Consider the following 57,671-nt stretch of genomic DNA (forward strand, 5'->3'; position numbering starts at 1 on the left):
ACGACTATGCCCATAGAACACATGTCTTACTCTGGATTGATAGTTAAGACCTATACGTGTGTGATTGTCATTAAATATTCCCATCACCCCAACATGAAATCCAACACCCCAAGAAGCCGCTTTGTTGTAACTTAAAGAATCAACGGTAGCAGGATTTTCTCCAAGAATTTGAAATAAAGTTGGTGCACCAATCATTTGATTGAATTTAGCACGAGACCATTGCAAATCAAGACCAGCTCCCAATGCAAAATTTTCTGTTAAGCGAGTGCCTAATTCTGGCGAAAAATTAGTAGTTAAAATTTCAGTGTAGGTCGCAGAATAACGTACAGGAGAATCAGGAGCCCAATCTGTAGACAAACCAAATGGAGCAGTAACACTAAAACCGAAGGTAGTACGCTCACCTAAAGGAAGCGCATAATGGAATGAAGGAACAAAACCATTATAACTGCCATCTACTCCTTCAAACTCTTGTACATATTGAACTGCTGAGGGGAACGGAGGAGGAAGACCTGTAGAAGTAGTAAAGGTACTTGTACCATCCAGCTTAAGAGTAGGAAATATGCCAACACCGCTAAAAACTACTTGTTGCTCACGAAGTAAAGCTAAACCAGCGGGATTATACCAACCTGTTGATGCATCAGCTGCTTCTGCGGCAGAACCAGCTGCATAGTTACCCACTGTATAACCGGTAGCTTCTCCATATAAAGAAAATCCAGCTGCATGAACTCCACCACTAGCCAGAACACTAAGAACAGCTGCATTAACCAGTGTTCTTAAAGGTTTGTACATATTTTTCACTCCTGTTACTCCTCAGATATCATACTTCAAAAATTGAATAAAATACGTCCGCTAAAAAACGAGTTTACCCTGTTTTCAAATCATTAAAAATACCTTTTTCTTATTTATATTCAACAGGTAATGAAAATTAATTCAGAGTGAATTAATTAAATCCATCGTGGGCAATTAATGAGTAAAAATGGCGCTAGATCAGTAATTCAAGTTATAAGAACTTGTGTACCCACTCCTGTCCATGATAATGTGTATTAATTTTGTGCGGAAATGAATCATGCAACAAATAGTAACTAAATTTGGTGGTACCAGCGTTTCAACTCGCAACAATTGGAATAATATTGTTTCCATTACTAAAAAACATATGAGTTCTGGAGTACAGCCTGTTATTGTATGCTCCGCACTAACCCAAATTTCTAACAAACTCGAAAAGGCTATTGAAGCGGCTTTAATCAATGAACATCAGAGTATTCTTATTGATATTCGTAATGGGCATCTTAATCTTGCTGAACAGCTGGAAGTTGATCCTGAATTAATAGCAAAAGAATTACTTCAACTCGAGCAATGGCTTACTGGAATTGCCTTACTAAAGCAAGCTCCTGCAAAAACGCATGCGGAAATTCTAAGTATGGGTGAATTAATGATGACCCGCTTAGGACATGCATTTCTCGAAAAACAAGGAATTCATTGTACTTGGTATGATGCTCGTGAACTCTTAATCAGTACACCCTTTCCTGAAGGTGGCTCGGCAAATTACCTTTCTGCTCGCTGTGAAAGTGAATATGCTCCCGAGTTAGTTGAAAAATTTCTTAACAGTGGTGCTCAAGCCATTATTACTCAAGGATTTTTTGCTGCCAATCCTCAAGGGGAGACGGTTTTATTGGGTCGCGGAGGTTCAGATACATCCGCTGCATTACTTGCAGGCAAACTTCAAGCTGCATCATGTGAAATCTGGACTGATGTTCCTGGAATTTATACGGCCAATCCTCATCAACTGCCTCAAGCGCGTTTATTGAAAAAATTAAATTATGATGAAGCTCAGGAAATTGCCACCATGGGAGCGAAGGTATTACACCCAAACTGTATTCCTCCGGTCCGACGCGCCAATATTCCAATGTCAGTCAAATTTACTCAAATGCCGGAACATTCAGGAACATTGATTACTAAGGATATTGATGAAACGGCCCCTTTAATAAAATCCATACAGATTAAAAACAGTATTTTATTGATCTCTATAGATACCTTGCACATGTGGCAACAAGTAGGATTTTTATCTGATGTATTTACAGCCTTCAAACATCATGGCTTCTCAGTAGACTTACTCTCCTCCTCCGAGTTTAATGTTACTTTATCCCTGGATATTAATAGTAAAATACATGATCGTCCTGCAATTAATGCCTTACTTGCAGAGCTAAATCAATTTGGTCGAGCAAAACTCATTGAACCCTGTAGTGCAGTGAGTCTCGTTGGTCATCATATCAGAACTGTATTGCCACAACTTGGCCCAGCATTAGAAGTATTTGAAGCGAAACAAGTCTACTTAATGTCACTGGCATCCAATGACTTAAACCTCACATTTGTGGTGGATGAGTCACAAGCAAATCAATTATGCCAAAAACTACACCACTTACTTATAGAAAATAACCCTCAAATTTTTTACTACTCAAAAAGCTGGCATGAAGAGTTTGGCAAACCTTCGGCGCGCACTATTCCATGGTGGGAAAAAGAGCGCGATCATTTATTAACTATAGCCTCAGTTAATTCGCCTTGTTATGTTTATCACAGTCAAACACAAGTGGAGCGAGCGAAGCAACTACTGGCCTTAAAGTCCATAGACACCTTATTTTATGCAATCAAAGCCAATCCTCATCCATCGATTTTAAAAACAATGGAACACGAAGGGATCGGTTTTGAATGTGTCTCCATTCAAGAGTTAACCAGAGTACTGGAACTCTTTCCTAATATAGACCGAAAACGAATTTTGTTTACTCCTAATTTTGCGCCTAGAGCAGAATATGAATATGCTCTAAATATAGGCTGTTATGTTACTATAGATAGTTTATATCCATTGGAACATTGGCCCGATATATTTAAAAATCGTGAAGTTATTATTCGTATTGATCCAGGTACTGGTGCGGGGCATCACAAACATGTTTCAACTGGGGGAAATGAATCAAAATTTGGCATTACGCAAAATGATATTGATCAAGTTGTCACATTAACCAAGAAATATAAAATCCAGGTAGTCGGTTTGCATGCACACTCAGGTAGTGGCATTCTCACCTCAGAATTATGGCAACAAACCGCTTTAATGCTCGCCTCGCTGACAGAGCAATTTCCACTGGTCAAATCCATTAATCTTGGTGGTGGACTGGGTATAGTAGAGAAGCCCGGCCAACAACCATTAGATTTTTCAAGTATGGATGCTTCGCTAATGGCGGTTAAATCACGTTATCCTCAAATTCAAATCTGGCTTGAACCGGGTCGTTTTTTTGTAGCGGAAAGTGGTGTAATCCTCGCCAAAGTTACCCAATGCAAAGAAAAAGGAAAGGTAAAATTTGTGGGTATAGAAACCGGTATGAACTCATTAATCCGACCCTCGTTATACGGTGCTTATCATGAAATCGTAAACCTAAGTCGATTACATGAAGAAAAAGCGGGTTTTTCTCATATCGTAGGCCCGATTTGTGAATCTGGAGATACCTTGGGCTATGACCGATTATTACCCGTAACAGAAGAAGGCGATGTATTGTTAATTGCTAATGCCGGAGCTTATGGTCGTTGTATGAGTTCCCATTACAATTTGCGTCCACCTGCACAAGAAATTGTTATTGACTAACCTCCCTTCTCCCTACGGGGAGAAGGTGTTCTCCAGGGGTTGAGAGGCATTCGTAAGACTAAATTAATCTCCTTCCCCCTAAGTTTTTTCAATCATGTTTATACAGGGATATAAAAATAATGCTAGTCGACAGTGATCAACGAAGTCAAGCTACTGATCCTTCATTATCATTTATCGTACAAGCCCCTGCAGGATCGGGTAAAACTGAAATTCTGACTCAGCGTTATTTACGATTGTTAAGCACCGTAACATCACCAGAACAGATAGTCGCCTTAACCTTTACCCGTAAAGCTGCGAGTGAAATGCGTGAGCGTATCGTTTTAGCGCTTCAACAGGCTGCTCGCAATAATAAAGCAAATAGCCCGCATCAACAAAAGACGCTTGATTTTGCCCATGCAGCACTTCAACGTGATGCTTCCTATGAATGGAATTTGTTACAGCAGCCTAATCGGCTAAGAATCATTACAATAGATTCCTTATGTCAAAGCATTAATCAGTCAATTCCGCTTTTAGAAAAGCAAATTTCCTATTCACAAATTACTGAAAAAGCGGAACATCATTATTTAAACGCCAGTCGATGCTGTATTCAGTTTGCTCTGACATCCCCGGAATATAAGAATGCTATAAAAACTCTGTTGTTGCATGTGGATAATCGCCAGGATCGATTGCTTGAATTGTTCACTGGATTGCTGGCTAAAAGAGATCAATGGATAGCTCCTTTATTTCAAGCCCGAACTCAGGAAAAATCAGCATTTGAACATGCATTACTTCTTATAGAGCAGCATGAGTTAAAACGCTTTACCCAAAGTTTGCCCTCATATTTGGCTCAAGAGTTAACGCAATGCGCCCGGGAATTGGCCATTATAGAAAATAATTCCAATTCACCACGATATCTACTCAAAAATTGGTATGATTTCCAACAAACCACTCAAGAGATAGCAACCGCTCTAAGTAAACTCTTACTTACAGGGGATGCCCAATTCCGGAAAAGCTTTGATCATCACGTAGGTTTGCTTAGTACCTCTTGCGCTCCCGATGAATACAAGAGACTTAAAAATGCCAGCAAAGAATTACTCAACGAACTCAATGAATATCCTGATTTTCTAGAGGCGTTAATCCAAGTAAGTAATTTACCTAAACCTGAATATGATTTGGAACAATGGGAGGTCTTACAAGCGCTCTTTTTGTTGCTTCCCCTTCTTGTAAGCCATCTACACGTTTTGTTTAGCGGGCAAAATGAAGTGGATTTCACTGCTATATCACAGCAAGCATTGAATGCATTGGGCGATGCAGAAAATCCTACTGATTTAGCTTTATATCTAGATCATACGCTTCATCACATTCTAGTCGATGAGTTTCAGGATACATCAATTACTCAATTTGAATTATTAACAAAACTTGTTCTAGGTTGGCAAGAACAGGATGGGAAAACTCTATTTATAGTCGGAGATCCCATGCAATCGATTTATCGATTCAGGCAAGCTGAAGTAGGTTTATTTTTTCGTGCTAAAGAAGAAGGCATTGGACCAGTTAAATTGAAATCACTGGAATTAAGCTGCAACTTCCGCTCGACCCAAACTATTGTTAATTGGGTCAATCATCAATTTGCCAATATTTTTCCAAAACAAGTGGATATAGAGTCTGGGGCCGTTTCATTTCATTCCAGTGTCAATGTCATTCAAGATGAACACGGCAGTACCATTCACTCTTTACAATTTAAAAATCGGGAACAAGAAGCAAAAAAACTCATCGAAATTGTTCAAAACGAATTACAAACTTTTCCTGATCAAACGATTGCGATTCTGGTACGCTCAAGAACGCAACTTGGTGAAATCATCCAGCTCTTGCGCCAACATCAAATTCCCTATCAAGGCACAGATATTACTCTGTTAGCCAATCTAGGTCATATACGGGATGCGTGGTCCTTGACCCAGGCTTTGTTGACGCCAGCAAATCGTCTTTCCTGGCTTGCGGCACTTCACAGTCCCTATTGCGGTTTGGCTTTAAGTGACATTCATGCCATAGCTGAGTTTAATAAGAGAAAATCGATTTACTTTGCCTTATTAAATTTAAATAAAATTCCCAGACTAAGTGAAGAAGGTAGGATTCGTGCCGATTTTTTTATACGCGTCATGCATAAAGCTTTAACTCAAAGATATGAAAGCAAGCTTTCAGTTTGGGTAATCCAAACTTTAAAAGAATTACATATGGATAATATTCTCAAGACTGCTCAACTCAACGATTTGGAGCAATTTTGGAGCTTACTGGATCGTTATGAACAAGATGGTCGTATACCTGATCTAAAGGAATTTCTATCAGAATTAAACAAGCTTTACTCACAGCAAGCGAATCCCTCTCGTTTACAAATAATGACTATTCATAAATCCAAAGGGCTTGAGTTTGATGCGGTACTTTTACCAGGTTTGGGTATGCAACCCAATCGCGGCGATAATCCTATGTTACGTTGGCTTAATTTACCGACTCAAAAACATGGCAATTTGCTACTCATGTCTCCAATACAAGGGGCACACCAAGAACATTGTGCTTTATATGATTATTTAAGTCGTTTAGATGGTGTTAAAAGTCATTATGAAGCACAACGATTGCTCTATGTAGCCGTAACAAGGGCAAAATCACGTCTGTATTTAATGGATCACTCTGAACGTACTTCCAAAGCTTCATTCAGATATCTTCTTAAAGATTTAGAATTTTCTGAAGACAATACTATGTCCCTAATTGAAGAAATCAACGGGTCTTTACCCAAACTCGGACGTTTACCACTTGCTTTTTACCAAAATAAAGAATCTGAATCTTTTGATGTGCGTCTTAGCCTCAAAACTACTCCATCTACTTTCTCAACAACTATCCCTCGATTAGCAGGCATCGTAACGCATCAACTATTGCAGTGGATATGTGATCATCATCCAGAAAGCATAGCTGATGTTCCTTGGAACCTTGTACACTATGAGTTACGAAAATTAGGATTCGATGAAAATATGCAACATGAGACTCTGGCAAGTATCCAAGAGCAAATTACTCGAATGTTTGAAGATCAAATAGGACTCTGGATTATTAGTCAACATAACCAGGAGCAAAATGAATATGAGTTATTGGTAAAACAGCAAGATAGACCGATTACTCGTATCATTGACCGCACTTTTGAGGACCAAAGCAAACGCTGGATTATCGATTTCAAGACAGGAAAAGAAGATGAAGCATCCATGATGAAACATCGACAACAATTAGACGAATATGCTTCCTATCTTAGCATTCATACGTCGCTTCCTATTTATTGTGGCCTTTATTACCTCTCTACTAATCACTGGGTTAGTTGGGAATATGAGCCGGCTGAAGTCACTTTTTAATCTGGAAAACTAATCCTATGAAATAAAACTGCTCTGCGCTATTATTTATCTTTTGTGTTAAAAGGCCAACCAATGACCACTGAACAGACTGTAATCCATTTGCTGAGTACTATAAAAGATCCGTTTCTTGATCTGACCGGTAAGGAAATGAATTTGCAGTGCAGCCTCGAAATGACCGACAAAGAACTGCTCCTTAACTTAACTGCCGGATTTCCTTGTAACTCCTTAGAAGAACAATATAAACCTTTATTATGCGCAGAGCTACAATCTGCATTCCCCAATCAAGATATAATCATTCAAATCACCCAACGAATAAAACCGCACAAGACACAACTTGCTGGGAAAGGATTGCGCGGCGTTAAGAATACGATTGCAGTCGCCTCAGGGAAAGGAGGGGTAGGAAAGTCTACTGTAACTGTAAACTTGGCAACAGCATTAGCACGGTTAGGAGCGCGGGTAGGTATTCTGGATGCGGATATATATGGACCAAGCATGCCTTTAATGCTTGGAAAAACCGAACCAGTAGCCCTCAGCGGCGAGCACTATCTTCCGGCAAAAGCCCATGGAATCCAGACCATGTCTATTGGTTATTTAACAAACAGTGAGCAGGCACTCATCTGGAGAGGTCCTATGCTTGCTAAGTCGCTTATCCAAATGCTGGATATTACCCTTTGGGATGATCTGGATTATTTATTCATTGATTTACCACCAGGAACCGGTGATATCCAGTTGACTTTAGTCCAAAAAATCCCTTTAACCGCAGCCATAGTAGTAACGACTCCACAAAACGTAGCAACTCTTGATGCACAAAAAGCGATTACCATGTTTGCTAAAACAAGCATTGATGTCTTGGGTATTATAGAAAACATGTCCACCCATATTTGCACTAAATGTGGGCATCAAGAGGCCATTTTTGGTGCAGGTGGTGCTGAAACTCTTTGTGCGGCACACCATACCACATTACTAGGACAACTTCCTTTGGATGGACGCATAAGACAAAACTGTGATGAGGGAAACCCTACTGCTACTCAAAACCGTAATGAGCTAACGGATACATTACTTAAAACAGCCATGAAGAGTGCTATAGAGTTAGCTAAAAAACCAATTAATTATGCAGATAAGTTTCCCAAAATTGTTGTTGAGTGAATTCCATAGAGGCAGCTATAATCGCATTATAAAACATTGCTGAGAAAGACATATATTTTTTAAACTAGAAGCAGAGTGACTGTGATGCGATAGGTTAAAACCAATTAATAATAACAATAGATAAGCCATGGAACGATTAATAATAATAACTCTAAGCCTGCTTTATTCAGCCCTGACTTTAGCAAAGTCTTCTTATCAAATTGATTTAATTATATTTGCTCAGCCAAATCAAAACAAAACATTCTCTGTTGATGTGCCGCTTATCCCAACGAACCCGAATGCAATATCCTTGAAATTAGATTCAGAAAAATCGGGAAAACCTTATCACTTATTATCCCCTTCATCTTCAAGCCTACGCGATGAATACTATCTCCTGACTCGAAAATCCCGTTATCAAGTCTTGGGATATTATTCATGGAAGCAACCTGGGAATAATCAAAGTTCTGTTGCCCTACCTTTCGCGGATCATAACGGTTGGCAAATGCAAGGTACTTTAAACATAAAGCAAAGCAATTATTATTCTTTTGATGCCGAACTTCAGATATCACCACCTGATAACCCACAAACATCATTCAGTGTTTCACAAAAGCAACGCTTAAAAGATAATGTAGTTTATTATCTCGACAATGCTCAGATTGGCATGTTAGTTAAAATTCATAAAGTAGGTTAAATAATTATAGTCAGGATTTAACGAACCCAGGGGTTTCTTTGTAGATTCCCAGAGTTCGATTACTCACATTCTCTACCAGCTCATTTGTAATCGTTCAAGTATATTCTTGAGTCCTGGAGGACAATTTCACTCATTTTTTCCCCGGAGGAAAAATCTGATCAAACACCGAGGCCCCACCCTCCATAACCTGTTTGATGGTAGTATCTAAATCGGAATCTCTAGGATTGGTTTTATTTGAAAAAAAACTCCAAAAGCCATTTACCGATTGTTTGTTCCTGCCTACTTCATGCAGTCCAAATAACGCAGCTGCGGTTAAAGTTAGTGAAGCAAAGGGACCTAATCTCGTATAAAAAGGTGACATAAATAAATTTCCGAAACTGATTAATGCTCCAGTTTTTAGAACTTTTTCAGGACTTACTTGATCTCGGGGCATACTACACTTCCTTGAGTAATTATTTTAGATGCTAAAATATTATGGATGACTTTTTTTATCACTGGGCATAATTTCGTCAAACATAGCCGCACCGCCAACAACGATATTTGCAAAAGCATTTTCAACTTCAGTACTTTTGTCCCCTGTATTCCCACCAAAAAAAGAATTTAAGTTATTTACCCCATTTTGAATCGGTCTTCTTTTCTTGCCTATTTCATGTGCCCCATATAAAAATACACCAGTCCCAATAATGGCTGTAGTTAACCCCAATTTCGCATCTACCCAATACAAAGGTGCTAATATTGTATTTCCCAGAGCAATTAAAGTCCCCGTCTTTCCTGCATCATCCATATTTATTTTATCTTGAGCCATATCAATATTCCTTATTAATTATTTTTAATACAGACTAAGTGAGCCTCAATAAAATTGCAAGCATAAATGAATACATCATATTGACCAATATTACAGCAGACCCAAAGTGAATTGAATTAGACCAATTAGTAAATTATACTCTCATATGATGCAATCAAATCATGAGCTCATAAATGACCCAAAATAGCCGAATTATTGATGCGCTCACTCTATGTATCAAACAAAAGTCCGACAAGGATTTTAAATTGAATAAATCAGCAGCCTATGCCGGATTAGTTGATTTATATCTACATTATTCCCTCGAAAATAAAACCGATCAATTTTTTGAAGGATTCGAACAATTATGCATGATATCCAATGATTATTTTCTTGGAGATAATCCAATTTTGGATAGTTTTATTATTCAATTTGAAAAAGTTTTTCATCCTCAAAAAACTGAAAAACGAATTAAACGCCCTACCCCATGGTGGGAAATCGAGCGTAATCGTCTGCTTGCAATTGGAGCACAAGACACCCCCTGCTATGTATATCACACCCCAACACAAGTTTCTCGGGCTAAACAGTTACTTAAATTACAATCAATTGATACTCTATTTTATGCTATCAAAGCCAATCCCCATCCCTCTATCCTAAAAACATTGGAACAACAGGGAGTTGGATTTGAATGTGTTTCCATTCAAGAGTTAAAGCGAGTAATCGATTTGTTCCCTCATATAAATAAAACAAGAATTTTATTCACGCCGAATTTTGCACCCAAGATAGAATATAAATTTGCCATGGATTTAGGCTGTTATGTCACAATAGATAATTTATACCCTTTGGCAAACTGGCCTGAGCTATTTAAAAATCGCGAGATAATCGTTCGTTTCGATCCAGGCGCAGGCGCTGGTCATCACAAACATGTAGTTACTGGCGGTAATGAATCAAAGTTTGGCATTGATCAAAATGACATAGAACAACTTAGAATTTTAACTCAGAAGTATAATACCGAAGTTATTGGCCTGCACTCACATTCGGGGAGCGGAATTCTTACACCAGAACTTTGGGAACAAACTGCTTTAATGCTCTCCTTACTCACCGAGAAATTTCCTAAAACCCAATTCATTAATTTAGGTGGTGGTTTGGGAATTGTTGAAAGGCCAGGACAAAAACCCTTAAATCTGAAAAAACTTGATTCACGACTATTAAAAGTAAAAGCAAAATACCCCCATTTAAAATTCTGGTTGGAGCCTGGGCGCTATTTCGTCGCAGAAAGTGGGGTTCTCTTAGCAAAAGTAACTCAATGTAAAGAAAAAGGAACAATACAATTTATAGGCATTGAAACGGGAATGAATTCATTAATCAGACCTTCTTTATATGGTGCTTATCATGAAATTGTCAATCTAAGTCAACTGCACTCGAAAAAATCCGGTTTTTCACATCTGGTAGGCCCAATTTGCGAATCCGGGGATACTTTGGGATATGATCGTTTACTGCCGAGAACTCGAGAAAAAGATATCATTTTAATTGCAAATGCTGGAGCATATGGATATTGTATGAGCTCCCATTATAATTTAAGGCCCCCCGCAGCAGAGGTTATTTTAGAAGAATACCCTTAACTTTGCCTACTTTTTAGTACAATCCTCTCTCGAAAGTGACCAAATATAATTCAATATGAATTGTATTAAATTAATACGTCAATTATAATTGCAACACTTAAAAAAAGGGGGATCACTGTGGCAAATCAAGGCAAAATTATTAATGTAGTAAATTTTTGTCTAAAACAAAAAGGCAATATTGACTTTACTTTAAATAAAAAAGGAATTTGCGCTGGACTCGCTGCTCTATATATTAAATATGCTACAAAAAATACCAAAGAAAGTTTAGAGACTAAAACTGCACCGTTTTTTGATTTGCTCACCCAATTGGCGAACCTACCCAGCACTTATTGTATTGGTGATAATCCCACCATTGACAACTTCATAATCAAAATTGAAAAAACATTCCGTGCCGATGAATATAGTTATTATGAGGTTTTGCAAACCGACGTCGAAAAAATATTAGATATTGAAAATAAGCCATTAAGAAACGAAATAAATTTAGGACTTGTAACAACTGAAGCAAAATGGAAAGAACTGTTCAAACAGATTACTCGCAATAACCGATCTTATTCCATTTTTAGCAACAACCATGCTATCACTTTATCTGTCGAAAATGGAAAATACGTTGTTTACGATCCAAATTACACCAGAAAAACAAAACAGTTTGAAACCATTGATGACTTAATCAAGGAAATTAAAGATTGCTTTGATTACAAAGACGATTCTTTTGGTCTAGCTATTCGTGGTTTTGCTTCTCCCTCAGCAGCACCCGAACAGTACCCTTCGCACAATGAATTGCATAAAATTGCTTTTGCGAATCAAGTCGACGCCAAGTCAAGTTTCTTTGCTGCTGTTGCAAATGACACCGCCACCCTCGAATACTTATTTCAACAAGATAAAATTAGTTTTGACCAGTTGACAAAAGAATATTTCCGTCCTGAATTCAATAATCTTCTCATTAAACAACCTGTCTCCCCCGTTATTAAAAAAGCTGTTTTGCGAGGGATTCGATGTAATCTGTATGTTGGAAACCTCCACGAAGCCGAAAAACTGATTGAGCACTATCTCAAGACCTATACTGTGCTTGGTGATCAAGAAGAATTAAAAATTGAGTTGCAGTTACTACTTGATGAACCCATAAAGCAGCTTCAACTGCTCATGAGAAGAGAAGTCGATCACACTAGGGTGTTAAAATTACTTGATCAATTGAATCTTACAGTAAGACCCAAAAATCAAACGATTTATAATCATTTGCAACTTTTAACATTTATTAAAAAAGAGGTGGACTCTCCGACCATAGATCTTTTTTTAAACAAATTGACACCAGAACAGATAGTGACACAAGTTCAATATGCGGCTATTGCTAATCAACATCATGTTTTGCATTTATTATTTCAACATATAGAAAAAGCCAAAATCACCCCACAATCATACCCTTCCATTTTTAACCAAGAGCTTATTGAAGAGATCAATGTGACAACTCTTGAAAAACTTCTCAAAAATGGATTCCTGGTAAATATTCAAGATCCTGACTTGCTGACGCAATGCATGCAACGAAATGATAAAACCATTTTTGAAACATATGCCCAAGCATGGCTTACCCAATCAAATTCTACGCTTTGGGAACATGTTGAGAAACGAGAATATGATTTAATTGATCTAACGAAACCACTTGGGTCAATAACTCTACTCAATGCCCTTATTTTCCTACGAAAAAATGAGCATGTGAAAAGAGCATGGAACGCTAATATTCCTGTAGAAATGATTAAAAGCGCTCTCACAATTGCCATATTGAATGGGAATAAAGATATGAGTCTGTTTCTGCAAGAGAAATTGCAATCCCAAAAGGCAAATATTGAACCCGATACCTTGGAGTTTCTCTACGAAAAAGGATTGGAAGAATCAAACTTATCAATTCTAGATACACTTACTTATTTAAATTTCAATGTATTGCATAAAACGAAGGACATACGAGCTCTTTTCATACTGTGTTCTGATTATGACGATTATTCCGTCATCAAAACTTGTCTTGCATCTGCAAGCCCCGAAATGAAGAAACTCATATTAGAATCCAGCTTAAATTGGAATATTGCACCAGTTATAGAAATATGCGCAGAAAAAGCACCCGAACTTTTTAATGATTACCTTAATACTAACGCTACAAATACGAGAAATTTGGCCAAGCTCCAACGAGCTATCCCCAGTATTCCCCGAGTGCCTTTTTCATGGAATACAAATCCACAAGAACAAAAAAAGCGAATTAAGGATTTGTTCAAGAATAAGCTACCCGCTCTCGCGAAAACACTATTTAGAACCGTCCAATGGGAAACCGACGAACTGAAGGAATTCTTAGAAGAGTTAATCCAGGACAAAAATGAAAATGGGATTAAATTACTATTGCTACTCAAGCCTGAATTAAAACAAGAACAAAATTTGATTGCTCGACTTGCAAAATGTAACTTTTTAATACCTCTGGAATCTCTGTTCCAGAACGAAACAATTATAATTAATGAAGAAATAACGGAACAAGTTTCTGTTTTAGCAAAAAACGAGGAAAGCTTATTAGCCAAATTTTTTAAACAAAAAGCTATAGTTGATAAAACTCCTAAAGAAGGACTACCCTCCCAACCCCCTACAGAAGAAGTAACTCCTCAAACTCCTGAAGAACTCATTGAATTACTCAAAAAGGCCATAAAAGAAGGGCAAGAATTTGTTTTAAAACCCTTTATATTTATTATTAATCAAGTTTTAGCAGAGGAAATTTTTACCTCTGCTTTAGCCAATAACAATAAACGCTTAGTTGCCCAATTCCTGGAGCAAAAAATAATAACCCCACATACCCCTTTAAAACAACCGCTAGTAAAATTACTTAAAGAGGCAATAGAAAAAGGTCATGACGCTGTTTTAACACCCTTTATAGAATCTAATCTTGATTTCGGTTTAGATTATAAAGAATTGTTCCTTTTTAGTTGTGAGAAAAAGCAAACAAGAATAGCCAATCAACTCCTTTCTAAACAATTTTATCTAATGCGGTCTGAAAGAGAATATGCCCTTAAGCAATTATTTGGTGAGAACATATTTGAAGATAAAAACCCTACAGTTTTATTTGAAACTCTTTATAAAGAAGGCTACGGAAGACTTTATCAACTTGTACTAAAATCAAACGTCCATAATCCCAGGGCCCAGTTACTGAGTTCTCTTAAAAGTCCATTGGAAGACCCCTCCATCCAAAAAAACACAGTGTGTTTAAAAATTTTAAAAAGAGCGGTGGCGGAAAAAAACGAAGACAAATTTAACACTTTATATGCTCAAAGCAACTTTCCCAATGCTCCAGATAAAGTTATTTTAGATGCGTTGAAAGACCCGATCCTTTTTGAAAAAGTTTTTCCCTTATTTGAAAGAAAATACACACTGAGTAAACTCTTAGTTGAAGCTTTGCACCAAGAAGCCTGGGAAACAGTAGCAAATCTTATTGAACATAAAAAATTGACCGATGTTGACTTAGAGCTTCAAAAAGTTATACAGGATCATGCTCAAGATATCGTCCTAGCTCATTTGCAAAATCTTGAGGCCTATTATGACAAACTTGATGTCCGCCCTCGCCTTTTCCAACTCCTTAATAGAGATAATCCTTATTTACTCAAGGAACTGGCATTCCCATATCAAGCAAAAATTTATGAAGCTTTACAGCGTATTGAGCTTAAGATGTTGGAAAAACAGCTCGATCTAAATAATCACATTTATCGTTATACTTTTGACTATATCTCATTAGATCAAGCCCTTGAAGAACTTGCTAAAATATTTGAAGAATGTCAGAAAATCATTAGCGAACAGAAGATTGATTTGGATCAACCCATTGAAAATCCGGAAATAGTAAATCATCTAGCACAAATAAAAATCGTTATGGCTGGAAAAGATGTCTCTCCGGATTACTTAAGTGAAAGCCATTATCAGCTATTAGAACAATTGCTAGAAAACCCTCGATTTAAAGAGGTTTGTCGATTGGAATTTAAACTTCACTGTCTTCTCCGACAATTTCAAAAACCGCTGTTGGAACAAAATGAAAAAGTTTCTAAAGAATTCCATGAAACAATTAAATTACTTCGCGAACGTTTAGTTCAAGCAAACTTACCCGAACATTTTGTTTTGCCTGCAATTCAACATTTTTTTCCGTCTCAAACCAACGTGGTTTCATTACACTCAAACCTTGTATCACCCGAACCCGAAATGAAAGATAACCCCTCTGTACCCTCAAAACCAGCATCACCAGAATCAGAAATGAAAGTTACAGTATCTGTTTCAGGGGAACACGAAAAGGAGAAAGTATCTTTACCTGCTAAAACGGTTGCGAAAAAATCCAATTTGAAAAAGTCGAACTTAGATCAATTAAAAAGAGAATGTACTGAGGCTATGGATTATTATCTAAAACATCGCGATCAAACTTTAAGTTATTTCTCTTATTTTTTTGATTATTATTGCGGGCAAATTCGCGCAAAGCATTATCTTGAATTAATTAAATCAGCTCAAACCGAACGACAATTAGATATCCTTAAATATGCCATTCTAGTTAATGATGATACTACTCATCTGAAAAATGATTTGATGTTTAAACTTAAACTTCAAGATGGGAATGCAGCCAAAAAAAACCTCAAGGTGATGATTAGAAACTCTTTTGGTAAGGATGAGTTACCTCATATAGATGCTCTAATTGAGTCAATCAACCAAAAAGCCAATGGAAGTGATGATCAAGCCACTTCGATCTTGTTTCAAGAGGAATTGGATTATTTAAAACACTTAGGTAAGCCTCGATCTCAAGGACCCATGAAGAGTTATTCTTTCTTTAATACCCAGCATCCACTTGTAGGATTTTTACAATGGGTTGTAAGTTGGCTTAGTGGCACCATAAACCCCAGTAATGAACATAAATTATCCTCAGGAAAATGAAAATCTCATTGCGCTATGAGTCCGGTTCAAAGCGCAAAAAGTTCGGGGTAGCGCATCTACCCCTACTTAAAAAACCTGAATTAAGCGCCACTTACTCAAACTATTTTTTATTTTGGAAAATATTCTACATCGATCAATTATGCTAGGATGGAGCCTTCTTTACTATTTCTCAGAAATATGATGCATGACGCACTAAAAAAGATCTTTCAAAAATATCCCCCCACAGAAGCTCCTTTTATGCATGAACAACTTGCAGAATGGAGTACTACACGCCCTTTGGCTGGATTAAGAGTAGCTCATCATGTTCCGGTAGTAACAAATACCTTATTAAAAATAACCTGCTTACTCGCAGCAGGTGCTGATGTGACAGTAACCAATCCTACGAACTTCTGTCGTGCTCATCCCCAAGCGGTATCCTCTTTGAATGAAGCCACAATCCGATATATAGAAGATCCAGGGGAACTTGCTGGAGAAACATTTGATCTATATTTCGATTGTGGTGCGCAGCTTTATCAATTCCTGGGAAAACCTAAAATAGGTGCGATTGAATTGACTGCTTCTGGAGATCAATTTTACCGACAACTTTCACTTAATTTTCCTGTGATTAGTGTGGATCGTACGAAGACAAAACAGCTCGAGACAGTTTTTGGATGTGCTGAAAGCAGTCATATGGCTCTGGCACAACTGACAGGAATTAATCCCGCTGAAACCTCCTGGGTTATTTTTGGATTTGGAAAAATTGGTCGTGGGCTTGCCTTTTTCTGCACTCAGAATAAAGTTCCAGTTGTAGTGGTTGATCCGAATGAAAACCAGCGAAATTTAGCCCAAAACTTAGGTATGAAAGCAATTGCTCCTGATGATTTCAGTGTGTTAGAGCGTGTATTAATGGAAGCAAATGTGGTTGTGACCGCAACTGGTGAAAAAGCTGTGATGAGCAATTATCCCCACTCCTGGTTTAGCGGAAAAATTCTCGCCAACTTAGGAATCTATGATGAATTTGGTCCTCACTTTAGTGACGATGAGGTTTTAAATCATAAAATGCCAATTAATTTTGTACTTAATGACCCCACACCGATGAAATATATTGATCCCGAATTTTACCTTCATAACCTTGCTGCAATAGGACTTCTTACAAAACAATTAACTCATGAGGTCCATGGAATATCTTCCACATTAGATAAAAATATTATTGCGCGTTGGTGCACCTACCATTCATTTTCCTTAGATACGATCAAAACCTGGTTGTATTTATAGGGTGGGTTATCCCATTGCTTGGGGAATTAATTTTTAACTTAAATACGAAGCTAACTGCACTGCATCCAGACTAAAGTTTAATTACACCCATAAAAGTGCTCTCATTTTTTAAAATAAATTTACACTTTCTCCATGATGCTATATATTTCGCCTTTTTTCTTAAACAGAATTAATGAATTCATTGGCCTCAACACCTACAAACAGCTCAAAAAGAACCACTATATGGTTGGTCAGTGTATTTTTTCTCTTATTTCAATTTTTCTTGCAATTATCTTCAGGAATTATTATTGGCGCTATAATGCAGGAAAAACAACTCACTGCATTCACTGCTGGACTATTAAGTAGCGCTTTTTATTATGTGTATACCACAATGCAAATTCCCGTAGGCCTGCTTTTTGATCGATACAATACGCGAACTTTATTGTCTTTAAACGCCTTATTATGTGCCGTAGGTTGTTTGTTATTTTCTACAGGATATAACTTATTTGTACTCTTTCTTGGACGGCTCATTATCGGTGGCGGTTCTGCTTTTGCTTTTGTAGGTATGACTCGTGTACTGCGCCAACATTACCCCCTAAGACTATATGCATTTATGATTGGTCTTACAGAAACTCTAGGATTTACTGTTACCGTAGTCTGCATGATTGGAATGGGTTCACAGATATCTCGGATTAGCTGGCATTATTTTCTTGCAGGAAGTGGTATCATCGGCCTTTTAATTGCTTTTTTATGCTCAAATTTCATTCCAAGTAATCAACCCGTTATTACTAATTCTCAACAGTATAAAAACCATTTGCTCCTTATGTTAAAAAATAAATTAGTATGGATTAACGGATTATTTGTGGGTCTGGAGTTTTCTGTTATCACTGTTTTTGCTGCAATGTGGGCCGTACCTTTCCTCCAATTAAAATTAAATTGTTCTCTAGAAACTGCCAGTATACTTACATCCATGATTTTATTAGGAGCGGGTTTAAGTTGCCCTATTTACGGCTGGCTTTCCATTCATCTACCTAAACGCAAACCCCTAATTCATATTTCATGTTTATCTACTGCCATTCTATTTATTTTTGTTCTTTTCATACCCACACACTCCATTTTCCTTCTTGGAGTACTTTTGTTTGCAATTGGGCTTTGTTGCGGCGCGTATATGCTTGCATTTACTATTGCGAATGAACTATCCCCACCAGAGTCGCTCTCTGCTTGTACAGGGTTTACCAACACCTTAGCAATGGCTTCAGCCCCTCTTTTGCAACCTTTGGTAGGCTATTTGCTGGATTTCTCTAAAGGCGACACAAATCTTCATACCCTAGCCGATTATCAACTGACTCTATTAATTATTCCCTCTGCGTTAATTATTGCAAGTGTGCTGTCGCAATTTCTTCCCGAAAAAGAAATGTAAGCGACAAAATATTTCTTTTTCTCCTTTTCTTTATTTTTAGAAGCCCACTCTATTCAGTAATTCTTACTTGATTAATAAAACCTTAATAATTTATCTATAAAATTACAAATATTGCCCAGTATGTTGATATTTTATATGGCGACTCCTAAAGAATTAATTAAATCCCTTGAGTCTTCTCCAAAAGAAATAAGTTACTTTGTCGTATTTGGCGATAGCCTTTCTGACGGTAAAAATATGGGTGAAAAGTTCTCTTCACTGGGATCCTTAGTGAGTGAACTGTGGCGCAAAACATTAAAACTCGATCAGTCTCCTAAAGAACGTTTTACCAATGGTTATACTTGGGCAGATGTGCTGCGAGCAACGCTCATTAGTAAATTTATTAATGACGACAAAATAAAGAAAGATACTGAACATCGGTTTGGAAAATATAACCTTGATAATGCAGATATCAGTGATGATGTTCTTTCTCAATCACATTTCCAGCGAAAGAAATACACTTTGGATGCAGTTACCGCTGAATCCAATGAAGTGAAACGGAAAAAGCAAGCAAAGGATAGAGAAATAGCCCATTTATTCAGGGCAAAGCGAGAAAACATCGCAGAAACCGAAAAAAAACCCCGATATGCACTTGATAATGCAGATTTAGCTGATGCTGCCCTCGCCAGTCGATACAAAAAAGATGTACTAAAACATCGGAGAGAAAAGCTACTCACTAAGGCTTCATTGCTAGAATCTTCAGATGATATATCAGATAAATTAATATCGGATTCTAGTTATAGGCAATATGTTCAAGACTATTACTCACTCGATAATGGGCGCACAGCTCAATTTAACGGCCGGAATTTCTTTGCAAATTACAGCCAAGGTGGTGCCACTTCTCATGATTACAGCTGGGAATTTACCCTACTTTCAATATTTTCCCCGCTCACCGCGATAAAACTTTTTTTCACTCGCTTGCTTATCTCCAGCTTGTCAAAGGAGGTAAAAGAATTTTTAGTAGATAATGAAAAACAGGAAGTTACTAGTGAGCAAAAGAAAAAAACACTAGTCACCTTGTTTTCTGGAGCAAATGATTTAATTACGGCTAATTCGGACATGACAAAAAGAGCCGCTGATCTTGCTGTTCAAAGTACTATAGAAAATATTAAGACATTAATGGCAAATGGCTATACCAATTTTGTTTTATGTAACTTGCCCGATTTATCCCTTACCCCACGTTTCAAAGGTACGGATAAAGAAGCTGAAGCTCACACAATTTCAGAATATTTTAATAGTGAACTAAATAAAAAATTTGAACAATTAAAACAAGAGAATCCTAAATGTTCAATGGATCTTTTTAATATAAATGCTGTCTTTACTAAAGTTTACGAAGATGTCCGAGATAACGAAAATTCTATATATTCTGGCTACTTCAAGAAAGATAAACTACAAGAACCTTACCTGGAATATGCAAAGTCACACAATATTACCATAAAACCTGGCGGTGTTTCCCCAGGCGAAGGACACATGTTTTGGGATGACGTACATCCAACTGCTACTATGCATGCTTTATTGATGTCTGAATACTACAAAAGTCCGGAAGGTTTGGGTAAATATAAACTCTCAGCACCTCCAGAACAAAGTGCTAAACTATTATGCAAACAATTTGCACAAAAGTACCATGAAAAATTAAACCATGGTTGGTTTAGTTTCTTGAATTTAAATGCCAAACTTCCAATTGAGTATAAGAATCCAGAAAAAGCACTCATGACGATACTAAGCTATGCACTTGATGAAGAAAACGATGATGCAGATTTCGTACGTGCAGCCATGAGTGATTTAGGTTGGTGGGTTAATGATAAGCCGAATATGTGTATCCCCGCACTATCGGATGCTATGTGGATTGTAGATCCCAAACATGCACGCGAACTAGAAGAGCAATCAGACCCTCATCTGGCAAAACATGATTCATCTGGAATGATGCTAGGGGCATTGAATACTCCCGAAGTGGATAAAAAACCTCTTCCCAAAAGAGTTTTCCCTGAACTGGCTCCTGACGTAAAAGAACGATTGAAAAAGCTGCAAACTCAATGGGATAAAGACAAAGAACAGACTTTACAAAAACAAGAGCCTTCAATACCCACAATGTAGCCTGATTGTAGCTCAGCGATATCTCGGGATATGAAGTTCTTTATGCCAAGAACACGCTAAAAGCATCGAGGCTACAGAGTAAATAGCTCAAGCCGTAATCTTATCTTGATTCACACTGGCTTCATTCGGTTGGTTTTTTAAAAAAGATTGTTGTGTTACAAAACAAAAACCCTCTCGACCCTCTTTAGAGAACCCTGCAACTGTATGTAGTGCTGGATCGTTCGTCTTGAGGGTATTAATTAGAGTGAGGTGCAATTTAGGTAGACCAATACTAAGCATGCACTGATCATCTTTTAAAGGCTTTAAAGCAACAAATTGGGACATTTTTACTTTATTACCTAATGGATCAAGCCAACCTGCAACAGCTGCACTGGTTGCATCCTTTTCTTTAAGGTTTGCCGAGTAAAACCCGTTATCATCGTTTAAGCGGCAAAAAGTTGTGCTGATATCATGGGTGTCTTTCTGCACATCATTTAATACTAATTTACCAAACCAGGCTTTATTCCCGGTAACAAATTGCTCTTTTTCATCAATACGGACATGTCCGTTGAGCTGACTGGTCTGTAACACTTGAAGTTTAACCCCAGGACGCAATATCGATTCATTGGCATTATTTGCTTGCTTTAACATATCCACCTTGAAATTAAAGCCTTTCTTATCTGCTGCTTTAACACCAAAAACCCAGCTGTCATTGATGGGGTTGTGACGAATAAAGGAATAACCAATATGCCAATCAAGCGATGTAGATTGTTCTATTTTCTCCTGGCCTTCATAAAAAAAGACCAATTGATTTGTTTGCCCATCAATTAAGGCCGCTTTAGTATGAAAATCTGAGCCTTGGCGCTGCATTTCAAAAAAATAGCCATAATGATCGCCGCTCTCATTTTTTACCATACCTGAAAATGTCCAGCTTCCTACCGTAGGATCAAGAGCTTGTATCATTTGCGGCACTGGTTCTATTTCAAATGCAAACAGCCCTGTACTTATGGGGAACATGATTAATAATAAAAAACAGCGAATCCAAGCAAACATAATCAGCAATAACCTTTTAACTGTTGATGTAACCACAATGCGTCCCAAAATGCATCATCCAATACAGCCTCTACGGGTAAATAATGCATATTATCCGAACAGAATGCTCGGCACTTCACTGCATCTTTTTCCGTCATAATAATAAGTGATTTCGAATAATTCAAATCATCTGACTTAAACTGATAATGATCAGGATAAGAACAGGTATCGAATTCTATCCCTAATTGCAACAAAGTGGAATAAAAACGTTGGGGATTACCTATCGCAGCAATCGCTTCCCATTTTTCATTTTGAGGTGGTTCAATTTCCTCATCTGTGCTTAATTTTCTAATTTTTCCAGGTTTTAATACCATTGAATAGGTATTAGAACTCTTTTGAAACGATCTTGAAGAGGATTTTTTCGCAGATAAGGTCTTTGAGTCTTCATGCCATTTGCCTTCATTAACTACAATAAAATCTACCTGTTCCAGACGTGCCGCAGACTCTCTCAGTGGACCCGCAGGCAAACAAAGGCCATTGCCTAAGCCTCGCGTCCCATCAATGACGGCAATTTCAATAGCTCTTCCCATCCGATAGTGTTGTAACCCGTCATCGCTAATAATAATTTGACTTTGATGTTTTTCTAAAAGATACCGTACAGCCTCGGTGCGTTTGGGCGCAATTACTACAGGGCATTGGGTCTTTTGGGCTAATAGTAACGGTTCGTCTCCAACTTTTAGAGCCGAATCATTAATATGTACTTCGTAGGGGAAATTTTTGGTCGCTGCCCCATAACCACGGCTAACGATACCAACTCGTAACCCTTTTCGCTGTATTCTCTTGGTCAATTCAATAACTAAAGGGGTTTTACCTACTCCCCCTACCGTTATATTACCTACAACTATCAGAGGAACCGGACAGTCTATTTGACTAAAACGTTGCAAAAAAAAACGTCGCGCTGAAACTACGGCGGAGTATCCCCAAGACAAGGGACGCAAGATCCAACGAAGTGGATGTTCGTCACCATACCATAATCTATTTAGGAAAATAGACATCAGGCTACCACGTCCTCACGAAACATATCTATGTGCTGCATTCCTTGAAGTTGTGCATAATAGCCTTGTAAATCAAGCAGCTCCTGATGAGTACCTTGTTCTATAATACGGCCGTGTTGCATTACTATGATTTTATCCGCATGCTTGATTGTCGATAAACGATGCGCAATAACCAGAGTAGTGCGATTTTTCATCACTTCATCCAAGGCGATTTGGATATATCGCTCTGACTCACTATCCAAAGCAGATGTTGCTTCGTCCAGAATTAAAATAGGGGCATCTTTTAGAATGGCACGTGCAATTGCTATTCTCTGTCGTTGGCCACCAGAGAGTAATACACCATTTTCACCTATCCGCGTATCATAACCCTCGGGAAAACGGATAATAAATTCATCAGCAAAAGCCATTTTGGCAGCATGAATAATTTGTTGACGACTTACGTCCGAACGACCATATGCGATGTTATTGGCTAAAGTGTCATTAAATAAAGTCACATTCTGACTCACTAAAGCCATTTGCTCACGCAAACTGGGCAAACTTATCTGATTAATAGGAGTCTTATCCAACGTGATAACGCCTTGAGTTACTTCGTAAAAACGAGGTAATAAACTGGCGATCGTTGTTTTACCGCTTCCAGAATGACCAACTAATGCAACCGTTTGACCTGCTTCCACAGTGAAACTTACATCATGTAATATTTGTTCACCTTTTCTATATGCATAAGATACATGCTTAAATTCAAGAGTGCCCTTGGATCTCCGGGATAAAACGATACCTTGTTCTTCTTCAATAGGCAGATCCAACATGGTGAATACGCTTTCAGCACCGGCCAAACCTTTTTGTATTACAGCGTTTAATGTAGTTAGGGTTTTCATCGGTTTAATGAGTTGTATCATTGCAGCAATAATTGCTAAAAATGAACCTGCAGAAATAATCACTACTGTAGATAATTGAATTGCTGCTGCAATAATTGCTGCGATGCCTACCGCGATAACAATTTGTACCCCAGACACATTCAGCGCCTTACTTGCAGCAACTTTCATATCATTTTGGCGTGAATGTTCTATAGCTTTACAAAATTTTCCAGACTCATAAGTAGCCCCTCCGAAGATACGCACTACTTTATAGCCCTCAATTGCTTCACTGGCAATTTCAGTAACCTCCCCCATGGTTTTTTGTACTTTATGACTTATTCGGCGTACACGTTTATTGGTGTAGTTCACAATAATGCCTACAAAGGGAATAGTTAACAAAAACATGAGGGATAATTGCCAGCAAATTACCATCATAACGGTGAGAAAACCTATAATTAAACAAATATTTTGTACAATATCCGTCAAAGCATCGGCGCTAACCTGCGCAACTTGTTCCACGTCATACAGAATTTTGGAAAGCATTTGTCCGGAAGTGGCCTCGTCATAAAAATCAGCAGGTAAGTGAAGAATATGATTAAAAACCTTTTCTCTTAATACTTTAACTACCGAGCGGGCAACCCAGGTCATACAATAACTACCCAATGAACTGACAAGCCCTCTCAAAGTAATTCCTATTAAAACGATGTAAGGAATTTTCTTAATGAAATCCATGTCGACATTAATAAAGCTTTTATCGAAAAAAGGACGCATCATGTATGTAAAACCAGCGTCAATCAGGGAGTACAAAATGTTAGCGAAAATACCTAACGCCAGAATGGGCCAAAAGGGTTTCACATAAGCTAATAAACGTTTGTATAAAATGCTGGTTTTAACAGTAAGTTTCTTTTTCATGACTCAAGTAACTCAATCGAAACATGGGTTATTGTAACTGTTATTACATGGAAGTGCTAATATTCCTTAAAATACAAAAATGTACCCTAGTGGTTCCGCATATGGAATTCGATTATAAGTGAGTTATGTCCATCCAAATTTATTAGGTTAAACTAAGGGTTTCAAAAATTGATGGAGATCAACTGTCATTCTAAGGTCATTTTGATCCGTGTATAAGCACAATGAAAACCTATCTTTTGCACGTTACAATCAGAAACACTTCCCGGCTCTGTAGTAACTGTTGCCCAAGACACGCCTTGTTGTTTTGCATGATTCAATCGAGCCTTAAGTAATTTTTTTTGTAAACCTTTCTCTCGATAAGCGGGCAAAGTGCTGGTCACCCCTAAATCACAAAAATCCCCGTGAATAGCTATCGTAGCGCCTGCAACAATGACCTCCTGATCGTAAACTGCATAAGCACTGACCCCTTTAGATTGAACATAACGAGAAAATTGATCTTCTGCCTCAGGAGCATCAAAACCCAAGGCAACCTTTTTAGCCCATTCATTCAATTCATGAGGTTTTATTTCTTTAATAATTAAAGGCTCGGCAACCCAGTCAAAAGGCTGATATATATTTAAATCTAATATTGAGACATTGTTTAATTCGCTGATGCAATAACCACGCTGGCTTAAAAAAACTGTAAGGTCGTTTCCCACAAAAGGACATAATTCAATATCTACACGAGTATGGTTCAATGCTTTATAAAAGAGCTCTATACGCTCTATTTCCGAACGAAAATTCGTGGGTTTGGTATTAAATCCCCACCCCACTACTTGTGATAAATAAGAGTCAGTTCCTGAAAAACAAGCAGCGCCTCCGTTAAGTTCCAATATCTTTCCTTCGGAATACTGCTTGGTTACTTCTATATGGGTTTGCTTGATGCAAGACTCCATTTGTCTTGCCAAATTTTTAGTAATGCATTTCATCTAAATATTTATCCTCAGTGCATCGTGATAAAGATCAGGATTCCGTAGGTCAAATTATTACCATTTTAATTCTTTTGATAGCTCATATATCAAACCAGGTCCTTTGTAAATCAAACTCGTATACACCTGGATTAATGAAGCACCAGCATCCAATTTAGCCTGAGCACTATCACAATTATCGATACCTCCGACTCCTATCAAGCTAACATCATTTCCCACATATTGTTTGAGCAAACTCAAACACTGGGTAGATAACCCCCATAAAGGTTTACCACTTAACCCCCCAGTTTCCTTAGCATCTGATAAATGAGCTACCCCTTCTCGAGAACAGGTTGTATTCGTCGCAATAATTCCTTCAATGCCATACTGTAGAATTACTTCAGTCATCTGTTTTAATGTTTCTGAATCTTCGTCTGGGGAAACCTTAACCACTAAAGGTACATGGCGTTGAAATTTATCGGACAATTTAGTTTGTTCAGCCTGAATTTGCGACAATAAATTGGCAAAATATTCTTTTTGCTGCAATTGACGTAAATCGGGGGTATTGGGTGAAGAGATATTAATGGTCACATAGGACGCATACTCATATACTTTACCCAAACAATGAATGTAATCATTTGCAGCATCTTCCAAAGGTGTATCTTTATTTTTGCCAATATTAATACCCAAAATTCCTTTATAACGTGCTCTTTTTACATGGTCCACCATCGCATCCACACCTTGATTATTGAACCCCATACGGTTAATAATCGCCTGAGCCTCGGTCAAACGAAACAATCGTGGTTGAGGATTACCAATTTGGGGTCTTGGGGTGATCGTACCTATTTCAATAAAGGAAAAACCTAGTTTAGCTAATGCATCTAAATGTTCGCCGTTTTTATCCAACCCGGCAGCCAAACCAACAACATGGGGAAATTGTAATCCCATGGCTTCAATAGGTTTAGGCTTTATCTTTTTGAAACAAAACTTAGGTATATAATGCAAAGCAGACAAACTAAGAGTATGCGCCCTTTCGGGATCCATACTAAAAAGTACAGGACGTAACATCGAATACATAAAAAACCTTTTGGCCCTAGGTGAAGCGAAGCGAAACCCAGGTTTGAGTTGATTCTTCCCTGGGTTTCGCTTCGCTTCACCCAGGGTGTATTTAATTAAATATCACATTTCTGTGCCCAAACACGCAACATAGCGCTTTCGGATTTATGCAAATGATAATCAACTTCTCTAATTTCTACACCATAGCCCTGTTTTTGGAGTTCCAATAATACAGGACCTAAGAACTCAGAAGTTTTTCCCTCCATATCATTTAAGGGAAAGATTCTTACATCCTTAGCTACTCTGGCTAGTTCACGAATTACATTTAAATGAAATTCAACAGTTTGATCTTCTAAGTCTGCAAATAAGTAATTCGTACTTAATGCAAAATCAAAAGAAAAATCGGGATAAGGCAAATGATAATCTGCTGCACCATAATATCGTCCCTCTGCCTTACCTTGCTCATAATCAGCAAAAAATTTTTTCATTCCATTACGTCGATGCTCAAGCAATTGTTCTAAACTTCCAAAGCGACTGAAGTCGAATTGTTCTTGGTGATTACCTACTTCATCGGCCATTTGTGCAAAAATCATAACTGCTTTGGAGGATAAGGTATCTTTATCCAAAACAAACAAGGGATCACAACTTACAGCTTGATGCGCTTCTTGGAATTGTTGAGCGTTTACTGCACTGGGACCACATCCATATTCCAATATCTTTGAATTCATATCCTCTTGAGACAAATCAAACATCTCACGATACTCATCAACACTATGTCCCCAGAGTACTAATTTACGCATGTATGACTCTCCTAAATAGATAAAACTAAACGCATAAACTTGGTTGTAACTACCTCAAAAATCTCAGCAGTTTTTCCATTGGCTTAAGATTAGGCGATTTTTCAAATCAGGTAAAGGAGCATTTATAAAACACTTATTACTCTATAAATTGAATAGTAAAAATAAATAATTATTTAACCCTGCCTATTTAACTTAAACAAAGCCCGTCAATCCCCAAAAAGCTGATTTCATCAAGGCTTATTTCAATGGGTTCATCAAATCATTTCTTTAACTTGTTCCATTGCAAAAAAGATATGAGAAATTCTATTTGCATCTTCAACTTGATTGGGTATAGTCTAACACATTTATAAAAATCAACAGACTACCCACTCTGCATTAACAGACGAATTTTTTTGTGTTCGTTAAAATCTAGTGCAGAGAGGTAGTTACAACAACAGGAAGTCAGCTATGTACATAGGCCCGAACTACCAACTCGGCGAAACTTACGACATGTTGCGCGACAGTGTCTACCAATTTGCTCGTGCTGAAATTGCCCCACTTGCTGCTCAAATTGACGAAAGTAACACTTTTCCAAATCATTTATGGCGAAAATTAGGGGATATGGGGTTACTAGGAATTACTGCCAGTGAAGAATATGGTGGTGCCAATATGGGATATCTTGCACATGTCATCGCTATGGAAGAAATTTCTCGAGCATCTGCTTCCATAGGCCTAAGCTACGGGGCTCATTCCAATTTATGCGTCAATCAAATTAATTTAAATGGTAATCATTCGCAAAAGCAAAAATATCTGCCTAAACTTATTAGTGGAGAATATGTTGGGGCACTGGCTATGAGTGAATCCAACTCAGGTTCCGATGTAGTCAGTATGCAATTACATGCTCGTCCAGCAGGCGATAAATATATTCTCAACGGCACAAAAATGTGGATCACCAATGGGCCTGATGCCGATGTTCTGGTTGTTTATGCCAAAACCGATAAACAGGCTGCGAGTAAAGGTATCACTGCGTTTCTGATTGAAAAAGGAATGCCCGGATTTAAAACAGCTCAAAAACTCGACAAGCTAGGAATGCGTGGTTCAAATACCTGTGAATTGGTATTTGAACAATGTGAAATCCCTGCGGAACAGGTTTTAGGTGAAGTGAATCAAGGTGTAAAAGTATTAATGAGTGGACTTGATTATGAGCGTACTGTTTTGGCCGCAGGCCCAGTAGGGATTATGCAAGCTTGTATGGATGTTGTTTTACCTTATATACATGAACGTAAACAGTTTGAACAACCTATAGGCGAATTTCAGTTCATTCAAGGGAAATTAGCCGATATGTACACCGACCTGGGTGCCTCAAGAGCATATTTATATGCCATTGCACGTGCTTGTGATCAAGGTAAGGTTAGTCGTAAAGATGCTGCAAGCGTGATTTTATACACTGCTGAAAAAGCAACCCAAATGGCATTACAAGCAATACAAATCCTTGGTGGTAATGGATATATCAATGAGTATCCTACAGGACGCCTACTGCGTGATGCAAAATTGTATGAAATAGGGGCTGGTACTTCTGAAATCAGAAGAATGCTTATTGGACGAGAACTTTTTAAAGAAACAGCATAAGGAAGAATGAAAATGGAACAGAATGACATAGTAATCGTTGCAGCAAAAAGAACACCTATGGGGGGCATGTTAGGCAATTTATCAGGTCTTTCAGCTCCAGAATTAGGAGCAATTGCACATGCGGCTGCCCTATCTCAAGCAGGAGTTAGCCCAGCTGAAATAGATGAAGTAATTAGTGGTTGTGTTTTACAAGCTGGAATTGGTCAAGCTCCTGCGCGACAAGCTGCAATTAAAGCAGGTTTACCCAATTCTTCAGGAGCAACTACAATCAACAAAATGTGTGGCTCAGGAATGAAAGCCGTGATGCTCGCTCATGATTTAATCCGTGCAGGAACTACAAATATTGTTCTTGCAAGTGGGATGGAAAGTATGAGTAATGCACCTTATCTCTTGAGTAAAGCACGTTCAGGATACAGATTAGGACATGGTGAATTAAAAGATCATATGTTCTTGGATGGATTAGAAGATGCGTATGATAGAGGGAAATTAATGGGTGTTTTTGCCGAAGCAACAGCAAGTCACTTTAATTTTAGCAGAGAGCAACAAGACGAATTTGCTACTCGTTCCATGAACAGAGCGTTACAAGCAATCGAAAACGGTGCCTTTAAAGAAGAGATTGTCCCAGTAACTATTAATACTCGTAAGGGTGACATCACTGTGTCTGTAGATGAAGGTCCTGATGCCACAAAAATGTCAAAGATACCTCAATTAAAACCCGCTTTTAAATCCGACGGAACCGTTACCGCAGCCAATTCAAGCTCCATCTCTGATGGTGCAGCAAGTCTAATTTTAATGAGTGCTGGACAAGCAGAAAAACGCGGGATCAAGCCCATTGCTCGCATTGTTGCCCATGCCAGCCATTCGCAAGCCCCTGAGTGGTTTACTACAGCACCTGTAGATGCGATTCGTAAGGTCATGAATAAAGCCTCTTGGAAACAAAATGATGTAGATCTTTATGAAATAAATGAAGCATTTGCAGTAGTAACAATGGCCGCTATGACACAACTTGAATTAAATCCAGAACAGGTTAATATTCATGGCGGAGCTTGTGCATTGGGTCACCCTATCGGGGCATCCGGCGCGCGTATTTTAGTAACATTAATTCACGCATTAAAACATCAAGGGAAAAAACGTGGTGTCGCTTCATTATGTATTGGTGGTGGTGAAGCAACCGCAATGGCAATTGAATTAATTTAAAATGAAAACATCCCCTATCTGTGAGATGGGGGATCTTTAATAAAAAGGATGTTCATGATACGACACAGTCTTATCTACCTATTAATGAGTATTTTAGTAGTCCTTTTTGCTAAATACGCTCACCTCATTATTGTCTACATTGATGTATTTTTTACCTATATTAATTTGAAATTAACCCCTATATTCAGCCAAACGGGTTGGGGACTGGTGATTCGCAAAATTCTCGTTCTTATCCTATTGCCTCTGATCATTACTGCCATTCCGGCGCTTGCTTATAGGCTTATAAAAGGTGGGGATATGCCTCACTTTATTGCGATTACCTGGATTATTTGGACAATCATCGTTTTAAGCGATATTTTGGTACGATGAGGATAGGCATGGCAAAATTAATCAGTCAAATCAATACAAGCAGTCAAGAGTTCAAGACCAATCAGGCGGCCATGCAAGCTTTAGTAGATGAATTACAAAATCGAATTCAGCACATTGCTTTAGGCGGCGACGAAAAAGCACGAGCTCGTCATTTAAAACATGGTAAATTATTACCAAGAGAACGGTTACAACAACTTCTTGATCCTGGCAGTCCTTTTCTTGAACTTTCCCAGCTTGCAGCATATCAAGTTTATGATGATGCGGTTCCCGCTGCAGGGATAATTACAGGAATTGGCTGGGTTTCAGGCATTGAATGTGTCATTGTGGTCAATGATGCCACTGTAAAAGGCGGCACTTATTATCCATTAACGGTAAAAAAACATCTAAGAGCGCAAGAAATCGCTTTAATAAATCATTTACCTTGCATTTACCTAGTAGATTCAGGAGGCGCTTATCTGCCTCATCAGGATGAAGTATTCCCTGACCGTGATCATTTTGGGCGGATATTTTTCAATCAGGCACAAATGTCGGCGCAAAATATTCCTCAAATTGCAGTAGTAATGGGTTCTTGTACTGCTGGGGGTGCGTATGTTCCAGCCATGGCAGATGAATCTATTATGGTGAAGAATCAAGCCACGATTTTTCTTGGCGGCCCTCCTCTAGTCAAAGCAGCGACAGGCGAAGTCATCAGTGCAGAAGAATTAGGTGGTGCAGAAGTCCATTGCCGGCACTCAGGTGTAGCAGATCATTATGCAGAAGATGATGCCCATGCGCTTCATCTGGCACGTGTCGCTATAAGTCATTTGAACCGCAAAAAACCGCAACAATTAAAGCGTATTGAGACCGTTGAACCACTCTATGACAGTAAGGATCTTAACGGCATCATCCCTGCTGACCCAAGAAAACCTTTTGAGATTCGTGAAATTATTGCACGGATTGTAGATGGTTCAGAGTTTGATGAGTTCAAAGCCCTCTTTGGTACCACTCTAGTTTGTGGCTTCGCACATTTATATGGTTATCCTATAGGAATAATTGCCAACAACGGTATTTTGTTTAGTGAAAGTGCCCTGAAAGGAACTCACTTTATCGAACTCTGTTGCCAACGTAAAATTCCTTTACTCTTTCTGCAAAATATTACCGGCTTTATGGTTGGTTCTAAATATGAAGCCTCGGGTATTGCAAAACATGGTGCCAAAATGGTGACCGCAGTGGCCAATGCAAATGTTCCAAAATTTACGGTAATTGTTGGCGGTAGTTTTGGAGCGGGTAATTATGCCATGTGTGGGCGTGCCTATAATCCTAATTTTATGTGGTCTTGGCCTAACTCACGTATTTCAGTAATGGGTGGAGAACAAGCAGCTAATGTTTTAGCACAAGTAAATCGAGATAAATTAGCCAAGCAAGGGAGCGATTGGCCTCGGGCTGAGGAAGAGCGCTTTAAAGAACAATTGCGTTCTCAATATGAAATGCAAGGAAATCCATATTATGCCAGTGCTCGGTTGTGGGATGATGGAGTCATTGCGCCACAGGATACACGCAAAGTATTAGGTTTAGGTTTATCAGCAGCATTAAATAATCCTATCGAGCCAACCCGATTTGGCGTATTTCGCATGTAAGGAGCATACTCATGAGCGATTTGTTGTACGAAATTCATGATCGCTTATGTTTACTCACCCTAAATCGAGTGAGCAAACATAACGCTTTTGATAATAAACTTTTAAGTGAAATGCAACACCAACTTGATGCAGCAATTGTCAATTCCAATGTCCGAGTTATTGTCCTTAAGGCAAATGGAAAACATTTTTCTGCAGGCGCTGATTTAGGTTGGATGCAAAACATGGCTCAGTATAATGAAGAAGAAAATTTACGAGACGCCATGGTACTTGGTAAGCTAATGTTCACATTAAATCAAAGTCCCAAACCGACCTTAGCCATGGTCCACGGATCAGCTTTTGGTGGTGGCGCAGGACTTGCTGCAGCATGTGACATTACTATTGCCTCTGAATCAGCACGTTTTTGTTTTTCGGAAGTGAAATTAGGTTTGATACCCGCAGTAATTAGTCCTTACGTAGTTCAAGCTATCGGTGAGCGCAGCGCTAAAGCGTTATTCATGAGCGCGGAAATTTTCGATGCAGTTAAAGCATTGTCGTTGCATTTAGTACAACATTGTGTTCCCGAAGACAAATTGCTGGAGTTCACGCTTAATTACGCAAAACAAATCAGCAGTAATGCTCCTGAAGCAGTCAAAGCATCCAAACTACTAACAAGTTATGTAGCACATAAAAAAATAAATGAAGAGCTTGTCTCTTACACTGCATCTTTGATTGCTAAAAAAAGAGTATCCAGTGAAGGACAACAAGGGCTTAATGCATTCTTAAAGAAAGAAACGCCTAATTGGGGCTAAAATCGTAGTATGTTAATGTAGGGCTTAGTGAAGGTGCAGTGAAACCCTGGATTGGTGACCTATTATTCCCGGGTTCCGCTTCGCTGCACCAAGCTACAAAGCATTCGGACTACGTTAGATAATGATGAGAGCATATAAAAGTTAAATTAATGAGGCACTATGTTTAATAAAATTCTTATTGCCAACCGCGGTGAAATTGCGTGCAGAATTATCAAAACTGCTCGTTCTATGGGCATTCAAACAGTGGCTATTTATTCCTCGGTTGATAAAGACAGTTTGCATGTACGCAGTGCTGACAGTGCTTATTTTGTGGGTGATGCACCTGCTAAAGACAGCTATCTCAATATCACTAATATAATTCAGATTGCCAAGGAATCTGGTGCACAAGCCATTCACCCTGGTTATGGATTTTTATCTGAAAATCCTGAGTTTGCCAAAGCATGTAGGGAGGCGGGTATTATATTTATTGGCCCTTCTATTGAAGCTATGGAAGCGATGGCATCCAAACAATTAGCCAAACAATTACTGGAACGAACCAAAGTGCCCTTAACCCCTGGCTATCATGGCAGTGAACAGGCCGAAGACAAATTGCTGGCTGAGGCAAAAAAAATAGGATTTCCTGTCTTAATTAAAGCGGCAAATGGTGGTGGCGGGAAAGGAATGCGGGCGGTTCACCAGGAATCGGAGTTTAGTGCTGCCTTAGCGGGAGCCAAACGTGAGTCCATGGCAAGTTTTGCTGATGACACCATGATTATTGAAAAACTAGTTCTTCATCCTCGACATGTTGAATTGCAAATCATGGCTGATAATCATGGCAATGTAGTTCATTTATTCGAACGCGATTGTTCCATTCAACGTCGACATCAAAAAATTATTGAAGAAGCCCCTGCACCCAATTTATCTTCAACATTACGCCAAAAACTTGCTGAGGCCGCTTGCGAAGTAGCACGCTCTATCAAATACAGTGGTGCAGGTACCGTTGAGTTTTTAGTAGATGGCTCAGAACAATTCTATTTTATGGAAATGAATACTCGATTGCAGGTAGAACATCCAGTAACGGAAATGATTACGGGACTTGATTTAGTGGCCTGGCAATTAAAAATTGCTGCTAATGAACCTTTACCTTTGTCACAGGATAAAATTCAAGCACAGGGTCATGCAATAGAATGCCGCATCTACGCTGAAGATCCGCATCACGATTTCATCCCTTCAATAGGGCAAATACATTTTTTGCAAGAATCTTCAGGGGATGGCATACGCATAGATACTGGAGTACAAATCTCCTCGCAAATTACTATGTACTATGATCCCATGATCGCTAAGCTTATTGTGTGGGGAACTGATCGTGATGAAGCATTATCTCGATTAGAACAGGCTCTATCCCAATATTTTATTGGTGGGGTAAAAACAAATATTCCATTTTTACAAGCTATTTGCCAACACCCTAAATTTAAACAGGCAGAACTCAGTACTGATTTTTTAAGTAAAGAAGAAATAAAACTCCCAATACCAAACAAAGAAACTGCCCTACTCATGGCTGTAGGCTTTGATTATTTGCACAATATAAGTTCTTTACAAGATCCCTTATTGGCAGAAACGTTTTCTTGGCAATCTCAATTAACAAGTCATTGGATATGGCGCTATAAAGATAGGGATGAGCTGATTGAAGCTTTTATTACTCCAATTAATAAGAGTCAGTTTAAAGTGCAATTCAAAACGTACGAACATGTGATCCATGCACATTTAGTCGGGAATAAACTTCATATTGAAACAAAAAAACAATATTTTCACGCTACAATTGAGAATAAAAAAGAATCCCTAACCTTGTATACGAATCAAGGGCAAATTACTATTGAACGATTTAATTGGGAAACCCTAGGTACCCAAACCACTGCTCATAAAGGGCAACTTACTGCGCCCATGCCAGCTACGGTGGTCGCCATTTTAAAAAATATTGGTGAAAAGGTGAAAGCTGGTGATCGCTTGATTGTATTAGAAGCTATGAAAATGGAGCATACCATTCATGCCCCCACCGACGGAATTTTACTGGATATATTTTATACTGTAGGCGCTCAAGTGAATGAAGGAGAGGAATTACTGGCATTAAGTGAGGCAGATTCTTAAACTAAGTTTGAACAGTAGATTAAGCTGGCTGAAGCCAAAATACTCCAGGTTCGCGTGGATTATAGTTCGTCCACCAGCACGTAAAACCGCCTCGGGAATATTAAAAGAGATAATTATGGACTATCCGCAAAATGTAACCATTATAGAAGTAGGCCCTCGAGATGGGTTGCAAAATGAATCTTCTTTTGTGTCGAGCAAACACAAAATTGAATTAATCAATTTATTAAGTAAATCCGGCCTGCAATATATCGAGGTGACCAGCTTTGTATCTGCGAAGGCAATTCCACAATTGGCGGACCATAATGAAGTATTCCGGGCTGTAGAAAAAGTATCATCCCTTCACTATTCGGCACTGGTTCCTAATGAACAGGGAATGCTCAAAGCACTAGAAGCAGGTGTTAAAGAAATTGCAGTATTTACCGCAGCAAGCGAACAGTTTAACCAACGAAACATTAATTGTTCTATCGAAGAAAGCATTATTCGTTTTAAACCTGTTCTCGCCTTAGCTAAAGAAAATAACATCCGAGTACGAGGCTATATTTCCTGTGTTCTTGGCTGTCCATATGAAGGAAGTGTAGCGCCACAAAAAGTCGTTGAGGTAACTAAACGGTTGTTAGACCTAGATGTCGATGAAATCTCATTAGGAGATACGATTGGCGTGGGAACACCCCATCAAACCCATCTTTTGCTTGATCACGTCTTAAAAATAGTACCCTTGCACCAGCTAGCAATGCATTTTCATGACACGTATGGGCAAGCCATAGCTAATATTTATTCCTCATTACAACATGGAGTTCACCGTTTTGATAGTTCCGTTGCTGGACTGGGCGGTTGTCCCTATGCACGCGGAGCAAGCGGCAATGTAGCCACTGAAGACGTTTTATACTTAATGCATGGTTTAGGAATTAACACTGGGGTTGATATATTTAAAATTGTGACAGCTGGCGACATGATCTGTAAAATTTTAGGACGTAAAAATCAATCTAAAGTTGCAAATGCAATGTTAGCAAATCCTTGTACTTAAGACATTATCCTAGTTACAACTCACTCCGTTGAGACTATCTAATTGCATCGAGTTGACCGATATGAAGTGTAAAAATTAGCATAGAATCGTTTCAATAATTAAGAGAGAATGAAACATGAATGAAACCGTATGGAAGCCAAAACACCCTAAAGACAGTAGGATGTGGCATTTTATGGAATTCGCGGCCAAAAAAAACGCCCAAATTTTTGAAAATTACCAAGATATGCATACCTGGTCTACTAAACATCCAGACTCATTTTGGCCCACACTTTGCGATTTTTTTCATGTTAAGTTCGATACAGTACCATACCAGATTTTGAATCACGGTAAAAATAATCAAATGCTCAACTCGCATTGGTTCGCGGGGGCTCAATTTAATTTTGCTGAAAAACTATTATCACGTACAGACAAACATCCAGCCTTGATTAGTCTTAATGAAGATAACGATAAAAAAGTAATTAGCTATGAGCAACTTTATGCACTGGTTGCACAATGTGCAGCAGGTTTAAAAGCAGCAGGGGTTAAGGTTGGTGATAGAATAGCTGCTTTAATGCCCAATACATCGCAAACCATTATTGCTATGCTTGCCACTACTTCATTAGGAGCAATTTGGTCGTCTTGCTCACCTGATTTTGGCGCACAAGCGGCAATTGATCGGTTGGGTCAAATTGAGCCTAAAATATTGTTTATATGTGATGGACATCAATACCAAGGTAAAAAACACAGTGGGTTGGAAAAAATCAAACAACTAAACGATGCTATTCCTTCGCTCAAGCAAATCGTTATCTGTCCCAATATAAATGAATCTATAGATAGTTCTGGATTGCCCAAAGCACAATATTGGAATGATTTTCTTCGTCCAGCAAGTCACTGCGAATTTGTTTCTTTACCTTTCGAACATCCAGTTTATATTATGTTCTCATCAGGAACGACTGGCAAACCTAAGTGCATTATCCATGGAGCAGGCGGCACCCTATTGCAACACATTAAAGAATTAGGGTTACATACAGATTTGCATCCTAACGACAACTTATGCTTTTATACTACTTGCGGATGGATGATGTGGAACTGGACCGTTTCTGCGCTTGCCTTAGGAACAACGCTAACCTTATATGAAGGCTCGCCGACCTATCCCGAAAGTAATCGTTTATTTAAGCTCCTTGCTGAAGAACAAGTAACTGTTTTTGGTACCAGCGCCAAATTCATCTCTTCCATAGAAAAAGCAGGAGTAAAACCGAAAGATGAATTTGATTTAACCCATTTACGATGCATTCTTTCCACAGGATCACCCCTTCTCCCCAAAAATTATGATTACGTTTATGAACAAATTAAAAATGATGTCCAGCTTTGTTCCATTTCAGGTGGAACGGATATCATTTCTTGCTTTGCCTTAGGTAATCCCATACTCCCTATTTACCGAGGTGAATTACAATGTTTTGGGCTTGGGATGGCTGTTGAAGTTTATAATGAACAAGGCCAGCCGGTTCACGAAGAGCGAGGGGAATTAGTTTGTACCGCACCCTTTCCATCCATGCCTGTAGGTTTTTGGAATGATCCTGACAGAACCGCTTACCAACATGCCTACTTTGAACGCTTTCCTGGAGTATGGGCCCATGGTGATTTTGCAGAAATTACCGCCCACAATGGATTGATTATTTATGGACGATCCGATGCTGTTTTAAATCCTGGCGGAGTCCGTATTGGTACTGCAGAGATTTATCGCCAAGTAGAAAAAATAGATGAAGTAATTGATAGCATTGTGATTGGCCAAGATTGGCAAGATGATGTGCGAGTTGTTTTATTTGTTAAATTACGAGACAAAATGGAACTCACAGAAGAATTGATGAATAAAATTCGTTTAACGATTCGTCAAAATGCTTCACCAAGGCACGTGCCAGCAAAAATAGTGCAAGTAGCGGATATCCCACGCACGATCAGCGGCAAGATTGTTGAAATAGCAGTTAGACAAGTTGTTCATGGTTTACCAGTGAATAATTTACAATCTCTGGCAAATCCAGAAGCCTTAGATTATTTTAAGAATCGCGAAGAGCTACAAGAATAAAGATAAAATGGAGCTTTGTTACGTAGCGAAACCCGGGATCCCATCGCAACCCTCACCGGATTTCGCTCCGCACCCCAGTAAATTTTAAAAACCGTTCTATCAAGATTCCGATTTCCTTCAAAGCCCATAAATAAGGAACTTTACGTTGTTTATGCTCACAATTTATGTATAATATTGCATGGCGTCGATTTGAATTTCAGCTTGCGGACGCTCAAAAAAGAATTCTTTTTTGAAAATACGGCTAAAGCGGATATGTTTGCATTCCTCTGAGCTCCCGCCCGCAGCATAATCTCAGGTTATAATAAATGATTGAATTAAGCGGATTATTCAAATCCTTTTCGGGTAAACCTGTCCTACGTGGCATTAACCTGTTTATCCAAGAAGGTGAAATTTTCGGAATTATTGGTAAAAGTGGAGCAGGAAAATCAACTCTATTAAGATGTATTAATCTTCTTGAACGACCCGATGAAGGACATGTCATCCTAGATGGTCAAGATTTGACAAGTCTTTCAAGAAAGAATTTAGCTTTAGCTCGCCACAAAATGGCAATGATTTTTCAACAATTCAATTTACTCAACTCCAAAAATGTGTACGACAATATTGCGCTTCCTATGCGCATTCAGGGTATAGATGAAGAGACCATTCGTAATAAAATTGAAGAATTACTACCTCTTGTCGAGTTAACCGATAAAAAATTCTCCTATCCAGCACAGCTAAGTGGCGGTCAAAAGCAAAGAGTTGCTATTGCCCGTGCCTTAAGTTGCTCCCCTAAAATTCTACTTTGCGATGAAGCGACCTCTGCCTTGGATCCTGAGACAACCGACTCTATTTTAGCATTACTGAAAAAAATTAATGCACTTTATGGCATCACTATAGTGCTCATTACGCATGAAATGGATGTAGTGAAACGTATCTGTAACCGATTAGCAGTGATGGTCGAGGGCGAATTGGCTGAAACTACTGCCCTAGCCAATGTATTTAATAACAAAGATAGCTTAGCACGAAGTATGCTCTACGCTCAGCTGAGTCCACAATTGCCTGAGTGCCTCACCAAAAGACTTGCTGACTATGTGACCGAAAAACCGTTACTACGTCTATTTTTCCAGGGGGAAGAAGCAACGGTACCTTTTATTAGTAGGACAAGTCGTGAGTTAAATCTTGATATTAACATCTTACTCGCCAATATTGATCGTTATGATACAGTAACCTGCGGCGTTTTAGTTGTTGAATTAACTGCACATCAATTTTTACTGCAAGCATTCATTGAACGCTGCGAACAAGCCAAATTAACTGTGGAGGTTTTAGGTTATGTCCTTCCCAATGGCATATGATTTATTCATTGCAACAACTGAAACATTATACATGGTATCAATCAGTACCTTATTTGCTGTAGTTCTTGGCTTACCTTTAGGGACTTGGCTCTACTCATCACGCCACATCAAGCCCCGACCGAAGTTACATAAAGCATTATCGGGCCTAATTAATATGGCACGGTCTATACCTTTTATTATTTTATTGGTAGCGATCATTCCATTCACTCGGCTCATCGTAGGAACCTCAATCGGAATGAATGCGGCAATAGTACCTCTTACCCTAGGTGCAACACCTTTTTTTGCTCGACTGGTAGATAATGTTTATCGGAGTTTACCATCGGGTCTTATCGAAACGGGTTATGCAATGGGGGCAAGCACCAGGCAGATTATTTTGCATATTTTATTGCCAGAGGCCAAACCTGCTTTAATTCATGCCATTACTGTGACCGCGATTACTTTAGTTAATTATTCCGCAATGGCAGGAACCGTTGGTGCTGGTGGTTTGGGTACTTTAGCCATTAATTACGGGTATCAACGTTTTGATGCTGGAGTCATGATTTCCACAGTAATTATTTTAATTGTCATGGTCCAACTAACGCAAATGGTTGGGGATTATCTGGCGAAACGTTTTTTACATAATTGATTTGAATCACTTTTTGGAGTTTTAAATGCGGATTTTAGCTTATTGCGTTTTATTATTAAGTCTTGTTGGATGCAACAAACCTTCACCAAATACCCTGGTGATAGGAACCATTGCCGGACCAGAAACTGAACTGGTTGAGACGGCACAAGAAGTCGCAAAAAATAAATATGGCTTAAACATAAAAATTGTAACTTTCAATGATTACAATTTACCCAACGAAGCATTACAAGACGGTAGCCTGGATGCTAATGTCTATCAACATTTACCTTATCTTAATGCCGCAGTTAAAGCTCATGGATATACGCTTGAGGCAATAGGTAGAACCTTTGTTTATCCTATGGGAATTTATTCAAAAAAATACAAGACATTAACCCAATTGCCAGAAAAAGCGCTCATTGCCCTGCCTAATGATCCCAGCAATGAAATGCGAGCCTTACAATTATTGGAAAAAGCTCAACTCATTACATTGAAAACAACTCAAAATGCTGGTTTAAAAGATATTGCAACAAATCCACATAATTTACAGTTCAAAGAGATGGATGCAGCACAATTACCCAGAGTCTTACCTGATGTAGATGCAGCCGTTATTAATACTACTTTTGCTTTACCTGCAGGCTTGAATCCCTCGCATGATGCTCTATTTAGTGAAGACAAGGATTCACCCTACGCCAACATCATTGTTATTCGTAAGGACTCACCCAAAAAAGCACAATTGGAGCTTTTTGTTAAAGCTTTAAACTCAGAAGAAGTTAAAGAAAAAGCTAAAACATTATTTGGAGACTCGGCTATTTCAGCTTGGTAGTATTTTATAGTGCTGTGCGGCGAAGAAAAACTCGAGATGACAAGGGTTTTGTTTCGCTGCATCAGGCTATCATTTAGAATTTTTTACCATGATTCTAAATCAAAACCTAGACCAAATCTTAATTCTATCTTAATGAAAAAGTGTTATACTTTATAAGAACTACAAGCTCTTGAGGTACACTATGCCTTCACATAGACAAGCATTTTTTAACTTGCTCAACTCTCAACATAGGAAAGGTCAGTTCTCACCTGAAAAACTAGAGGAAATTTTTCAAAAGTATCGAGATGACATCAATTTGACTCAGGATCTTACTTTTGGCTTAGGGGCTTTTGAACAACATGCCAGTAAACGAGTCAAAGATCATAAAGGTTTCAAAACAAAAATTGGTCCAGAAGAAGACGATACCCTTGAGAAAGCCCTCAAAGGAAACGATCCTGAGAAGAATAAAGTTATAGCAGACCTTAATAAGGTATTTACACCTGAATCTTTTTTTGTCCCCGCCCAAGAGAAGTATCAAGAATCCGTAGAATCCTTTAAAAAACGAGTTAATCAAGTTCCTGGATACTCCGTTGAAGTGCTTCGAGGGGAGCTTGAACGAATTGCGAAGGATGCAAAAGATGCAATAAAAGCCCAACAGAAAATTGAACTCCAAAGACTCAAAGATACTTTTGATGATACAAAGAATGCTGGGTTTATGGGTCGACTCCAAACTGTTTTAGATAAAGACGCTGATGAAGTAGAGAAAATAAAAAAAGATTTAATTGCTGAATTAGAAACAAAACATAACGAACAACTCAGCGCATTTGATACGGTTACTCGTGAAAATCTAACGATACTCGACAAAGCATCTGCTCTTGAACGCAAACAAATCCTTTTCTCTGGACAACTGGAGGGTTGGGCTCATCAACTTAGTGCAAAACAAAGAGATGAGATGCTGCAAGAAATGGAGCTGGCAAGGGAAGAGAATCGTAAAAGACGAAATTTAACTAGCCCCACAGGGTTTACATCTGCTGAAATCGATGTTGATAAAAAAACCATTTCGACTATAAATCCTGAAGACTTAAATTTCATCATTTCTTTATCAGGATCTAAGTTAACCCATATTAAGAAGAAAGATGATCAGCCAAGTACTTGGAGAGTACAATTGTCACCCCGAATACTTTCTCCTTTTTATTATTTAAGCCGCCAAGAGAATCCCAAGGTCGATATGTTAACTATGGCGCAAGCAGCGCGAGCCTCAGGATTTGATACAGTTACCGCCGTTATTAACATTGATGATCCAAAAACTCAAAAACAAAGAGCCAGACAAGCCTATGAAGCATTACTTGAAAGTGGTTTTGATCCTGGACCCCTACCTGGAGAAGAATCAAAAGGTGAAAAAGCACTAAAAGGAATTGTACTCAAAGATGGAAATGGAAAAGAAATTGATCCAAAAACACTCTACACACCCAGTGAATTACAAATACTTCATGAGCATGCAAGTGCACGACGTGAAAAACTGGCAAAATTACTCGATAAGGCCCCTACAACACCCGTGCCCGAGGAAACTGTTAAAAAATTCCGCGCTGAATTAGACGAGGGTAGAAATCGAATAAGAGCTACTAAAGGTAAAGAGGCCTTTAAACAAGAGGAAGAAACAGTACACGCAGAAAAAGTACAAAATGTTCTTAATGCTCCTTAAAACAACCTGATCTTTCTGATGTTACACAACAGAAAGATTAGGTATCTATCTTTGTAGTGATTACAAAGATGCTCAAAAAATTCCACTGTCCCTTCAATACAATTTCTGTTATTTTATTAAGTTCACTACGGGTTATGCTAAGGAGATAGCTATGAATACTCGTGAATTTGATGAAGATGCAAACGATACAGAGGAGTTTAGTGTCGATACGATTCTGACCCCTGAAACAAGCCCTTCAACAAAATTGGAACGACGAAGACGGATAGAGGATTTGTTTGAAGAAAAACGCCTCCGAGATGAACTCGCAGAATTTGGTTAATTAAATATAAAAAGTAGCTTCTGTAACATGGGTGAAGCGCAGCGAACCCGGGATTGTGGCATACTTTTTTCCCGGGGTTCGCTTCCATCATCCAGGCGACCCTACTTATTTACCTTAGATTAGAAAAATAAATATCAAACCGAACTGTTTTCCCTTCTATCGAGGCATCTGCGGGTAATAAAGGTTTTGCTTTTTGGGGCCATTTTACAACGACCTTTTGTTTGCTACGCGTTATTGCCAATTGAATTAACTCCAACGCATCCTTATCTACACCGATTATTTGTTGTAACGCTTGCATTTCTTTTTTTACCAATGCGGATTTACTCCGTTCAGGATGCATGGGATCAATATAAATAATGTCAGGGTAATGGTTTGGTGCTAAGGAACTTAAATAAGTATGAGCATTTTCAGAATGAAGCATTAGATGTAATTGTTGTTGATCCGACTTCGTTTGGCGCGCTAAGGCATCCGATAATAACGCTGCCATAACAGGATGGCGTTCGAGCATTATCACTTCCGCACCGAAACTGGCTAGAATAGCCGCATCACGTCCCCAACCCGCTGTTGCATCCAAAACCGTAAGTCCAGGAGATGGCTTACAAGCGCGAACTAATCCTTGCTTTTTTCCCTCAGATTTTCTTTTATTCCAAAATTCAGCACTAAATTCAGCAAAAATTGGGGAAAATCCCGGCATTTTTAATGAAAGCTTATCTTCGGTAACAAAAAGGCAAGGATCAGCGTTTTTGTCTAAGTTAAAATTCAGTTCATCTGCGACTGCCTTTGCTTTGTTATATAGGTTGTCCTGCTCATAACCTACTACTGAAATATTGATCATATTTGCTAACCGTAAGATTGATTTCCAGTGGAGCTGGGTGTTGCCTTTCTGCCATTATTTAAGAGTTTTATATACCCTGCGAAGGAGGAATTGTATTCTTAAAATGGCACTGTAACTTGATAGAAATAGATTCCCGCCTTCGCGGGAATGAAAATTTTGCTTATAATGGTAGTGATCCAGAACTCACATCCAAGATAACGTATTACCCCATTTGCAACAATGAAATATCTGCGACACCCTGCAATAAATCTTGCAGACGTGCTAAAAGGGCTAAACGGTTTACCTTTATTGCCTTATCCTCCACCATGACCATGACTTTATCAAAAAACAAATCTACCGGTTCTTTAAGGCTGGCCAATAATTTCAATAATGGGCCATAATCGGCACTACGGTATAAAGGCTCAACAGCTCGTGCAACTTGATTAATGTGGATAAATAAAAATCGCTCCGGTTCCTCGGTAAACAGTTCTTCATTCACAGCGGATAAAGTTTGTCGTCCTGCCTGTGTAAGTAAATTATTCACACGTTTACACGCGGCAGAAAGAGAAGCTGCTTCAGGTAGTTTTACAAATAACTGTAGAGCACTCAAGCGCTTGTCCAAATCATACAACCAATCATCCTGACGAGCTCTAACAGCATGAACTAAATCAACACTTAATCCTTGAGCTTGATAATGAGATTGTAAGCGTTCAAGAATAAATGATTTCAATTCATCCAATAAATTAGGTTCCATAGATAATTGGGTTCCATAATGAATTATGGCTTGCTCAATTAGTGTACTTAAGTTGAGTTGTGCTGATGTGGCAATGAGTAATCGAACCACAGCTAAAGCATGACGGCGTAATTTAAATGGATCCTTTACCCCCGAAGGTTTTTGTCCTATGGCAAAAATGCCAACTAAAGTATCAATTCTATCTGCAAGCGATAGAGCCAACCCTAAATCAGATTCCGGTAAACTGTCTGCAGCGAAACGTGGCATATATTGTTCATTTAAAGCTTGGGCAACACCTTGATCTTCTCCATCGTTTAGCGCGTAATAATATCCCATTAATCCCTGTAATTCAGGGAATTCGCCCACCATTCCGGTCAGCAAATCGCATTTGCTTAACTGTGCTGCACGTTGTGCCTGATGTAAACTTAAATGTAAAGCAGAGCTTAAATAGGTCATTAGTGCTTCAATTCGTAATGCTTTATCCTTTAAACTACCTAATTTTGCTTGGAAAATGACGTGTTCGGTACCCGCTATATGTTGACTTAAAGGTGATTTTTTATCTTGTCTGAAAAAGAATGCAGCATCGCTCAAACGTGCTCGCATCACTTTTTCATTCCCTAAAATAACTTGTTTGGGATTGGTACTCGCGATATTTGATACAGTAATGAAATGGGGCAATAACTTTCCCTGCTTATCCTTTAAAGCAAAACATTTTTGATGCGATTGCATCGATGCAATTAAGGATTCAGCAGGAACCTCAAGAAATTCTTTTTCAAAATTCGCCATCAGAGCTTGAGGCCACTCAACAATTGAAGTTACTTCATCCAGCAAATCTTCAGGCATAATTGCTGTAGCTTGGATGGATTCAGCCAATTCCTCTACTTGTTTTTTAACCATGTGTTTTCGAGCGGAAAAATCAGCAAGAACAAAAGCCTCTTTCATTTGCAATTCATAGCTTTGTGCGGAGTTAATAGCAATGGGTTGGGGATGATGAAAACGATGCCCCCTACTCTCACGGCCACTTTTAATTCCCAATACCGTATGTTCTATTACCTTGTCCCCATAGAGCATTACTGCCCAATGCACAGGCCGAGCGAATTCTTCATCCCCAGCCCCCCAACGCATGGGTTTTGCAATGGACAAAGCAGCCAGAGATTGATTAATTAAAACTGGCAACAAATCTTTGGTTTTATTTCCTTGGCTCTCTGCTTCGAAAGCAATCCAATCCCCTTTTTCTGTTTCAATCCGAGAGAGTTGCTCTACTTCAACACCACACGATTTAGCAAAACCTAGTAAGGCTTGGGTAGGTTTTCCTTCCTTGTCGTACGCAGCAGCTAAAGCAGGGCCACGCCGGGTCACGCTTTGACTTTTTTGTTCTTCTTGTAAATCAGAGATAACAATTGCGATACGTCGTGGCGTAGCAAAACGCTTCACTTGCCCATAACCTAATTGTGCCTTGTCCAATGCAGCCAATAAATGGTTAGCAAATTCATCAGCAAGAGGCCATACTGAACCAGAAGGTAACTCTTCGCAACCTAATTCAAATATAAAATCATTGACCATCACACACCTTTTGGTTAAGCATAGGAAAACCCAAAGCTTCGCGTGCTTGATAATAAGCTTGCGCTACTGCTCTTGATAAATGTCTTACCCGTAAGATAAAACGCTGCCTTTCAGTAACAGATATTGCTTTGCGTGCATCAAGTAAGTTAAATGAGTGCGATGCTTTAATTACCATTTCATAAGCAGGAAGTGGTAATTGTAATTCTATTAACTTTTGCGCTTCACGTTCATAATAATCAAATTGTTTAAATAACTCTTCTACATTAGCATGTTCAAAATTATAAGCAGACATCTCCACTTCATTTTGATGAAACACGTTACCATAAGTTATGATACCATTTGCAGTATTACTCCAAGGTAGATCAAATAAGTTATCCACCCCCAATATATACATAGCTAAACGTTCCAAGCCGTAAGTCAACTCGCCTGTTACAGGTTTACACGCCAATCCACCTGCTTGTTGGAAATAAGTAAATTGGGATACTTCCATGCCATTTTGCCAGACTTCCCAACCTAGTCCCCAAGCACCTAAAGTAGGCGATTCCCAATTGTCTTCAACAAAACGAATATCATCCGCCAAAGGATCAACTCCTAGGGCGCGCAATGAATCTAAATATTTATCTTGTATATCTAAAGGAGAAGGCTTGAGAACCACTTGGAATTGGTAATAATGTTGTACACGATTTGGATTATCTCCATAGCGACCATCCGTAGGCCTTCGGGAAGGCTGTACGTAGGCTGCCGACCAAGGTTCGGGACCTATTGCTCTTAAGAACGTTGCTGGATGGAAAGTACCCGCGCCAACTTCCATATCAAAAGGTTGCAATATAACACATCCTTGAGCAGCCCAATATTGCTGCAGGGTAAGTATAATATCCTGAAATGTAGATGGTTTTGTCATGAAAATCTCGATATAGCCTTGGTAAAGCAAAACTGAATCCTGGGAAACCCGGGCTCCGCTCCGCTTCACCCAGGTTTACTTGTACTTATGCGATGACTTAGGAATTACCTGCTGCTTTTTTGATTAACTCTTGCAACGATTCTTCACTGGCAGCACCAGGTATGAATGAAGGTTCAGAACCTGCTTTAAACTGACCATTTGGAGTTGAAGCGATTATAAACGCAGGAGTTCCCATCAAGTGTAACTTTTCTGCTAATTCACGGTTTGCATCCAAAGCAGCAGTTACGTCTTTGCTTTGCATATCAGTTTTTAACTTCTTCATATCCAAACCTAACGACTTAGCAGTAGCCATAACAATTTGGTCGTTTAAACGCTTATCAATGGAAATTAATGCATTATGCATTTCTTGATATTTGCCTTGCATACCAGCAGCTAAAGCGGCTCTAGAAGCCAATTCAGAACTCTTACCAAAAATTGGGAATTCTTTATAAATAATTCTCAAGTCACTGTCTTTCTTGACTAAACTATTAATAATTGGTGACATTTTTTTGCAATGAATGCATTGATAATCAAAAAACTCAACAATGGTCACATTACCTTTTGGATTACCTACAACCGTTGTTTTACCCTGGAACAATTGGTCTGTGTTTTCTTTAATTGCAGATTGAGCTTGTTGTTGCATACTTTGCTGTTGTTTTTGTTGCAACGCTTGAGAAGCTTCCAAAAGTACTTCTGGATTAGTAACTAAATAGTCGTGTATAACTTTTTCAATTTCTTTTTTTTGGGTATCAGACATAGGAGTTGTATTATTGGTATCTGCTGCCATAATTGCAGGTGATACTAAAGATGCGGTCAGCGCTCCTACTGTTAATAAATTTGTAAATTTCACACAGTTCCCCTTATTTAATAGTTTACATAATACCAACAACTTTCCAACCGGCACCCTAGCATCCACTTGAAGAAAATTCAATAGGGCCTGTTTACAATTCTACTATCTCAAGCAAAATTACTTATATTTCTACGGCTAAATTAGCATAAGCCAAGACCAGCCACTTCACACCATGTTCACTAAACTTCACCTGAACGCGGGTATGTGCCCCACTACCCTCAACTGCTAATACGATGCCCGATCCAAATTTTGCATGAGTTACATTTTGGCCTAAAGATAAGCCTGCAGTTTCTTGTACCACTGAAGGTTTATTTCGCGAAATAACGGGTGCTTGAAACTTCGCCTTGACACGAACCTCATCAAGCAATTCTTGAGGTAACTCCCTTAAAAATCGTGAAGGCCGGTGATATTCTTCTCGCCCATATTGTCGTCGGATTTCAGCATAGGATAAAACCAGTTTGCGCATCGCACGCGTCATTCCCACGTAACATAACCGACGCTCTTCCTCTAATCGTCCAGGCTCTTCCAAAGATTGTTTCCCAGGGAACACTCCTTCTTCCATCCCCACTAAAAATACCATTGGAAATTCAAGCCCTTTAGCAGCATGTAAGGTCATCAAATGGACATAACGTTCGTGCTCTTCTGCCTGCATTTCTCCGGCCTCCAAAGAGGCATGTGCTAGGAATGCATTCACTAGGGGAATTTCTTCTTCCTCTTCTTGTTCATAACGGAATTGTTTTGCCGCATTGATTAATTCTTGTAAGTTATCAAGACGAGACTCAGATTTGTCGCCTTTGATTTTGCTAAAATGCGCATACAATCCACTCTGCTGAATTACTACGGATAACTGCTCATCCAGCTCCATTGCTGCGGTATTTTGTTGCAATTGTTCAATTAACTCAATGAATTTTGCAAGAGAAGAACCCGCCCGTTGAGCCATTTCACCTGATTGTAATAAGGTTTTGGCCGCGCGCCATAAAGAACACTGTTCGGATTTGGCATAATGACGCAGATCTTCAAGCGTTTTTTCACCGATACCACGAGTGGGAAAATTAACGATTCGCTCAAAAGCATTATCATCATCAGGATTCACCAATAAACGCAAATAAGCTAAAGCATCTTTTACTTCTGCTCGATCGAAGAAGCGCAATCCCCCATAAATACGATAAGCAATTCCAGCACGTAATAAGGCTTCCTCTAAAACCCTCGATTGAGCATTCGAGCGATATAGAATAGCAATTTCATCAGCACTTACGCCCTGATTTATTTCCATCATAATTCGTTCACAAACAAAGCGTGCCTCTTCCAGCTCATTAAAAGCACTATAGACTATAATTTTTTCTCCAGTGGCGCCCTCTGTCCATAAGTCTTTTCCCATTCGAGAATTATTATGTGTGATTAGAGCATTGGCTGCATCGAGTATCGTCGCGGTTGAACGATAATTTTGCTCTAAACGAATAATCTGTGTGTTTTTAAAATCTTGGGAAAACTGCTGGATATTCTCAACTTTAGCGCCACGCCATCCATAAATAGATTGATCATCATCGCCAACCGCCAAGACAGCGGCATGTTCACCAGCAAGCAGACGTATCCAGGCATATTGAATTGTATTAGTATCCTGGAACTCATCCACTAATATGGCTTGAAATCGTTGACGGTAATGATTAAGAATCTCTGGGTTATCACGTAACAACTCATGAGTTCGCAATAACAATTCCGCAAAATCGATTACTCCTGCTGTCTGACAAGCTTGTTCATAGGCACTATAAATATTGAGTAACGTTTTACCAGGCCCATAAGACAATGTATGGACGTGCTGAGGTCGAAGTCCCTCATCTTTACGTCCATTTATGAATGATTGAGCTTGTTTTACGGGCCATTGTTCTGAATCAAGATTTAATGAACTAATCACTCGCTTGATTAATCGTGCTTGATCTTCAGAATCTAAAATATGAAACAGTTCAGGCAAACGAGCTTCTTGATAATGTCGACGGAGCAAACGATGACACAACCCATGAAAAGTTCCTACCCATAACCCCAATACAGGCGTACTCAACATATGATTTAAGCGCGTCCTCATTTCACCAGCCGCTTTATTAGTAAACGTTACGGCTAGAATTCCATGTGGGGAAATATGTTTCTCCTCTATAAGCCATGCAATGCGACTAACCAAAACTTTTGTTTTTCCACTTCCTGCCCCAGCAAGAACTAGCGTATTACCCAGCGGAGAAGTAACTGCTTCGCGTTGTCGCTCGTTCAGTCCTTTAAGAATTGCAGCAAGAGTCATAAATAAATTCCAGGAAAAAATGATGGTGTATTCTATTAATAGATCCCACTATCCCGCAAGGGAAAGAAAATAGAAGCTATACTAATTATAATTATACGCGTGTTTTTTTAAGCTATAGTGATTACGTATTGCTTTAAAATGCTTCCCAGCGCAAAATAACCCAATATGGCAAAACAAAATTCCCAAAGGACTAAAATGCACTCACTCTATCCGTCAATTAAACCTTATGCGCAACACGAATTAAAAGTCAGTGAACTGCATACGCTTTATATTGAAGAAACCGGCAATCCTGATGGATTACCGGTTATTGTATTACATCCAGGCCCTGGTGCTTCTTCGGGAGATGGTTACCTTAGACGTTTTTTTGATCCACAACACTATCGTATCGTACTTTTTGATCAACGCGGGTGTGGACGCTCTACTCCTCACCTGGAAGTTCGTGAAAATACGACCAATTTATTATTAGATGATATCGATGCCATCAGAGACTTTTTAGGATTGTCCGAATTTGTATTGTCTGGGGGCGGCTGGGGCTCTTTACTTGCTTTACTCTACGCGCAAAAATTTCCCCAACAGATTAAGGCACTACAACTGCATCAAGTTTTTTTGGGAAGACAGCAAGATTTTGATTGGTTTTATAAACAAGGTGCTAACCTGGTTTATCCTGATTACTGGCAAGAATTTATTAGCAGTGTGCCTGAAAACATGCTAGATAAAATTCCCCAATATTATGCCAACTGTTTGCAAGGACCCAATGAACTGGCACGGATGAGTGCAGCAAAGTCATGGGCATTGTGGGAGGCTCGTTGCAGTAGCTTACATCCTCATTTATATGTCATTGATCAATTCAGCGACCCTCATTTTGCGCTGGCTCTTGCAACGTTAGAATCTCACTACATTAATAACCATTTTTTCATTGAAGAAAATCAGGTAATGGACAATGTTCATAAAATCAGACATATCCCAACATACATTGTACACGGCCGTTTTGATTTAATTTCGCCTCTGGCTGGCGCCTTTGAACTTCATCAAGCAATCCCGGCATCCAATTTAAGAATAGTTCGTGATGCAGGACATTCAGATAGAGAATCAGGAATCATTGACGCCCTGATTTATGCGAGTAAAGAAATTTCCAAACAAGGGCCTGATGCATGCTGATTGTAATTCAAAGGGTAAATCAAGCCCGAGTAGATATTGATGGTGAAACCGTTGGAACAATAGGCCAAGGACTTCTGATACTCTGTGGTTTTGAACATGAGGACACAGAACAAAATATCAAAAAAATGTTAGATAAATGTCTTAATTATCGTATTTTTAATGACAATCAAGGAAAAATGAATTTAAGCCTTAAAGAGGTTCAAGGTGGGTTATTATTAGTTCCTCAATTTACGTTGATGGCCGAAACCCAAAAAGGATTGCGTCCCAGTTTTTCAAATGCAGCTCCACCTGAGCTGGGTCGTCAATTATTTGATAATCTCTTAACACAAGCCGCTCAGTTATATCCTCATACACAAAGTGGATGTTTTGGTGCGGACATGCAAGTTCATTTGTGCAACGATGGTCCTGTGACCTTTTTATTAAAATTCTAAGGCAGGTCGTATATCAAGTGTAAAATCTCAACAAAACACTATGGTCGTGGATGATTGTTTGCAAGAACATCAAACTCGTGTAACATCGTTCTCTAAATCAAATAATTAAAAAAATCATGCGATTAACTTTAAGAATCATTAGCTTTACTGGTGCTCTAGCTTTAACAGGATGTGCTTGCAAGGGAACGAACCCAGCCGATCCTTTTGAACCCTTTAACCGCAAGGTATATAAATTCAATTCTGCCTTAGATAATGCCATTTTAAAGCCGACTGCAAAAGCATATCGGGCTGTTTTACCTGCTCCTGTCCGTAAAAGTATAAATAATTTTTACAACAATCTTGATCTTATCCCATCTGTAGGAAACGATCTTCTGCAAGCTGAGGGAAAATGGGCAATTCGTGACTCGTGGCGATTCATTATAAACTCCTCTCTTGGTGTGGGTGGCTTATTTGACGTAGCTAAAACCTTTGGCTTACCTCCCCATTCAAATGATTTAGGTCTTACTTTAGCTAAATGGGGCGATAAAAATTCTCCCTTCCTAATGCTTCCTCTATTAGGTCCAAGTACCCTTAGAGATGGAGCAGGATGGTTATTCCAATTTGCTTTATACAGCCCCTATGTTTATATAAATGAAGATGCTGTAGTCTATAGTCTATTAGCTCTTCGTACAGTGGATTTGCGCTCACAACTATTAGATACTGAACAAATAATGGATGAAGCTTTGGATAAATATGCCTTTATGAGAGATGCGTATTTACAATATCGAAATCATCTAATCACCGGCGCTCATTCAGACACAGGTTCTCTTTATGTTGATGATAAAAAAGCCGATCAGGAAGCAGCTGCTGAAACTGGTAGTGATTATGTAGATGAATAATTTTAGTACTCCAATACTTTGTGGCCTGGGTGAAGCGTAGCGAAACCCAGGTTTCAGGATATAGATAAATTTCTCAACTCCAGGTTTCGCTACGCTTCATCCAAGCTTCTCTTACAAGTTTTAATTAAGCCCTACATATCTTCTCAAGGCAACGCAAAAAATCACCAGCGATATCAAGTTTTGTTTCTGCTTCTATTTCTCTTAAACAGGTTGGGCTTGTAACATTAATTTCTGTTAAATAATCACCAATCACATCGAGACCAACAAAATACAACCCCTTGGCCTTGAGAGTGGGAGCCACTTGTCCACAAATCCATCTGTCTCGATCTGTAATAGGTACGACCTCCCCGCGTGCACCCGCAGCTAAATTTCCGCGTAAATCTCCTTGCGCGGGAATACGCGCCAAAGCAAAAGGAACAGGCTCACCATTGATTAATAAAATGCGTTTATCACCAGTGTGTTTTATTTCATGGATATAACGTTGGGCAATAATTGTTTGTGTTTGATTTTTAGTCAGGACTTCTAAAATAACTGCTAAATTATTTCCTTGCTCCTCAACATGGAAAACGGAATTACCTCCCATGCCTTCCAAGGGTTTAAAAATAACTTGTTTGTGCTCCTCCCAAAATGATTTCAATTGCTTCATATTTCGCGAAACCAGGGTAGTCGGACAACACTGAGGAAAATTTAAAGTAAAAAACTTCTCATTTGCATCACGCAAGCTTTGAGGTTTGTTGGCAACAAGAACCCCTTCGTGTTCGGCCAGCTCCAAACAATACGTTGTGTAAATGTATTCTGTATTAAAAGGAGGATCTTTTCTCATGAGGATGATATCGAACTCACCCAAAGACGTTTCATATGAAGCATTAATGGTGGCCCAATCTCTGCTATTCAAATCTCCGATACTTAAATCATAAACGTGTGCGAAAGCCCGTCCATCCTTACAAAATAAATCCTCTTGGGTAAAAACAACACAAGACCAACCCATTTCTTGAGCTTTCTTGATCATAGCTAGAGTGGTATCTTTATAAGGTTTTAATTGATTTAGAGGATCTAGTAAAACAGCAAGTTTCATTATTCATCTCCTATTGCTGCTATTTCTCTTGCTGCAGCAAGTGCAGCTAAGCGAGCAATAACTCCATATACATAAAACCGGTTCGATTCATCTACCTCAGTTAAATCATCGCAAGGCATGTTACAGGCTTGGGCAAAAGCTAGAGGTTCAAAATGCATTCCGGGTGCATTCAGATTTTCATCAATGCCACGTTCTTTGTGAACTCGGTAAAATCCACCCACTACAAACTGACCAATCATATACACAACAGGTTCGGCAACGGAGCCATTTGGCATGGTTTCAAAGGTATAGACACCCTCTTGAATAATAACCCGATCCACTTTGCGACCTCCTTTACTGGTCGACATTCGAGTGCGCTGTTTTCGATTTAATTTACGTACTTCTTCTGCCTCATGCACCATCATCACGCTCATGCCATAAGTGCCATTATCCGCTTTAATTACTACAAATGGTTTTTCTTTTATCCCATAAGTTGCATATTTATCATTCATTAAAGTGAGAATTTTCTCCACTTCAATAGCTAATTTATCTATACCTTCCTGGGCCATGAAATCAAGACCTTCTAAAGCACTAAAATAAGGATTAATTAACCAAGGATCCATCCCTACCAATTCGGAAAACTCCATCGCGACCTTGTCATAAAAATTAAAATGACTCGATTTCAAGCGTGAAGACCAACCTAACTGTGCTGTAGGTCTTATTTTTTGTTTTATACCTTGTAAAATTTCAGGAATCCCCTGAGAGAGATCATTATTTAACATAAGAAAACAGGGATTATAATTAGCGAGGCCCACTCTATCACCATCGCGCTGAATAGGCTCTAACAGTAGCGATTCCCCCCCATCAAGAAGCACCTCTGTAGGTTCTTTAATCTCAGGATCTAAACTACCTATGCGAACCACAAATCCCGCTTTTATAAAAATAGTTCTTAAAACATTAAGACTTTTTAAATAAAACATATTGCGTGTATGACTTTCTGGAATCAATAAGATGCGTGTGCAATCTGGAATATAGTCAACTAAAACAGACTGTGTTGCCTGAATACATAGGGGAAGGAATTCCGGATTCAAATTATTAAACCCAGCTGGAAATAGATTAGTATCTACTGGCGCCAGTTTGAATCCCGCATGACGTAAGTCAACTGATGAGGTTAAAGGAGGGGGAGTTTCCTTCCATTGATGCCTAAACCAAGCCTCAATAGCTGCGATTTGATTTAAAACAATTTTTTCAACATGAAACAATGGTCCAGAATGTGCGGTGGTTAAATGAGGAACAGGGATTTCATGTGCATTCATGCTTTCTCTCTTACTATTTTTTTTGATGATGTTACCGGGGTTATCACAGAAATAAAAGATTTTATTGATTTTCTGTTATTATATTGCAAGTTCGATTTTTATACCTAACATAATCCGTTAATTTCATGATCGTACTAAAAAAGATTTTTGTTTGGGTTTAAAGTCCACTACATTGATTAACAACTAAAGGAACCTTATTCATGATCAATGCGCTGATACAACAATTTTCCACGCAAATACAGACTTTTCTATATATCATGATGATCATCAATGGTATTTTACATTTGATTTTTGCTGGTGCTGTAGCTCACGATGCAGGGAATATGAATCGAACCGGACAAAAACCAGTCTTGGTTTCTGCTGCTACCTGGGCATTCGCTACATTAATAGGCGGTGTCTTCACTGCAACGATTTATTGGTTGCTTCACCACTCTACAATTACTAGACCGACCATAAGAGAGATTCGTTATGACCAAGCCTAATATTAAAACCATTGATGTGCATCAACTAAAAAAAATGATGGATCATGATCCCGATCTTTGTTTAATTGATGTTAGGGAATTGGAAGAATGGCAAGAATTCCATATCGCTAGAGCGCTTCATATTCCTAAAGATCTTATTCCATCCTCTATTGCTGTCCAATTCCCAAATAAAAATCAACCCATTTATTTACATTGTAAAGGTGGAGTTCGATCTTTATTTGCTGCTCAATGCTTAATGGATTTAGGATATCAAGAAGTTTATTCAGTAGATGGTGGTATTATTGATTGGGCTAAATCGGGTTACCCAATAGAACAACAGAAAGAACGACTAGAGCCACAATTATAATTCTAAATTCTAAGCACAACTCGATGCAGCAAAGGAGTTCCTACAATTTTTGACCGAAAAATAGGGGCTACTTCGCTGCATTTGACTGGAGTTGTAAGACATTCAATTAAAGGGCATTATTTGTAAACAGAGTATAGACGATCGGCTCCATAGAATCTTCGCTGCCAGGAGACTCCAGAGTTGGAGGAATTCCCTTGTCTGTAAAGAGTCTTGCACGATTTTTTACATCAGATTCTTTAACTATCTGTTGTACCCTAGTCAAATCAATCTCTTTTGTTCTGAAATTCGCTACTTTTTTTAGTAAATCTTGGAGTACATCTTCTACTTTATAATCCTTGATTTTCCTTTTTGAAAAAGGCTGTTCGCTGGGTGCTAAATAACCTTTTCTGGGATCCGAGTCGACATACACATGTGCGTGCATAAAATTGCTCAACGCATCATACATATCTATCAAATCTTTAGAATCTGGGAAATTGTCCCAAGTAAGATTGAGTGAAGTGGTTAATGCATTATATAGAGTGCTGTTTTCTGGAGATAAAAAATAAGGAGTTACAGTACCTTGATAACTTTTAAAAATTTGATCACGAATATAAAATGCCGCCGCATTAAGTACAATTTTTTTATTTGGACTTTCAGATTGTTCAAGACAGTTAAGGACCGCACATAAATACTTACACTGAATCGCGCGTTCTGGATGACTAATGGTGAGAATCTTTAATGACTTTGGAATGTTTTTTTCATCTAATTTATGGCTTTTTAATTCAGTTGCAATACTCTCCCTAATGTATTTTGCTAATTTATCATATTCGACATACTGAAAACCCATTTCTGCTCTCCTTAAACTCCATGAATCGGGATTAGTAAAATTTACTCCAACGCGAAGTTTAAACTAATTCAGAAAGTCAGTCATGCATTTTCCTTTTACTGCTTAATTAATTTTTAATCTTTAAAAGTCAATAACATAGGTTCGATGATTTTGAGGATGTCCCTTATGAAAACAATTCTTTTGGTTGCCTTCTCCTCCAGGTCAAAAGAGTTTAAACAGGAAATTAACCTATTTATTTGCTTTTTTCCGCTGTGTTGATTAATTTACCTCTTTAAGTTCGCATCAGGAATGGTTATGAAAAAATACCTATGCTCCCTTTTTCTTGTTCTAATTAGCCTCAATGCATTTGCACAAATAAATCAACCCAAATTGGTTGTTCAACTGGTAATTGATCAATTACGTGGTGATTTAATCTTTCAACATCAGCAACAATTTGGTAATGGCGGATTTAATTATCTATTAAGTCATGCCATAGATTACCATAATACGCATCATCCGCATGCCAATACTACTACTTGTGCAGGTCATGCTACAGTTGCAACAGGAAGCTTCCCCGCACTACATGGCGTTGTAAATAATGAATGGTATGACCGAAAATCACAGCAAATGGTCTATTGCATGGAGGATTTAAAAACTAATGTACTGCGAACACCTCATACCCGTATTGTGATTCCAGGGCGCTCTCCTAAAAATTTGTATACCTCGACATTAAGCGATGAAGTGATACTCTCCCAAAAAGGACGTGTCTTTGGTGTGTCTTTAAAAGATCGTTCAGCTATAACCCTAGCTGGACATGCGGGTAAAGCGTTTTGGTTTGATACAACTAATGGTGGTTTTGTTACCAGTACCTACTACTATACCCAATATCCTCAGTGGGTTAAAAATTGGAAT

At 38.7% G+C, this 57,671-nt stretch carries 44 protein-coding genes and 1 pseudogene (2 of these 45 cut by a window edge); 28 read left to right on the forward strand and 17 right to left on the reverse strand.

All coding sequences use genetic code 11. The annotated features are described in order from the left end of the window. On the reverse strand, positions 1 to 798 hold the 5' portion of the coding sequence (locus tag ACWTE2_RS31710) for an OmpP1/FadL family transporter (protein ID WP_454785888.1). Its footprint begins 660 nt before the window's first position; only the first 798 of its 1,458 coding nucleotides appear in the window; the start codon lies at positions 796 to 798; its stop codon lies off the left edge, out of view. Between the two features lie 268 nt (positions 799 to 1,066). Here ACWTE2_RS31710 and ACWTE2_RS31715 point away from each other — a divergent pair, with 268 nt between their 5' ends. From ACWTE2_RS31715 to ACWTE2_RS31730, 4 genes are all read left to right on the forward strand, one after another. Next, a complete protein-coding gene (locus ACWTE2_RS31715) occupies positions 1,067 to 3,628 on the forward strand; it encodes a bifunctional aspartate kinase/diaminopimelate decarboxylase (RefSeq protein ID WP_454785889.1) in 2,562 nt (853 codons plus the stop codon). 119 nt (positions 3,629 to 3,747) lie between these two features. Continuing rightward, positions 3,748 to 6,993 carry a UvrD-helicase domain-containing protein gene (locus ACWTE2_RS31720; protein WP_454785890.1) on the forward strand — a complete coding sequence of 1,082 codons (3,246 nt, stop codon included), beginning with the start codon at positions 3,748 to 3,750 and terminating at the stop codon, positions 6,991 to 6,993. A 72-nt stretch (positions 6,994 to 7,065) separates the two neighbouring features. Beyond that, complete coding sequence (gene apbC, locus ACWTE2_RS31725; RefSeq protein WP_454785891.1) at positions 7,066 to 8,139, forward strand: iron-sulfur cluster carrier protein ApbC; 1,074 nt, start codon at positions 7,066 to 7,068, stop codon at positions 8,137 to 8,139. A gap of 127 nt (positions 8,140 to 8,266) precedes the next feature. Beyond that, on the forward strand, positions 8,267 to 8,809 hold the full coding sequence (locus ACWTE2_RS31730; RefSeq protein ID WP_454785892.1) for a CsiV family protein: 543 nt from the start codon (positions 8,267 to 8,269) through the stop codon (positions 8,807 to 8,809). A gap of 130 nt (positions 8,810 to 8,939) precedes the next feature. Here the strand turns inward: ACWTE2_RS31730 and ACWTE2_RS31735 are convergent, their stop codons facing one another. Both ACWTE2_RS31735 and ACWTE2_RS31740 read right to left on the reverse strand, forming a co-directional pair. Then, positions 8,940 to 9,242, reverse strand: a complete 303-nt coding sequence (locus ACWTE2_RS31735; protein ID WP_454785893.1) for a hypothetical protein — start codon at positions 9,240 to 9,242, stop codon at positions 8,940 to 8,942. Between the two features lie 39 nt (positions 9,243 to 9,281). Then, positions 9,282 to 9,614 carry a hypothetical protein gene (locus ACWTE2_RS31740; RefSeq protein ID WP_454785894.1) on the reverse strand — a complete coding sequence of 111 codons (333 nt, stop codon included), beginning with the start codon at positions 9,612 to 9,614 and terminating at the stop codon, positions 9,282 to 9,284. Between the two features lie 452 nt (positions 9,615 to 10,066). Between ACWTE2_RS31740 and lysA the strand changes: the two are divergent. The 5 genes and pseudogenes from lysA to ACWTE2_RS31765 all read left to right on the forward strand — a co-directional run. Further along, positions 10,067 to 11,212: pseudogene (gene lysA / locus ACWTE2_RS31745) on the forward strand (diaminopimelate decarboxylase); the annotation flags it as partial. A gap of 117 nt (positions 11,213 to 11,329) precedes the next feature. Further along, a complete protein-coding gene (locus ACWTE2_RS31750; RefSeq protein ID WP_454785895.1) occupies positions 11,330 to 16,138 on the forward strand; it encodes a hypothetical protein in 4,809 nt (1,602 codons plus the stop codon). A gap of 180 nt (positions 16,139 to 16,318) precedes the next feature. Beyond that, positions 16,319 to 17,392 carry an NAD-binding protein gene (locus ACWTE2_RS31755; RefSeq protein ID WP_454785992.1) on the forward strand — a complete coding sequence of 358 codons (1,074 nt, stop codon included), beginning with the start codon at positions 16,319 to 16,321 and terminating at the stop codon, positions 17,390 to 17,392. 172 nt (positions 17,393 to 17,564) lie between these two features. Beyond that, the gene (locus tag ACWTE2_RS31760) at positions 17,565 to 18,791 is read left to right on the forward strand and encodes an MFS transporter (protein WP_454785896.1); all 1,227 of its coding nucleotides are present in this window, start codon (positions 17,565 to 17,567) and stop codon (positions 18,789 to 18,791) included. A 135-nt stretch (positions 18,792 to 18,926) separates the two neighbouring features. Then, positions 18,927 to 20,921: an SGNH/GDSL hydrolase family protein gene (locus ACWTE2_RS31765; RefSeq protein WP_454785897.1), complete on the forward strand. Its 1,995-nt coding sequence runs from the start codon at positions 18,927 to 18,929 to the stop codon at positions 20,919 to 20,921. An 87-nt stretch (positions 20,922 to 21,008) separates the two neighbouring features. On the opposite strand, the gene ACWTE2_RS31770 is transcribed toward ACWTE2_RS31765, so the two are convergent. The 6 genes from ACWTE2_RS31770 to ACWTE2_RS31795 all read right to left on the reverse strand — a co-directional run bounded on the left by ACWTE2_RS31770 (position 21,009) and on the right by ACWTE2_RS31795 (position 27,556). Further along, entirely contained in the window at positions 21,009 to 21,953 is a 945-nt protein-coding gene (locus ACWTE2_RS31770; protein ID WP_454785898.1) for a hypothetical protein, read from the reverse strand. Between the two features lie 2 nt (positions 21,954 to 21,955). Further along, positions 21,956 to 22,987 (reverse strand): tetraacyldisaccharide 4'-kinase, encoded by a 1,032-nt coding sequence (lpxK, locus tag ACWTE2_RS31775; RefSeq protein ID WP_454785899.1) that lies wholly within the window; start codon positions 22,985 to 22,987, stop codon positions 21,956 to 21,958. After that, positions 22,987 to 24,753 carry a lipid A export permease/ATP-binding protein MsbA gene (gene msbA, locus ACWTE2_RS31780; protein ID WP_454785900.1) on the reverse strand — a complete coding sequence of 589 codons (1,767 nt, stop codon included), beginning with the start codon at positions 24,751 to 24,753 and terminating at the stop codon, positions 22,987 to 22,989. The genes lpxK and msbA overlap by 1 nt, the downstream gene beginning before the upstream one ends. A gap of 185 nt (positions 24,754 to 24,938) precedes the next feature. Beyond that, positions 24,939 to 25,721, reverse strand: coding sequence for a GNAT family N-acetyltransferase (locus ACWTE2_RS31785; protein ID WP_454785901.1), 783 nt, complete (start codon positions 25,719 to 25,721; stop codon positions 24,939 to 24,941). A gap of 57 nt (positions 25,722 to 25,778) precedes the next feature. Further along, positions 25,779 to 26,777, reverse strand: coding sequence for a quinone-dependent dihydroorotate dehydrogenase (locus ACWTE2_RS31790; protein WP_454785902.1), 999 nt, complete (start codon positions 26,775 to 26,777; stop codon positions 25,779 to 25,781). Positions 26,778 to 26,872: 95 nt separating this feature from the next. Beyond that, complete coding sequence (locus ACWTE2_RS31795) at positions 26,873 to 27,556, reverse strand: hypothetical protein (RefSeq protein WP_182393232.1); 684 nt, start codon at positions 27,554 to 27,556, stop codon at positions 26,873 to 26,875. Between the two features lie 447 nt (positions 27,557 to 28,003). Here ACWTE2_RS31795 and ACWTE2_RS31800 point away from each other — a divergent pair, with 447 nt between their 5' ends. The 13 genes from ACWTE2_RS31800 to ACWTE2_RS31860 all read left to right on the forward strand — a co-directional run bounded on the left by ACWTE2_RS31800 (position 28,004) and on the right by ACWTE2_RS31860 (position 43,102). Beyond that, a complete protein-coding gene (locus ACWTE2_RS31800) occupies positions 28,004 to 29,164 on the forward strand; it encodes an isovaleryl-CoA dehydrogenase (protein WP_454785903.1) in 1,161 nt (386 codons plus the stop codon). Between the two features lie 12 nt (positions 29,165 to 29,176). Then, entirely contained in the window at positions 29,177 to 30,361 is a 1,185-nt protein-coding gene (locus ACWTE2_RS31805; protein WP_454785904.1) for an acetyl-CoA C-acyltransferase, read from the forward strand. A gap of 54 nt (positions 30,362 to 30,415) precedes the next feature. Beyond that, positions 30,416 to 30,730: a hypothetical protein gene (locus ACWTE2_RS31810; protein ID WP_182393229.1), complete on the forward strand. Its 315-nt coding sequence runs from the start codon at positions 30,416 to 30,418 to the stop codon at positions 30,728 to 30,730. Between the two features lie 8 nt (positions 30,731 to 30,738). Beyond that, positions 30,739 to 32,346, forward strand: a complete 1,608-nt coding sequence (locus tag ACWTE2_RS31815; protein WP_454785905.1) for a carboxyl transferase domain-containing protein — start codon at positions 30,739 to 30,741, stop codon at positions 32,344 to 32,346. Between the two features lie 11 nt (positions 32,347 to 32,357). Beyond that, positions 32,358 to 33,134 (forward strand): enoyl-CoA hydratase-related protein, encoded by a 777-nt coding sequence (locus tag ACWTE2_RS31820; protein ID WP_454785906.1) that lies wholly within the window; start codon positions 32,358 to 32,360, stop codon positions 33,132 to 33,134. Positions 33,135 to 33,293: 159 nt separating this feature from the next. Continuing rightward, positions 33,294 to 35,258 carry an acetyl/propionyl/methylcrotonyl-CoA carboxylase subunit alpha gene (locus ACWTE2_RS31825; RefSeq protein WP_454785907.1) on the forward strand — a complete coding sequence of 655 codons (1,965 nt, stop codon included), beginning with the start codon at positions 33,294 to 33,296 and terminating at the stop codon, positions 35,256 to 35,258. A 115-nt stretch (positions 35,259 to 35,373) separates the two neighbouring features. Further along, positions 35,374 to 36,282, forward strand: coding sequence for a hydroxymethylglutaryl-CoA lyase (locus tag ACWTE2_RS31830; protein ID WP_454785908.1), 909 nt, complete (start codon positions 35,374 to 35,376; stop codon positions 36,280 to 36,282). Between the two features lie 115 nt (positions 36,283 to 36,397). Next, positions 36,398 to 38,344: an acetoacetate--CoA ligase gene (locus ACWTE2_RS31835; RefSeq protein ID WP_454785909.1), complete on the forward strand. Its 1,947-nt coding sequence runs from the start codon at positions 36,398 to 36,400 to the stop codon at positions 38,342 to 38,344. Between the two features lie 305 nt (positions 38,345 to 38,649). Continuing rightward, complete coding sequence (locus ACWTE2_RS31840; RefSeq protein WP_454785910.1) at positions 38,650 to 39,675, forward strand: methionine ABC transporter ATP-binding protein; 1,026 nt, start codon at positions 38,650 to 38,652, stop codon at positions 39,673 to 39,675. Further along, positions 39,653 to 40,300: a methionine ABC transporter permease gene (locus tag ACWTE2_RS31845; protein ID WP_182393222.1), complete on the forward strand. Its 648-nt coding sequence runs from the start codon at positions 39,653 to 39,655 to the stop codon at positions 40,298 to 40,300. The genes ACWTE2_RS31840 and ACWTE2_RS31845 overlap by 23 nt, the downstream gene beginning before the upstream one ends. Before the next feature lie 25 nt (positions 40,301 to 40,325). Then, positions 40,326 to 41,102 (forward strand): MetQ/NlpA family ABC transporter substrate-binding protein, encoded by a 777-nt coding sequence (locus tag ACWTE2_RS31850; protein ID WP_454785911.1) that lies wholly within the window; start codon positions 40,326 to 40,328, stop codon positions 41,100 to 41,102. Between the two features lie 181 nt (positions 41,103 to 41,283). Continuing rightward, positions 41,284 to 42,783, forward strand: coding sequence for a hypothetical protein (locus ACWTE2_RS31855; RefSeq protein ID WP_454785912.1), 1,500 nt, complete (start codon positions 41,284 to 41,286; stop codon positions 42,781 to 42,783). 151 nt (positions 42,784 to 42,934) lie between these two features. Next, on the forward strand, positions 42,935 to 43,102 hold the full coding sequence (locus ACWTE2_RS31860; RefSeq protein ID WP_182393219.1) for a PA3496 family putative envelope integrity protein: 168 nt from the start codon (positions 42,935 to 42,937) through the stop codon (positions 43,100 to 43,102). Positions 43,103 to 43,211: 109 nt separating this feature from the next. Here ACWTE2_RS31860 and ACWTE2_RS31865 read toward each other — a convergent pair whose 3' ends face one another. From ACWTE2_RS31865 to uvrD, 5 genes are all read right to left on the reverse strand, one after another. Next, positions 43,212 to 43,937: a class I SAM-dependent methyltransferase gene (locus ACWTE2_RS31865; RefSeq protein ID WP_454785913.1), complete on the reverse strand. Its 726-nt coding sequence runs from the start codon at positions 43,935 to 43,937 to the stop codon at positions 43,212 to 43,214. A gap of 202 nt (positions 43,938 to 44,139) precedes the next feature. After that, on the reverse strand, positions 44,140 to 46,212 hold the full coding sequence (glyS, locus tag ACWTE2_RS31870; protein WP_454785914.1) for a glycine--tRNA ligase subunit beta: 2,073 nt from the start codon (positions 46,210 to 46,212) through the stop codon (positions 44,140 to 44,142). Next, the gene (glyQ, locus tag ACWTE2_RS31875) at positions 46,202 to 47,113 is read right to left on the reverse strand and encodes a glycine--tRNA ligase subunit alpha (RefSeq protein WP_182393216.1); all 912 of its coding nucleotides are present in this window, start codon (positions 47,111 to 47,113) and stop codon (positions 46,202 to 46,204) included. Before glyQ ends, glyS begins: the two co-directional genes overlap by 11 nt. 97 nt (positions 47,114 to 47,210) lie before the next feature. Continuing rightward, positions 47,211 to 48,002 carry a DsbA family protein gene (locus ACWTE2_RS31880; protein ID WP_182393215.1) on the reverse strand — a complete coding sequence of 264 codons (792 nt, stop codon included), beginning with the start codon at positions 48,000 to 48,002 and terminating at the stop codon, positions 47,211 to 47,213. A 121-nt stretch (positions 48,003 to 48,123) separates the two neighbouring features. Further along, positions 48,124 to 50,289 carry a DNA helicase II gene (uvrD, locus tag ACWTE2_RS31885; RefSeq protein ID WP_454785915.1) on the reverse strand — a complete coding sequence of 722 codons (2,166 nt, stop codon included), beginning with the start codon at positions 50,287 to 50,289 and terminating at the stop codon, positions 48,124 to 48,126. A 195-nt stretch (positions 50,290 to 50,484) separates the two neighbouring features. Here uvrD and pip point away from each other — a divergent pair, with 195 nt between their 5' ends. The 3 genes from pip to ACWTE2_RS31900 all read left to right on the forward strand — a co-directional run bounded on the left by pip (position 50,485) and on the right by ACWTE2_RS31900 (position 52,756). Continuing rightward, positions 50,485 to 51,447, forward strand: a complete 963-nt coding sequence (pip, locus tag ACWTE2_RS31890; protein WP_454785916.1) for a prolyl aminopeptidase — start codon at positions 50,485 to 50,487, stop codon at positions 51,445 to 51,447. Then, positions 51,441 to 51,878 (forward strand): D-aminoacyl-tRNA deacylase, encoded by a 438-nt coding sequence (gene dtd / locus ACWTE2_RS31895; RefSeq protein WP_454785917.1) that lies wholly within the window; start codon positions 51,441 to 51,443, stop codon positions 51,876 to 51,878. The genes pip and dtd overlap by 7 nt, the downstream gene beginning before the upstream one ends. A gap of 116 nt (positions 51,879 to 51,994) precedes the next feature. Beyond that, the gene (locus tag ACWTE2_RS31900; RefSeq protein ID WP_454785918.1) at positions 51,995 to 52,756 is read left to right on the forward strand and encodes an MlaA family lipoprotein; all 762 of its coding nucleotides are present in this window, start codon (positions 51,995 to 51,997) and stop codon (positions 52,754 to 52,756) included. 124 nt (positions 52,757 to 52,880) lie between these two features. Here the strand turns inward: ACWTE2_RS31900 and gshB are convergent, their stop codons facing one another. Together gshB and gshA are read right to left on the reverse strand one after the other, a co-directional pair. Then, positions 52,881 to 53,831: a glutathione synthase gene (gshB, locus tag ACWTE2_RS31905; protein WP_454785919.1), complete on the reverse strand. Its 951-nt coding sequence runs from the start codon at positions 53,829 to 53,831 to the stop codon at positions 52,881 to 52,883. Continuing rightward, entirely contained in the window at positions 53,831 to 55,126 is a 1,296-nt protein-coding gene (gshA, locus tag ACWTE2_RS31910; RefSeq protein ID WP_454785920.1) for a glutamate--cysteine ligase, read from the reverse strand. The genes gshB and gshA overlap by 1 nt, the downstream gene beginning before the upstream one ends. A 200-nt stretch (positions 55,127 to 55,326) precedes the next feature. On the opposite strand from gshA, the gene ACWTE2_RS31915 reads away from it, so the two are divergent. Both ACWTE2_RS31915 and ACWTE2_RS31920 read left to right on the forward strand, forming a co-directional pair. Beyond that, positions 55,327 to 55,608 (forward strand): hypothetical protein, encoded by a 282-nt coding sequence (locus ACWTE2_RS31915; RefSeq protein WP_454785921.1) that lies wholly within the window; start codon positions 55,327 to 55,329, stop codon positions 55,606 to 55,608. Continuing rightward, positions 55,595 to 55,954 carry a rhodanese-like domain-containing protein gene (locus tag ACWTE2_RS31920; protein ID WP_454785922.1) on the forward strand — a complete coding sequence of 120 codons (360 nt, stop codon included), beginning with the start codon at positions 55,595 to 55,597 and terminating at the stop codon, positions 55,952 to 55,954. The genes ACWTE2_RS31915 and ACWTE2_RS31920 overlap by 14 nt, the downstream gene beginning before the upstream one ends. A 106-nt stretch (positions 55,955 to 56,060) precedes the next feature. Here ACWTE2_RS31920 and ACWTE2_RS31925 read toward each other — a convergent pair whose 3' ends face one another. Further along, the gene (locus ACWTE2_RS31925; protein WP_454785923.1) at positions 56,061 to 56,780 is read right to left on the reverse strand and encodes a hypothetical protein; all 720 of its coding nucleotides are present in this window, start codon (positions 56,778 to 56,780) and stop codon (positions 56,061 to 56,063) included. 294 nt (positions 56,781 to 57,074) lie between these two features. Between ACWTE2_RS31925 and ACWTE2_RS31930 the strand changes: the two genes are divergently transcribed. Continuing rightward, positions 57,075 to 57,671, forward strand: partial view of an alkaline phosphatase family protein gene (locus tag ACWTE2_RS31930; RefSeq protein ID WP_454785924.1) — the beginning only. It continues 1,023 nt past the right edge of the window; only the first 597 of its 1,620 coding nucleotides appear in the window; it begins with the start codon at positions 57,075 to 57,077; its stop codon lies beyond the right edge, outside the window.

This window comes from Legionella nigrisilvae, assembly GCF_977063395.2.

What these genes read in the sequence shown, in the direction of transcription:
- ACWTE2_RS31715 (WP_454785889.1), top strand. Translation starts at nt 1,067, where the DNA reads ATGCAACAAATAGTAACTAAATTTGGTGGTACCAGCGTTTCAACTCGC.
- ACWTE2_RS31720 (WP_454785890.1), top strand. Translation starts at nt 3,748, where the DNA reads ATGCTAGTCGACAGTGATCAACGAAGTCAAGCTACTGATCCTTCATTA.
- apbC (WP_454785891.1), top strand. Translation starts at nt 7,066, where the DNA reads ATGACCACTGAACAGACTGTAATCCATTTGCTGAGTACTATAAAAGAT.
- ACWTE2_RS31730 (WP_454785892.1), top strand. Translation starts at nt 8,267, where the DNA reads ATGGAACGATTAATAATAATAACTCTAAGCCTGCTTTATTCAGCCCTG.
- ACWTE2_RS31735 (WP_454785893.1), bottom strand. Translation starts at nt 9,242, where the DNA reads ATGCCCCGAGATCAAGTAAGTCCTGAAAAAGTTCTAAAAACTGGAGCA.
- ACWTE2_RS31740 (WP_454785894.1), bottom strand. Translation starts at nt 9,614, where the DNA reads ATGGCTCAAGATAAAATAAATATGGATGATGCAGGAAAGACGGGGACT.
- ACWTE2_RS31755 (WP_454785992.1), top strand. Translation starts at nt 16,319, where the DNA reads ATGCATGACGCACTAAAAAAGATCTTTCAAAAATATCCCCCCACAGAA.
- ACWTE2_RS31760 (WP_454785896.1), top strand. Translation starts at nt 17,565, where the DNA reads ATGAATTCATTGGCCTCAACACCTACAAACAGCTCAAAAAGAACCACT.
- ACWTE2_RS31765 (WP_454785897.1), top strand. Translation starts at nt 18,927, where the DNA reads ATGGCGACTCCTAAAGAATTAATTAAATCCCTTGAGTCTTCTCCAAAA.
- ACWTE2_RS31770 (WP_454785898.1), bottom strand. Translation starts at nt 21,953, where the DNA reads ATGTTTGCTTGGATTCGCTGTTTTTTATTATTAATCATGTTCCCCATA.
- lpxK (WP_454785899.1), bottom strand. Translation starts at nt 22,987, where the DNA reads ATGTCTATTTTCCTAAATAGATTATGGTATGGTGACGAACATCCACTT.
- msbA (WP_454785900.1), bottom strand. Translation starts at nt 24,753, where the DNA reads ATGAAAAAGAAACTTACTGTTAAAACCAGCATTTTATACAAACGTTTA.
- ACWTE2_RS31785 (WP_454785901.1), bottom strand. Translation starts at nt 25,721, where the DNA reads ATGAAATGCATTACTAAAAATTTGGCAAGACAAATGGAGTCTTGCATC.
- ACWTE2_RS31790 (WP_454785902.1), bottom strand. Translation starts at nt 26,777, where the DNA reads ATGTATTCGATGTTACGTCCTGTACTTTTTAGTATGGATCCCGAAAGG.
- ACWTE2_RS31795 (WP_182393232.1), bottom strand. Translation starts at nt 27,556, where the DNA reads ATGCGTAAATTAGTACTCTGGGGACATAGTGTTGATGAGTATCGTGAG.
- ACWTE2_RS31800 (WP_454785903.1), top strand. Translation starts at nt 28,004, where the DNA reads ATGTACATAGGCCCGAACTACCAACTCGGCGAAACTTACGACATGTTG.
- ACWTE2_RS31805 (WP_454785904.1), top strand. Translation starts at nt 29,177, where the DNA reads ATGGAACAGAATGACATAGTAATCGTTGCAGCAAAAAGAACACCTATG.
- ACWTE2_RS31810 (WP_182393229.1), top strand. Translation starts at nt 30,416, where the DNA reads ATGATACGACACAGTCTTATCTACCTATTAATGAGTATTTTAGTAGTC.
- ACWTE2_RS31815 (WP_454785905.1), top strand. Translation starts at nt 30,739, where the DNA reads ATGGCAAAATTAATCAGTCAAATCAATACAAGCAGTCAAGAGTTCAAG.
- ACWTE2_RS31820 (WP_454785906.1), top strand. Translation starts at nt 32,358, where the DNA reads ATGAGCGATTTGTTGTACGAAATTCATGATCGCTTATGTTTACTCACC.
- ACWTE2_RS31825 (WP_454785907.1), top strand. Translation starts at nt 33,294, where the DNA reads ATGTTTAATAAAATTCTTATTGCCAACCGCGGTGAAATTGCGTGCAGA.
- ACWTE2_RS31830 (WP_454785908.1), top strand. Translation starts at nt 35,374, where the DNA reads ATGGACTATCCGCAAAATGTAACCATTATAGAAGTAGGCCCTCGAGAT.
- ACWTE2_RS31835 (WP_454785909.1), top strand. Translation starts at nt 36,398, where the DNA reads ATGAATGAAACCGTATGGAAGCCAAAACACCCTAAAGACAGTAGGATG.
- ACWTE2_RS31840 (WP_454785910.1), top strand. Translation starts at nt 38,650, where the DNA reads ATGATTGAATTAAGCGGATTATTCAAATCCTTTTCGGGTAAACCTGTC.
- ACWTE2_RS31845 (WP_182393222.1), top strand. Translation starts at nt 39,653, where the DNA reads ATGTCCTTCCCAATGGCATATGATTTATTCATTGCAACAACTGAAACA.
- ACWTE2_RS31850 (WP_454785911.1), top strand. Translation starts at nt 40,326, where the DNA reads ATGCGGATTTTAGCTTATTGCGTTTTATTATTAAGTCTTGTTGGATGC.
- ACWTE2_RS31855 (WP_454785912.1), top strand. Translation starts at nt 41,284, where the DNA reads ATGCCTTCACATAGACAAGCATTTTTTAACTTGCTCAACTCTCAACAT.
- ACWTE2_RS31860 (WP_182393219.1), top strand. Translation starts at nt 42,935, where the DNA reads ATGAATACTCGTGAATTTGATGAAGATGCAAACGATACAGAGGAGTTT.
- ACWTE2_RS31865 (WP_454785913.1), bottom strand. Translation starts at nt 43,937, where the DNA reads ATGATCAATATTTCAGTAGTAGGTTATGAGCAGGACAACCTATATAAC.
- glyS (WP_454785914.1), bottom strand. Translation starts at nt 46,212, where the DNA reads ATGGTCAATGATTTTATATTTGAATTAGGTTGCGAAGAGTTACCTTCT.
- glyQ (WP_182393216.1), bottom strand. Translation starts at nt 47,113, where the DNA reads ATGACAAAACCATCTACATTTCAGGATATTATACTTACCCTGCAGCAA.
- uvrD (WP_454785915.1), bottom strand. Translation starts at nt 50,289, where the DNA reads ATGACTCTTGCTGCAATTCTTAAAGGACTGAACGAGCGACAACGCGAA.
- pip (WP_454785916.1), top strand. Translation starts at nt 50,485, where the DNA reads ATGCACTCACTCTATCCGTCAATTAAACCTTATGCGCAACACGAATTA.
- dtd (WP_454785917.1), top strand. Translation starts at nt 51,441, where the DNA reads ATGCTGATTGTAATTCAAAGGGTAAATCAAGCCCGAGTAGATATTGAT.
- ACWTE2_RS31900 (WP_454785918.1), top strand. Translation starts at nt 51,995, where the DNA reads ATGCGATTAACTTTAAGAATCATTAGCTTTACTGGTGCTCTAGCTTTA.
- gshB (WP_454785919.1), bottom strand. Translation starts at nt 53,831, where the DNA reads ATGAAACTTGCTGTTTTACTAGATCCTCTAAATCAATTAAAACCTTAT.
- gshA (WP_454785920.1), bottom strand. Translation starts at nt 55,126, where the DNA reads ATGAATGCACATGAAATCCCTGTTCCTCATTTAACCACCGCACATTCT.
- ACWTE2_RS31915 (WP_454785921.1), top strand. Translation starts at nt 55,327, where the DNA reads ATGATCAATGCGCTGATACAACAATTTTCCACGCAAATACAGACTTTT.
- ACWTE2_RS31920 (WP_454785922.1), top strand. Translation starts at nt 55,595, where the DNA reads ATGACCAAGCCTAATATTAAAACCATTGATGTGCATCAACTAAAAAAA.
- ACWTE2_RS31925 (WP_454785923.1), bottom strand. Translation starts at nt 56,780, where the DNA reads ATGGGTTTTCAGTATGTCGAATATGATAAATTAGCAAAATACATTAGG.